At 35.1% G+C, this 57,671-nt stretch carries 53 protein-coding genes, 6 pseudogenes and 1 riboswitch (1 of these 60 running past the window's edge); of the genes and pseudogenes, 49 read left to right on the top strand and 10 right to left on the bottom strand.

The genetic code is table 11. From position 1 onward, the window contains the following. Together CO726_RS22550 and CO726_RS22545 are read left to right on the top strand one after the other, a co-directional pair. On the top strand, nt 1-704 hold the 3' portion of the coding sequence (locus CO726_RS22550; protein WP_099685752.1) for a tubulin-like doman-containing protein. The gene continues 2,659 nt to the left of window position 1, outside the view; 704 of the gene's 3,363 nt are visible here — the last part of the coding sequence; the start codon falls outside the window, past its left edge; it ends in the stop codon at nt 702-704. A 57-nt stretch (nt 705-761) separates the two neighbouring features. Continuing rightward, on the top strand, nt 762-896 hold the full coding sequence (locus CO726_RS22545) for a phosphonate ABC transporter permease (protein WP_099685751.1): 135 nt from the start codon (nt 762-764) through the stop codon (nt 894-896). Nucleotides 897-971: 75 nt separating this feature from the next. Here CO726_RS22545 and CO726_RS22540 read toward each other — a convergent pair. Beyond that, nucleotides 972-1,124 (bottom strand): annotated as a pseudogene (locus CO726_RS22540) (Ger(x)C family spore germination C-terminal domain-containing protein); the annotation flags it as partial. Between the two features lie 314 nt (nt 1,125-1,438). Between CO726_RS22540 and fdhF the strand changes: the two are divergent. The 17 genes from fdhF (at nt 1,439) to CO726_RS22450 (ending at nt 16,491) form a co-directional block, all read left to right on the top strand. Further along, nucleotides 1,439-4,378: a formate dehydrogenase subunit alpha gene (gene fdhF / locus CO726_RS22530; RefSeq protein ID WP_099685749.1), complete on the top strand. Its 2,940-nt coding sequence runs from the start codon at nt 1,439-1,441 to the stop codon at nt 4,376-4,378. Between the two features lie 12 nt (nt 4,379-4,390). Further along, nucleotides 4,391-4,873 (top strand): helical membrane plugin domain-containing protein, encoded by a 483-nt coding sequence (locus CO726_RS22525; RefSeq protein WP_099685748.1) that lies wholly within the window; start codon nt 4,391-4,393, stop codon nt 4,871-4,873. Nucleotides 4,874-4,989: 116 nt separating this feature from the next. Next, nucleotides 4,990-5,334: a Na-translocating system protein MpsC family protein gene (locus CO726_RS22520; RefSeq protein WP_000039582.1), complete on the top strand. Its 345-nt coding sequence runs from the start codon at nt 4,990-4,992 to the stop codon at nt 5,332-5,334. A gap of 16 nt (nt 5,335-5,350) precedes the next feature. Then, complete coding sequence (gene fdhD / locus CO726_RS22515) at nt 5,351-6,148, top strand: formate dehydrogenase accessory sulfurtransferase FdhD (RefSeq protein ID WP_099685747.1); 798 nt, start codon at nt 5,351-5,353, stop codon at nt 6,146-6,148. 21 nt (nt 6,149-6,169) lie between these two features. Next, nucleotides 6,170-7,186 carry a GTP 3',8-cyclase MoaA gene (moaA, locus tag CO726_RS22510; protein WP_099685746.1) on the top strand — a complete coding sequence of 339 codons (1,017 nt, stop codon included), beginning with the start codon at nt 6,170-6,172 and terminating at the stop codon, nt 7,184-7,186. 200 nt (nt 7,187-7,386) lie between these two features. Next, nucleotides 7,387-8,166: a formate channel gene (locus CO726_RS22500; RefSeq protein WP_099685745.1), complete on the top strand. Its 780-nt coding sequence runs from the start codon at nt 7,387-7,389 to the stop codon at nt 8,164-8,166. A gap of 24 nt (nt 8,167-8,190) precedes the next feature. After that, complete coding sequence (locus tag CO726_RS22495; protein WP_099685744.1) at nt 8,191-9,207, top strand: molybdopterin-synthase adenylyltransferase MoeB; 1,017 nt, start codon at nt 8,191-8,193, stop codon at nt 9,205-9,207. 18 nt (nt 9,208-9,225) lie between these two features. Beyond that, nucleotides 9,226-10,533 (top strand): molybdopterin molybdotransferase MoeA, encoded by a 1,308-nt coding sequence (gene moeA, locus CO726_RS22490; protein WP_099685743.1) that lies wholly within the window; start codon nt 9,226-9,228, stop codon nt 10,531-10,533. Then, nucleotides 10,514-10,978 (top strand): molybdopterin synthase catalytic subunit MoaE, encoded by a 465-nt coding sequence (gene moaE / locus CO726_RS22485; RefSeq protein ID WP_099685742.1) that lies wholly within the window; start codon nt 10,514-10,516, stop codon nt 10,976-10,978. The genes moeA and moaE overlap by 20 nt, the downstream gene beginning before the upstream one ends. 4 nt (nt 10,979-10,982) lie before the next feature. Beyond that, entirely contained in the window at nt 10,983-11,219 is a 237-nt protein-coding gene (gene moaD / locus CO726_RS22480) for a molybdopterin converting factor subunit 1 (RefSeq protein ID WP_016086860.1), read from the top strand. A 90-nt stretch (nt 11,220-11,309) separates the two neighbouring features. Further along, the gene (locus CO726_RS22475; RefSeq protein WP_099685741.1) at nt 11,310-12,359 is read left to right on the top strand and encodes a P-loop NTPase; all 1,050 of its coding nucleotides are present in this window, start codon (nt 11,310-11,312) and stop codon (nt 12,357-12,359) included. Between the two features lie 15 nt (nt 12,360-12,374). Further along, the gene (locus CO726_RS22470) at nt 12,375-12,599 is read left to right on the top strand and encodes a group-specific protein (RefSeq protein WP_099685740.1); all 225 of its coding nucleotides are present in this window, start codon (nt 12,375-12,377) and stop codon (nt 12,597-12,599) included. A 40-nt stretch (nt 12,600-12,639) separates the two neighbouring features. Next, nucleotides 12,640-12,780 (top strand): hypothetical protein, encoded by a 141-nt coding sequence (locus tag CO726_RS31885; RefSeq protein ID WP_169513063.1) that lies wholly within the window; start codon nt 12,640-12,642, stop codon nt 12,778-12,780. Further along, a complete protein-coding gene (locus tag CO726_RS22465; RefSeq protein WP_098761124.1) occupies nt 12,752-13,000 on the top strand; it encodes a DUF1294 domain-containing protein in 249 nt (82 codons plus the stop codon). The genes CO726_RS31885 and CO726_RS22465 overlap by 29 nt, the downstream gene beginning before the upstream one ends. 91 nt (nt 13,001-13,091) lie before the next feature. Then, nucleotides 13,092-14,033, top strand: coding sequence for an EamA family transporter RarD (gene rarD / locus CO726_RS22460; protein ID WP_087954663.1), 942 nt, complete (start codon nt 13,092-13,094; stop codon nt 14,031-14,033). A gap of 79 nt (nt 14,034-14,112) precedes the next feature. Continuing rightward, nucleotides 14,113-14,538: a divergent PAP2 family protein gene (locus CO726_RS22455; protein WP_099685739.1), complete on the top strand. Its 426-nt coding sequence runs from the start codon at nt 14,113-14,115 to the stop codon at nt 14,536-14,538. A 99-nt stretch (nt 14,539-14,637) separates the two neighbouring features. Continuing rightward, complete coding sequence (locus CO726_RS22450; protein ID WP_099685738.1) at nt 14,638-16,491, top strand: terpene cyclase/mutase family protein; 1,854 nt, start codon at nt 14,638-14,640, stop codon at nt 16,489-16,491. Nucleotides 16,492-16,564: 73 nt separating this feature from the next. Here CO726_RS22450 and CO726_RS22445 read toward each other — a convergent pair whose 3' ends face one another. Continuing rightward, nucleotides 16,565-16,714, bottom strand: coding sequence for a YfhD family protein (locus CO726_RS22445; RefSeq protein WP_001035815.1), 150 nt, complete (start codon nt 16,712-16,714; stop codon nt 16,565-16,567). Between the two features lie 133 nt (nt 16,715-16,847). Between CO726_RS22445 and fabG the strand changes: the two genes are divergently transcribed. Continuing rightward, complete coding sequence (fabG, locus tag CO726_RS22440) at nt 16,848-17,588, top strand: 3-oxoacyl-ACP reductase FabG (RefSeq protein ID WP_016086869.1); 741 nt, start codon at nt 16,848-16,850, stop codon at nt 17,586-17,588. 51 nt (nt 17,589-17,639) lie between these two features. On the opposite strand, the gene dhaS is transcribed toward fabG, so the two are convergent. Then, complete coding sequence (dhaS, locus tag CO726_RS22435; RefSeq protein WP_099685737.1) at nt 17,640-19,124, bottom strand: aldehyde dehydrogenase DhaS; 1,485 nt, start codon at nt 19,122-19,124, stop codon at nt 17,640-17,642. A 272-nt stretch (nt 19,125-19,396) separates the two neighbouring features. Here dhaS and CO726_RS22430 point away from each other — a divergent pair, with 272 nt between their 5' ends. The 6 genes from CO726_RS22430 (at nt 19,397) to CO726_RS22400 (ending at nt 26,043) form a co-directional block, all read left to right on the top strand. Beyond that, nucleotides 19,397-19,675, top strand: coding sequence for a YhdT family protein (locus tag CO726_RS22430; protein WP_099685736.1), 279 nt, complete (start codon nt 19,397-19,399; stop codon nt 19,673-19,675). Between the two features lie 3 nt (nt 19,676-19,678). Beyond that, nucleotides 19,679-21,118, top strand: coding sequence for a sodium/pantothenate symporter (gene panF / locus CO726_RS22425; protein WP_099685735.1), 1,440 nt, complete (start codon nt 19,679-19,681; stop codon nt 21,116-21,118). A gap of 117 nt (nt 21,119-21,235) precedes the next feature. Then, the gene (locus CO726_RS22420) at nt 21,236-22,168 is read left to right on the top strand and encodes a nucleoside hydrolase (protein ID WP_099685734.1); all 933 of its coding nucleotides are present in this window, start codon (nt 21,236-21,238) and stop codon (nt 22,166-22,168) included. 117 nt (nt 22,169-22,285) lie between these two features. Further along, the gene (locus CO726_RS22415) at nt 22,286-23,395 is read left to right on the top strand and encodes a serine hydrolase (RefSeq protein WP_098761117.1); all 1,110 of its coding nucleotides are present in this window, start codon (nt 22,286-22,288) and stop codon (nt 23,393-23,395) included. Nucleotides 23,396-23,634: 239 nt separating this feature from the next. Then, nucleotides 23,635-25,143, top strand: coding sequence for an argininosuccinate lyase (gene argH / locus CO726_RS22405; RefSeq protein ID WP_099685733.1), 1,509 nt, complete (start codon nt 23,635-23,637; stop codon nt 25,141-25,143). Between the two features lie 66 nt (nt 25,144-25,209). Continuing rightward, nucleotides 25,210-26,043: a GNAT family N-acetyltransferase gene (locus CO726_RS22400; protein ID WP_099685732.1), complete on the top strand. Its 834-nt coding sequence runs from the start codon at nt 25,210-25,212 to the stop codon at nt 26,041-26,043. Nucleotides 26,044-26,077: 34 nt separating this feature from the next. Here CO726_RS22400 and CO726_RS22395 read toward each other — a convergent pair whose 3' ends face one another. Beyond that, nucleotides 26,078-26,827 carry a (S)-benzoin forming benzil reductase gene (locus tag CO726_RS22395; protein WP_099685731.1) on the bottom strand — a complete coding sequence of 250 codons (750 nt, stop codon included), beginning with the start codon at nt 26,825-26,827 and terminating at the stop codon, nt 26,078-26,080. Between the two features lie 117 nt (nt 26,828-26,944). Between CO726_RS22395 and CO726_RS22390 the strand changes: the two genes are divergently transcribed. The 9 genes and pseudogenes from CO726_RS22390 to CO726_RS22350 all read left to right on the top strand — a co-directional run bounded on the left by CO726_RS22390 (nt 26,945) and on the right by CO726_RS22350 (nt 35,874). Beyond that, nucleotides 26,945-31,231: a DUF11 domain-containing protein gene (locus tag CO726_RS22390; protein WP_099685730.1), complete on the top strand. Its 4,287-nt coding sequence runs from the start codon at nt 26,945-26,947 to the stop codon at nt 31,229-31,231. Between the two features lie 96 nt (nt 31,232-31,327). After that, nucleotides 31,328-31,516 (top strand): annotated as a pseudogene (locus CO726_RS22385) (DNA mismatch repair protein MutT); the annotation flags it as partial. A 56-nt stretch (nt 31,517-31,572) separates the two neighbouring features. Next, complete coding sequence (locus CO726_RS22380; RefSeq protein WP_098761112.1) at nt 31,573-32,193, top strand: acetate uptake transporter; 621 nt, start codon at nt 31,573-31,575, stop codon at nt 32,191-32,193. A 140-nt stretch (nt 32,194-32,333) separates the two neighbouring features. Continuing rightward, nucleotides 32,334-32,777 (top strand): flavodoxin, encoded by a 444-nt coding sequence (locus CO726_RS22375; RefSeq protein WP_001062763.1) that lies wholly within the window; start codon nt 32,334-32,336, stop codon nt 32,775-32,777. A 16-nt stretch (nt 32,778-32,793) separates the two neighbouring features. After that, nucleotides 32,794-33,693 (top strand): WD40/YVTN/BNR-like repeat-containing protein, encoded by a 900-nt coding sequence (locus CO726_RS22370; protein WP_098761111.1) that lies wholly within the window; start codon nt 32,794-32,796, stop codon nt 33,691-33,693. 216 nt (nt 33,694-33,909) lie between these two features. Next, nucleotides 33,910-34,110, top strand: coding sequence for a cold shock-like protein CspB (gene cspB, locus CO726_RS22365; protein WP_001179150.1), 201 nt, complete (start codon nt 33,910-33,912; stop codon nt 34,108-34,110). Between the two features lie 191 nt (nt 34,111-34,301). Then, a complete protein-coding gene (locus tag CO726_RS22360) occupies nt 34,302-35,147 on the top strand; it encodes an exonuclease (protein WP_099685729.1) in 846 nt (281 codons plus the stop codon). Nucleotides 35,148-35,333: 186 nt separating this feature from the next. Beyond that, the gene (locus tag CO726_RS31880; protein ID WP_098761109.1) at nt 35,334-35,495 is read left to right on the top strand and encodes a hypothetical protein; all 162 of its coding nucleotides are present in this window, start codon (nt 35,334-35,336) and stop codon (nt 35,493-35,495) included. A 31-nt stretch (nt 35,496-35,526) separates the two neighbouring features. Next, nucleotides 35,527-35,874 carry a hypothetical protein gene (locus CO726_RS22350; RefSeq protein WP_136699819.1) on the top strand — a complete coding sequence of 116 codons (348 nt, stop codon included), beginning with the start codon at nt 35,527-35,529 and terminating at the stop codon, nt 35,872-35,874. 299 nt (nt 35,875-36,173) lie between these two features. On the opposite strand, the gene CO726_RS22345 is transcribed toward CO726_RS22350, so the two are convergent. Both CO726_RS22345 and CO726_RS22340 read right to left on the bottom strand, forming a co-directional pair. Then, nucleotides 36,174-37,265, bottom strand: coding sequence for a DUF3900 domain-containing protein (locus CO726_RS22345; RefSeq protein WP_099685727.1), 1,092 nt, complete (start codon nt 37,263-37,265; stop codon nt 36,174-36,176). Nucleotides 37,266-37,383: 118 nt separating this feature from the next. Further along, complete coding sequence (locus tag CO726_RS22340) at nt 37,384-37,752, bottom strand: hypothetical protein (RefSeq protein ID WP_136699821.1); 369 nt, start codon at nt 37,750-37,752, stop codon at nt 37,384-37,386. Between the two features lie 338 nt (nt 37,753-38,090). Here CO726_RS22340 and CO726_RS22335 point away from each other — a divergent pair, with 338 nt between their 5' ends. From CO726_RS22335 to CO726_RS22315, 5 genes are all read left to right on the top strand, one after another. After that, complete coding sequence (locus CO726_RS22335; RefSeq protein WP_099685726.1) at nt 38,091-39,002, top strand: VanW family protein; 912 nt, start codon at nt 38,091-38,093, stop codon at nt 39,000-39,002. A gap of 226 nt (nt 39,003-39,228) precedes the next feature. Continuing rightward, nucleotides 39,229-39,335, top strand: a riboswitch (SAM riboswitch). 68 nt (nt 39,336-39,403) lie between these two features. Next, a complete protein-coding gene (locus CO726_RS22330) occupies nt 39,404-40,072 on the top strand; it encodes an amino acid ABC transporter permease (protein ID WP_099685725.1) in 669 nt (222 codons plus the stop codon). A gap of 18 nt (nt 40,073-40,090) precedes the next feature. Next, complete coding sequence (locus CO726_RS22325; protein WP_099685724.1) at nt 40,091-40,852, top strand: amino acid ABC transporter ATP-binding protein; 762 nt, start codon at nt 40,091-40,093, stop codon at nt 40,850-40,852. An 11-nt stretch (nt 40,853-40,863) separates the two neighbouring features. Then, nucleotides 40,864-41,655, top strand: a complete 792-nt coding sequence (locus CO726_RS22320) for an amino acid ABC transporter substrate-binding protein (RefSeq protein ID WP_099685723.1) — start codon at nt 40,864-40,866, stop codon at nt 41,653-41,655. Nucleotides 41,656-41,729: 74 nt separating this feature from the next. After that, the gene (locus CO726_RS22315; protein WP_099685722.1) at nt 41,730-42,638 is read left to right on the top strand and encodes a VOC family protein; all 909 of its coding nucleotides are present in this window, start codon (nt 41,730-41,732) and stop codon (nt 42,636-42,638) included. 161 nt (nt 42,639-42,799) lie between these two features. On the opposite strand, the gene CO726_RS22310 is transcribed toward CO726_RS22315, so the two are convergent. Next, entirely contained in the window at nt 42,800-43,318 is a 519-nt protein-coding gene (locus CO726_RS22310) for a GNAT family N-acetyltransferase (RefSeq protein ID WP_099685721.1), read from the bottom strand. Nucleotides 43,319-43,609: 291 nt separating this feature from the next. On the opposite strand from CO726_RS22310, the gene CO726_RS22305 reads away from it, so the two are divergent. Both CO726_RS22305 and CO726_RS33030 read left to right on the top strand, forming a co-directional pair. After that, nucleotides 43,610-44,287: an MgtC/SapB family protein gene (locus tag CO726_RS22305; protein WP_099685720.1), complete on the top strand. Its 678-nt coding sequence runs from the start codon at nt 43,610-43,612 to the stop codon at nt 44,285-44,287. 177 nt (nt 44,288-44,464) lie between these two features. Beyond that, nucleotides 44,465-44,656, top strand: a pseudogene (locus CO726_RS33030) (beta-channel forming cytolysin); the annotation flags it as partial. Nucleotides 44,657-44,867: 211 nt separating this feature from the next. Here the strand turns inward: CO726_RS33030 and CO726_RS22300 are convergent. After that, a complete protein-coding gene (locus tag CO726_RS22300; protein WP_099685719.1) occupies nt 44,868-46,121 on the bottom strand; it encodes a sensor histidine kinase in 1,254 nt (417 codons plus the stop codon). 782 nt (nt 46,122-46,903) lie between these two features. Here CO726_RS22300 and CO726_RS33025 point away from each other — a divergent pair. The 7 genes and pseudogenes from CO726_RS33025 (at nt 46,904) to CO726_RS22260 (ending at nt 56,474) form a co-directional block, all read left to right on the top strand. Further along, a complete protein-coding gene (locus CO726_RS33025; RefSeq protein ID WP_099685718.1) occupies nt 46,904-47,305 on the top strand; it encodes an N-acetylmuramoyl-L-alanine amidase family protein in 402 nt (133 codons plus the stop codon). A gap of 302 nt (nt 47,306-47,607) precedes the next feature. Continuing rightward, a complete protein-coding gene (gene hlyII / locus CO726_RS22290) occupies nt 47,608-48,846 on the top strand; it encodes a hemolysin II HlyII (RefSeq protein WP_099685717.1) in 1,239 nt (412 codons plus the stop codon). A 385-nt stretch (nt 48,847-49,231) separates the two neighbouring features. After that, a complete protein-coding gene (gene hlyIIR / locus CO726_RS22285; RefSeq protein ID WP_016080734.1) occupies nt 49,232-49,837 on the top strand; it encodes a hemolysin II regulator HlyIIR in 606 nt (201 codons plus the stop codon). Between the two features lie 323 nt (nt 49,838-50,160). Further along, nucleotides 50,161-50,503 (top strand): annotated as a pseudogene (locus tag CO726_RS22280) (putative mucin/carbohydrate-binding domain-containing protein); the annotation flags it as partial. Nucleotides 50,504-50,958: 455 nt separating this feature from the next. Next, nucleotides 50,959-51,507, top strand: coding sequence for a fascin domain-containing protein (locus CO726_RS22275; protein ID WP_099685716.1), 549 nt, complete (start codon nt 50,959-50,961; stop codon nt 51,505-51,507). A 1,558-nt stretch (nt 51,508-53,065) separates the two neighbouring features. After that, nucleotides 53,066-53,300: pseudogene (locus tag CO726_RS22270) on the top strand (hypothetical protein). Between the two features lie 1,191 nt (nt 53,301-54,491). Next, the gene (locus tag CO726_RS22260) at nt 54,492-56,474 is read left to right on the top strand and encodes a methyl-accepting chemotaxis protein (protein ID WP_136699818.1); all 1,983 of its coding nucleotides are present in this window, start codon (nt 54,492-54,494) and stop codon (nt 56,472-56,474) included. A gap of 271 nt (nt 56,475-56,745) precedes the next feature. Here the strand turns inward: CO726_RS22260 and CO726_RS22255 are convergent. After that, nucleotides 56,746-57,030 (bottom strand): annotated as a pseudogene (locus CO726_RS22255) (spore germination protein); the annotation flags it as partial. A gap of 199 nt (nt 57,031-57,229) precedes the next feature. Continuing rightward, nucleotides 57,230-57,671, bottom strand: a 442-nt coding sequence (locus CO726_RS22250; protein WP_245916713.1) for a transposase, incomplete at its 5' end; no start/stop codon positions are given.

Genomic DNA, 57,671 nt, shown 5'->3' with positions numbered 1-57,671 from the left:
AAAAATCTAGTTTAACGCCGCATTTAGATAAGTATTGGCACTTACCAGCATTCATGCCAGACTTAAATGCAACGCAAACGAAGTTAGATTATGATAAATGTAATCGAGCTCTTCTATACGCGTATATGTATCGCTGGATTAGTTTAGTTGCTGTTGACGGACAGTTCGTGTATCAATATAACGGCGTTGGGCGTAGCTTCTTAATTCAGTCGATGGGGAAAAATATTTCAAACGAAAGTTACAAATTACACAGAGCGTTGCTTCATAATCCGTTCATTTATGAAAACATCTTATCCAGATTTGAAGAAGAACAAGAAAAGGCGATGATACAAGGTGGACATTTATATACACATCCATTTGTATTAGGTGCTCAAGATATTAGATGGCTTCGTAAAGAGCATGTCCATAATATTTTAGATATGATTTTAATGTATGACCGTGAAGCAAAATATGACCCAACGTTAGAAGAAACTTCTGATGAATTATTAAGGCTATTCCTTGATGAAATTGAGTTATATTTCCAAAATTATTACGGTACAGGTGCCGATATGGTTGCAAAGAAAGAAAAAGAAATGTTTATTAAACAATTGTGGGATCGTTCGTACGCGAAAGGTTATGTAGATCCAAATAGTGCTCCTTATAAAAAGTGGCAAAATTTATTAAGCGTTCATGATGAAGAAGAAACGCCAAAAACGAATGTATAATGAATGAAAAGGGAATCCTTAAAAGTGGCAATACAACTTTAGAAAAGAGGGATTCCGATGCCGTTTTTAGGAAGTGTATATCAAATATTTGGATTGTATCCAGAAATTTATTATGGAATGATTTCAGCTGAATTTGCAGAGCAGCAAAGATTGGAACAAGCGGAAAACGAAGAACCAGAAACAGAAGCGTAACTGCATACGCTTCAAAATAAAAATGATAACACGCTACTCGCTCTTTAAACGTATAAGAGTAAGTAGCGTGTTTTACTATTTAATAATCCCGTTTTCTAAAATTTTAATAGTAGGTGCTACTTTTACATTAGCTTTTGAAGAGGCACTCGGCCAATCGTTTTCAACATCTTTCCATTTCTTATATTGAAATGCTCTTGCATAATCAATAAATCCGAATGGATCGAGTTGCCCGTAAAACCCCGATTGGTGAAGGATAATTAAAGTTTCGCTTTATATGGGTTATTATGGATAGTTCCAAGTTGACATATGCGTAGTTTAAATTTTATATTGTATATTTTTAACTTTAACGCTATAATTATAGTGTTAAAGATGGAATCGTGATATGACCTGTTATGAATCTATCGTTTTATTTATGAATAAATGGATTGGTATTTTAGCAAGATGTGCTAATAAACTACTCCACCATGATAATAACGTGCCAAAATATGGTGCGTATATTTTCGTGGTGGAGTTTTTTTATTCTCAAAAAGGGGGAAAAGACCATGAATGACAACATGGTTCATATTACAATTGACGGAAAAAAGTATACAGCGGAGCCTGGTTCAACGATATTGGGCGTTATTAATAAGAACGGGATTGAACATCCGCAAATTTGTTATGTGCCAGAGGTAGATCCGATTCAAACATGTGACACTTGTATTGTAGAAGTTGACGGAAAGTTAATGCGCTCTTGTTCGGCAGTAGCGACGGAAGGTATGAACATTGAACGTAATTCTGCTCGTGCGAAAGAAGCACAAACAGAGGCGATGGATCGATTACTAGAAAACCATTTATTATACTGTACCGTATGTGACAACAACAATGGGAACTGTAAATTGCATAATACAGCGGAATTAATGGAGATTGAACATCAAAAATATCCTTACGAACCGAAAGTAGATGTAAGTGAAGTTGATATGACGCATCCATTTTATCGCTACAACCCTAATCAATGTATCGCATGTGGTCAATGTGTAGAGGTGTGTCAAAACTTACAAGTAAATGAAACATTATCTATCGACTGGGAAGCAGAGCGTCCTCGTGTTATTTGGGATAGTGGAGTTGATATCAATGATTCTTCATGCGTGAGCTGTGGTCAATGTGTAACCATTTGTCCTTGTAACGCTTTAATGGAGAAAACGATGCTCGGTGAAGCTGGATTTATGACGGGATTAAAACCAGATATTCTTGAACCGATGGTAGATTTAATTAAAGAAGTTGAGCCTGGATATAGCGGTATTTTTGCGGTATCAGAAGTGGAAGCGGCCATGCGTGATACTCGTACGAAGAAAACGAAAACAGTATGTACATTTTGTGGTGTAGGTTGTTCATTTGAAGTGTGGACGAAAGGGCGTAAAATTCTTAAAGTACAGCCTTCTTCTGATGCGCCAGTTAACGCAATTTCTACTTGTGTAAAAGGGAAATTCGGTTGGGATTTCGTAAATTCTAAAGAACGAATTACGAAACCGTTAATCCGTAAAAATGGAACGTTTGTTGAATCTACATGGGAAGAAGCGTTGAATGTAGTTGCAAGTAAATTAGGATCTATTAAAGAAGAGTATGGTAAAGATGCTATCGGTTTTATTTCTTCATCTAAAATTACGAATGAAGACAATTATGTGATTCAAAAATTAGCTCGACAAGTATTTGAAACGAATAATATTGATAACTGTTCACGTTATTGTCAATCACCAGCGACAGACGGACTATTCCGTACAATTGGTATGGGCGGAGATGCTGGAACGATTAAAGATATCGCACAATCCGGTCTTGTTATTATTGTAGGTTGTAATCCGACAGAAGGTCATCCTGTTTTAGCTACACGTATTAAGCGTGCGCATAAATTACACGGACAAAAATTAATTGTGGCTGATCTTCGTAAAACAGAAATGGCAGAGCGTTCAGACGTCTTTATTAGCCCGAAACAAGGAACAGATCAAGTATGGCTAATGGCTGTTACGAAATATATGATTGATCAAGGTTGGCACGATCAACAATTTATTGATGAGAATGTAAACTTCTTTGAAGATTTCAAAGAGAGTCTTACAGAATATACACTTGAATATGCAGAAGAAATGACTGGTATTTCAAAAGAAACACTTATTCAAATGGCTGAAATGATTCGTGCTGCAGACGGTACATGTATCCTTTGGGGTATGGGAGTAACGCAAAATACAGGTGGGTCTGATACTTCCGCTGCGATTTCAAACTTACTTCTTGCAACAGGTAATTATCGTCGTCCAGGTGCTGGTGCATATCCGCTTCGAGGTCATAATAACGTACAAGGTGCTTGTGATATGGGTACTTTACCAGGATGGCTTCCAGGATATCAGCAAGTTACGAACGATATGGAACGTGCGAAATTTGAAATGGCTTACGGAGTGAAAATTAATAGTGAACCAGGTCTTAATAATATTGAAATGCTTCACGCAATTGACGAAGGGAAAATGAAAGCTATGTATCTTGTCGGAGAGGATATGGCTCTTGTAGACTCTAATGCGAACCATGTACATGAAGTGTTATCGAGCCTTGATTTCTTCGTTGTACAAGATGTTTTCTTATCTAAAACGGCTCAATATGCAGATGTTGTATTACCAGCAGCACCGTCTCTTGAGAAAGAAGGTACTTTCACAAATACAGAACGCCGTGTACAAAGACTATATCAAGTTCTTCCTGCACTTGAAGATGCGAAGCCAGACTGGTGGATCGTGCAAGAAGTTGCGAATAAATTAGGTGCAAACTGGAGTTATAGTCATCCAAGTGAAATTTTTGCTGAAATGGCAAGTTTATCACCGCTATTTTCACAAGCAAACTATGAAGTACTTGAAGGATGGAATAGTTTCCATTGGGGAAGTTTTGATGGCGCGAATACACCACTACTTTTCCAAGCTGGATTTAACTTCCCGGATAAAAAAGCTCGTTTTGCGATTGCTGACTGGGTACGTCCAGCTGAATTCCCAGCGGAGTTTGATCTTCACATTAATAACGGGCGTATGCTTGAGCATTTTCATGAAGGGAATATGACAAATAAATCAACAGGTATTCAAACGAAAGTGCCTGGTGTATTTGTTGAAATTTCTCCAGCACTTGCAAAAGAACGTGGAGTGAAAACAGGTTCATTAGTTCGTCTTATCTCTCCTTTTGGAGCATTAAAATTACGTGTACTCGTTACAGATCGTGTAAAAGCAAATGAGTTATATTTACCGATGAATTCTACAGATAATGAAACGGCAATTAATTTCTTAACAGGTCCTGCTGTGGACGTACGTACGAATACACCTGCTTATAAACAGACAAAAGTGCGTATGGAAGTGCTAGAAGTTGATGGCGAAAATCCGATGCCGAAAGCGAACCCGCGTAATAAAAAACGTCACCCTCAAGCCGGTATTGAGGTACATCGTAAGTGGGCACGTCCAGGGTATGTGCATTTAACGGATAAGTAGGAGGAGAAAAATATGGCTGCACCTATAAAAATGATTCAACAACAAGAGTTAACTGAGGAAGAAATAAAACAGCAAAAATTAGATGATTTAAAAGAGCTTCTAGCTAATAATGAAGAGGCTTTAAATCAAATGTTTAATATTGTCGGGGAATTAAATGACATTGGAATGCTAGAAGCTGCAAATTCTATGCTAAAGGCGAAAGAACCAATCGCAAAAATAGTTCTTGGTCAAGTGACTCGTGAGCCTGTTACAAATTTAATTAATAATATGATGGGGGCTGCGGGTGCTTTAACAGAACTTGATCCAGAGCTTACGAAAAAGCTTATAGGTAGCTTATTAGTAGGTCTAGAAGAAGGTAATGAACATCTAGAGAGTAATAAAAAAGTAGGGGTATTCGATCTTATGAAAGTACTAAAAGACCCAGACATTAACCGTGCTATCGGGTTTGGGCTTCATTTCTTAAAAGGTATGGGTAAAGGGTTAAAAGACGAATAATCTTCATGAAGTGAATCTTTTCGCCTAAATGTTTGTGCGAAATAGTTTGGGCGGAAGGGTCATTTTGGTAAAATATATAATAAAGTAAAATGAGGATTTTTGGGAGGAATAATTGTATGTCAAAAAAAGTGCATGAATTTAATGATATGATACGAAAACTTCGAAAGGAACTTTTCGGAAAAGGACCAGAACGAATTCATACTGTTTTTGCTGAAAATATGGCGATTGCGACTCTTTATGGAAACTTAACACCTACTGAAAAATTCATTTCAAGTACGATGGACGGTGCGGAAATGGTTCATATGGCTAGAACGAAAATGATTCAAGAAGTGTATGCTGCGAATTCCCGTGAACATTTGGAGGAACTTGTTGGAGCAAAATTAGTGAATCTGTTTTCAGATATGAAAGTAGAAGAAGATATTGCAGTTTCGGTATTTGTTTTTGATAAAAATATAACGTGAGAGAAGGATACTGATCGTGAAACCGATACAGGTGGAAAGAGAAATCTTTCGTTATGAACAAGGGGCGTTTAAACATATAGAGGACAGCATTGTAACAGAGTTTCCAGTCACGATTAAAATGAACAGACAGGAGTTTGTTACAATGGTTAGTACTCCAGAATATATAGAAGATATGGTGATAGGCTTTTTAGCATCTGAAGGAATCATTCGGAAGTATGAAGATATTGATGACATTTGGGTACAAGAGAAAGAAGGATTTGTACATGTCACAACGAAAAAAGTGAATCCGTATTACGAACAAATGCAAAATAAACGTTACATTACTTCATGCTGTGGTATGAGTAGACAAGGGTTTGTTTTTGCAAATGATGCACTAAGCGCGAAAAAAATGAATGGTGTCCATGTACAGGTTGGTGCTGAAGATTGTTTTCGATTAATGAAAGAAATGCAGCAATCTGCGGTGACGTTTCAACATACAGGCGGCGTCCATAATGCATCTTTGTGTGATGTGAATGGTATTTTGTTAAGTCGAATGGATATCGGTAGACATAATGCATTAGATAAAATTTACGGTTATTGCTTAAAAAATAATATTTCTATAAGCGATAAAATCATTGTTTTTAGTGGTCGTATTTCTTCGGAAATATTATTGAAAGTTGCAAAAATTGGTTGTGAAATTATATTGTCAAAATCAGCTCCAACTGAGTTGGCTTTGCAGCTAGCAGAAGAATTAGGTATTACTACGATAGGATTTATTCGGAATCAATCTTTAAATGTATATACACATCCAGAGCGTGTTTTAAATATAAAATAAGTAAAAGGCGAGGCGATAAATATGAAATCTGTCACATTAGACAAACTACAACGTCCTTTAAAGGATTTACGTATTTCTGTTACTGATCGCTGTAATTTTCGCTGTCGCTATTGTATGCCAGAAGAAATATTTGGTCCTGATTATTCGTTTTTGTCTAATAATAAAATTTTATCTTTTGATGAGATTGAAAGGATAACACGTATTTTCGTTTCTTTAGGTGTGAGAAAGTTACGAATTACAGGCGGAGAACCGTTACTTCGAAGAGGACTTTCAAAGCTTATTGAGCGGCTAAATAAAATTGATGGTGTAGAAGATATCGGTTTAACAACCAATGGATCGTTACTTAAAAAGTTTGCTCCTGATTTATATAAGGCGGGTTTATCACGTGTGACAGTTAGTTTAGATTCCTTAGAAGAAGAGCGGTTTTTCTATTTAAATGGTAATAGAAGCAAAGTGCAAAGGGTTCTGGAAGGAATACAGGCTGCAGCTGAAGTTGGTATGAAAATTAAAATAAATATGGTCGTTCAAAAGGGAAAAAACGAACAAGATATTTTGGAGATGGCACAATACTTTAAAGAAAATAAGCATATTCTTCGTTTTATTGAATATATGGACGTTGGAAATTATAACGGTTGGGATTTAAAAGAGGTTGTCTCTAAACAAGAAATAGTAGATACGATTCATCAAGGTATGCCATTAGAACGGATAGAAGCGAATTATGCAGGTGAGGTTGCGACGCGCTATCGTTATATTGGAAGTGATGAAGAAATAGGTATTATTTCATCAGTAACAGATTCCTTCTGTTCCTCATGTACGAGAGCCCGTATTTCTGCAGAAGGAAAATTATATACGTGTTTGTTCGCTTCTAAAGGAAATGACTTGAGAGAACTGCTTCGATCTGAATACAATGACGAGGAAATAACAGATATAGTACGCGATATATGGAACAACCGAGAAGATCGTTATTCAGATGAACGCTTAAGTAATACAAGTAAAAAAAGGGTACCTAAAATTGAAATGTCACATATTGGTGGTTGATATATAAGAGTGACACTATCATGAAGTATATACAAAATGGAAAATGTGCAACGGTTGTAGATTTTCTATTTTATAATAAAAGTGATGATTGATATCTCTGTAAAAGATGTGCAGAGAAATTAAGCAGCATTCAAAAACCTTTATTTTGAGGAGGTTTTTTGAAGCTGCTTTTTTATTTGGAGAAAATGGAGGAATTAGTAATGGCATTTCATAAACCGGAACAAATTGCTGAGCTTGTAATTGAGGCCGGTGTTCAAAAAGTAAGTCAGACCTTGCCAGCAATGCTTATTCTCGGTTTTTTAGGAGGAGCGTTTATTTCGCTAGGTTTTTTACTTAATATTCGCGTTTTAGGTAATTTGCCTGAGCGCTGGGGGAGTTTAGTAAATGTTTTAGGAGGAGCGGTTTTTCCTGTTGGACTCATGCTCGTTGTATTAGCAGGAGGAGAATTAATTACCGGAAATATGATGTCAATGTCTATGGCATTCTATGCAAAGAAAATTACATTGGTTAGTGTGCTAAATAACTGGATTTGGATTACTTTCATGAATTTTGTAGGAGCTATTTTCGTAGCGTATTGTTTCGGTCATCTTGGCGGATTAACAGAGGGAGATTATTTAAATAAAACGGTAGCGATAGCGGAAGGGAAGTTACATGAATCATTTGGGAGAACTTTAATTTTAGCAATTGGTTGTAATTGGCTCGTTTGTCTGGCGCTTTGGCTCGCTTATGGGACGAGTGATTTTGTCGGAAAAATAATCGGAATTTGGATTCCAATTATGGCATTTGTAGTGATTGGATTTCAGCAAGTGGTAGCAAATATGTTTGTCATCTCGGCAGTTATTTTTGCAGGTCATCTGACGTGGATGGATCTTGCTAGAAATTTTGTTCCTGTCTTTATCGGAAATGTAATTGGAGGAGCTGGCTTTGTTGGATTTGCGTACTTTGCTTGTTATCAAAAACAACATTCTAATATGAAATAGAGTTCGTGAGAGGAAGGGTATGTAATGGCTGATCGGTATTCACGACAACAGTTGTTCAAACCAATTGGGAATAGAGGGCAAGAAAAAATCCGAAATAAACATGTGTTAATTGTAGGAGCAGGTGCATTAGGAAGTGCAAGTGCCGAAAGTTTCGTACGTGCAGGTATTGGCAAGTTGACGATTATTGATCGTGATTACGTTGAATGGAGTAATTTACAAAGGCAACAATTGTACTCTGAACAAGATGCGAGAGAGAAAATGCCAAAAGCAATCGCTGCTAAAAATCGGCTAGAACAAATGAATTCGGAAGTACAAATACATGCTTTCGTAGTGGATGCAGTTGCAGAAAATATGGAAGACCTATTAAAAAATGTAGATGTAATAATTGATGCAACAGATAATTTTGATATCCGATTTATAATAAATGATTTATCACAAAAACATAATATCCCGTGGGTATATGGTTCTTGCGTTGGATCGTACGGTATGAGTTATACAATTATTCCGAAAGAGACACCGTGTTTACATTGTGTGCTGAAGAACGTTCCAGTTACAGGTGTGACGTGTGATACAGCTGGAATTATTAGCCCGACTGTTCAAATCGTCGCAGCATATCAAGTGGCGGAAGCACTCAAAATTTTAGTAGAAGATTTTTCAGCAATTAGAAAAATATTTTTCATGTTTGATATATGGAGTAATCAAAACCATTTTATAAAACTAGGAAAAATCAAGACAGACGATTGCCCTTCGTGTGGTTTGAATCGCACTTATCCTTATTTATCATACGAAAACCAAACGAAGGTAGCTGCTTTATGCGGAAGAAATACAGTTCAAATTAGACCGGTAGAAAATAGGAAGTATGATTTTGACGATGTAGAAAAAATATTAAAAAAACTGGGGGAAGTAGATCGGAATCCGTATTTACTATCTTGCCAATTAGATGATTACCGCGTTGTTATTTTTCGAGGTGGTCGTGTTTTCATTCATGGTACAAATGATATTTCGAAAGCGAAGCAACTATATTATCGCGTATTCGGTTAATAGAAAGGGTTGTCAATAATGGAAAGAAGAGTGCCAATTACGGTCGAGGAAGCAGTTCGTAAAGTAATGAGATTTGCTAATGAGGGATTAAAGGAGCTACTACCTATTGAATTAGCTTATGGACGTATATTAGCGGAGGATTTAGTAGCTGACCATGACGTACCTTCATTCAATCGTTCACCGTATGACGGGTTTGCTATTAGAGCAGAAGATACGAATTTAGCAAGTTATGAAACGCCAATTGTATTTGAAGTAGTGGGGGGAATTGGCGCAGGATCGCTATTCGATGAGAAAGTAGGTCCGTTTCAAGCTGTTCGAATTATGACGGGAGCGCAAATTCCGAATGGGTGTGATGCGGTTGTTATGTTGGAACTGACTCGTCAATATGAAGAGGTTGGCAACAATTATATGGAATTGAAGCGATCATTCAAAGCAGGCGACAATATTTCTTTTCAAGGTGAAGATGCTCGTAAAGGAACGGTTCTTGCAAAGAAAGGATCATACATTAATCCAGGTATATCAGCGCTTCTTGCTACGTTCGGGTATAACGATGTGCCAGTGGCGAGAAAGCCTGTAATTGGACTATTAGCGACTGGTAGTGAATTACTAGATGTAAATGATTCATTACAGCCAGGGAAAATCCGAAATAGTAATACGTATATGATATTGTCTCAAATTCGAAGAGCGGGCGGAAGAGTAAAATATTTTGGGAAGTTTAGCGATGATTTTCATATATGTTTCACAGCTGTAAAAGAAGCGTTAAGTCAAGTAGATATGCTCATTACAACAGGAGGCGTATCAGTAGGAGATTACGATTATTTACCAACTATATATGAAAAGTTAGGTGCATCTGTTCTTTTTAATAAAGTTGCAATGCGACCAGGAAGTGTTACGACTGTAGCGCAATTAAATGGCAAGTTATTATTTGGTTTATCAGGAAATCCATCAGCTTGTTACGTAGGATTTGAATTATTTGTAAGGCCTTGTATTCGGACGTATATGTTTAGTGAAAAAGCACATGTAAAAAGAGAAAAAGCGTTATTAGGAGAAGACTTTCTAAAGCCAAATCCATTTACAAGATTTGTACGAGCGAAACTGACATATAACGAAGGCCAGTTAATTGCTTATCCGTCAGGGTTTGATAAATCTAGCTCGGTTTCTTCATTAGCAGAATCGAATGCTTTTATCGTATTGCCAGGCGGGACAAGAGGGCATAAAAAAGATATGTTTGTGGATGTGTTTTTATTGGAAGATAACGAAGGTAGTGAATGGCCTTGGACATTTTGTAAAGCGAGAGGTGGTTCCAATGGGACAAGCGCTATTTGAGATTGTTGATATACCTATTGTAGTTGAAGAAGTAACGAATAAAGTCGCAAGAAGAGAAGCAGGTGCAATTACAACTTTTATTGGTACAGTGAGAGAGTTAACAAAAGGAAAACGAACGCTACATTTAGAGTATGAAGCATATAAACCGATGGCAGTAAAACAACTTACGAGAATTGGGGAAAAAATGAATGAAAAGTGGCCGGACGCAAAAGTAGCAATTACGCACCGAGTAGGACGGTTAGAAATCATGGATATTGCGGTAGTCATTGCAGTTTCATCACCGCATCGTAAAGTAGCTTATGAAGCGAATGAATACGCGATTGAACGTATAAAGCGAATCGTCCCAATATGGAAAAAAGAATTTTGGGAAGATGGAACGATGTGGATTGGAGATCAACTTGAAAATACACCTTATCCAGAAGGAAAACCGAAGAAGGAAGAATGAGAAGATGATTACAATTTTACTGTTCGCAAATTTGCGTGAGGAAGTCGGATTAGATCAATTAGTAATTTCCGAAAAACAAGGAATGACAGTTCAGCAATTAAAAGAATGGCTCAAAGCAAACCATTGTTTACAATCGCTTGATAGAGTGATGGTGGCTGTTAATGAAGAGTTTGTAACGAATGAAGAGATGATAAAAGCTGGAGATGTAGTTGCATTCATTCCGCCTGTTAGTGGGGGATGACAAGCTTTTTCGCCTTGATGACTATTTTGATCAGTTGAAACGACAAGAAGATGTTGTATATAAATTAGAATACGAGAAGGGATGAGTTCTATGATTACGCAAGAACAAATAATGAACGCGTTAAAACATGTAGAGGATCCAGAGTTACACAAAAGTATTGTAGAATTAAATATGGTTAGAAATATACAAATGAATGGAACAGAGGTTAAACTTGAAGTAGTGCTAACGATTCAAGGTTGTCCGTTAAAAGCAAAGATTCAACACGATGTGGAAGAGTCTCTTCAGGCAATTGGTGCATCTAAAGTAGATTTGACATTTGGTTCTATGACACAAGAAGAACGAGCTGCGCTAACAGAGAAGTTAAAGAAAAATAGTAGAACAGAAACTGGTATGCCGAGTATGCTTCGCCCTGACTCAGGGGTACGCTTTATTACTGTAACGAGCGGAAAAGGTGGAGTTGGAAAATCAACGGTGACAATTAATCTTGCTACTGCTTTAGCTCGTATGGGCAAAAAAGTGGGGATATTAGATGCAGATATATATGGTTTTAGCATCCCAGCTATGATGGAAACGACTCAAAAACCAACGATGATTGATCAAACAGCAATTCCAGTCGTGAGTCACGGTGTTAAAATCATGTCGATGGGATTTTTTACGGAAGGAAATAATCCGGTTATGTGGCGTGGGCCAATGTTAAATAAATGGATTCAAAATTTCCTTGCGAATACGCACTGGGGAGAATTAGATTATTTACTTCTTGATTTACCACCTGGTACAGGAGATGTTGCCATTGATGTTGCAGCAATGATCCCGCAGGCGAAAGAAATTATCGTTACAACACCACACAATGTAGCTTCATTCGTAGCATCTAGAGTAGGCGTAATGGCAAAACATACGAAACACGAGATTTTAGGTATTGTGGAAAATATGGCTTATTACGAAGAACAAGATGGATCGAAAAATTATCTGTTCGGAAAAGATGGCGGCGAAATGTTAGCAGAACAATTGCAAACAGAAGTAATCGCACAAGTACCTTTTGCAAAACGTGAAGAAAATAACGGTTCGTCTGTATATGACGAAGATTCTCTTGTTGGAGAAGTGTTTACATCGTTAGCGGAAGATATTATTTATAAAGGATAGAGGAGGAAGTTTAGTATGGCATGTAACATTGATCATTCTATTGAAGATGTGATGAATAAGCTTGAAAGTCAAAAGAGTTTTTTATCTGAAGAGATGTTCAAAGTGTTAAAAGAATTTTTGCAAGGTAATCACTCACAAGAAATATTAAATGATGTTTTTCATCTTTTAAAAAAGTATGACTTAGTTGGTGAAGAAGAACGAGAGACTAGAAATGCACAATTATTGTTAATTATAAAATAAATACTCTTTGACTTTGTTTTTTACAAGAGGGGTGAATGTAATGGATATGAAAAAGATGATTGAAACGATAGAAGCAACAAAAGTGTTCTTCAGTTGTTTCCATCGTTTTTTCATGTTACCATTAAGCGAATTTTTCATAGGGAGAGAAAGCGATGGAATGGATTTATTTTATTATTATTAACGTTATAGCTTTTAGCCTTATGGGGCTTGATAAACGAAAAGCGAAGAAGAAACAGTGGAGAACGCCAGAGAGTACGTTGTTTTTATCAGCAGCAGCTGGGGGCGCAATTGGTGCTTGGATCGGTATGTATATGTTTCACCATAAAACTCATAAAAAGAAATTTGTTTTTGGTATACCGTTACTTGTCGTTATAACAGTATGCTTATTTTGGGCTGTATGAGAAATGTCGAAAGAATTGCAGATTGATTATTGGTAAAGTGAGCATGTAGGATCGTATAATGGAGAAAAACGAGAAGAGGAGAAAAAGGAAGATGGGGAGTCAATCAGCACAGCAAAAAAAAGGGATAATATACGCGGCTGGTGCTTATACGATGTGGGGAATCCTACCAATCTATTGGAAATGGGTTGAGGAAGTTCCGGCAGATGAAATATTAGCACACCGCATCGTTTGGGCGTTCGTTTTTATGTTACTTGTATTAGGTGTTACGAAAAGGTTTCGTCAGTTTATTGGGGAGTTCGTGAATCTTTTTAAACGACCTAAATTATTAATGTCATTAACAATAGCTTCAGTCTTGATTAGCGGAAACTGGTTTGTCTACATATGGGCCGTTAATCATAATCATGTCATTGAAGCAAGTCTTGGCTATTATATTAATCCGCTTATTAGTATTTTACTTGGTACAGTCGTTTTAAAGGAAAAGTTAAACTTTTGGCAATATGTTGCAGTTGGTTTAGCTGGAGTAGGGGTTATCATTTTAACAGTACGTTTTGGGGCTATTCCATGGGTGTCTTTATCACTTGCCCTTTCATTTGGATTATATGGATTAACGAAAAAATTGTTAAACTATGATGCGACAATTGGACTTACGATGGAAACGATGTTAGTGACGCCGTTTGCAATTATTTATCTCGTTATGACAGGAGTACATGGCTTCGGTTCATTTGGATCTATTTCCATGTTATCAACGTTATTATTAATAGGAGCCGGTATTGTTACAGCATTACCACTTTTTTATTTTGCAAAAGGAGCACAACTTATTCCGCTTTACATGGTAGGATTTTTACAATATATTGCCCCGACGATTAGTTTAATTTTAGGTGTATTTGTATTTGGTGAACATTTCACATCTACTCATATGATTGCATTTTTCTGTATATGGGTTGCATTATTTGTATTCTCGGTAGCGAAAACAAAGTTTTTAGTGCAGAAACAACCGAAATTTATAAAAAATAAATCAGCAAAAGTATCATAATGCGTAGTATTTTCTACGCATTTTTCTTTATACTGATACTATATAGAATTTCCATTATAGTCAGTAGGGAGCTGAGAACGTGGAAACAATTTTACATAATGATCCGCTTATGGCCGCTGTAATTTCTTGGTTTTTAGCACAATTGACGAAAGTAGTTTTTAAATTAGTCAAAACGGGTGAATTTGATTTTGCAAAGTTTTTCGCTTCAGGTGGAATGCCAAGTTCTCATGCTTCAACTGTTACAGCACTTGCGACAGGTGTTGGCGTTGTGGAAGGTGTGGAAAGTACTGTATTTGCTGTTGCGGCTATCTTTGCAATAATTGTAATGTATGATGCTTCAGGAGTAAGGCTTGCAGTAAGTAAACAGGCGAAAATATTGAATGAGTTTTTTCATGGTAGACAAACAGAATATAAGAAGTTAAATGAACTTGTCGGGCATACACCGTATGAAGTGGTAGTCGGTGCTTTATTAGGGATAATTGTCGGAGTAGGATATTGTTTATGAGCAGAACATACTAGATGTTCTGCTTTTCTTTGTTTTCATACATATTCAGCTGCCTTTTTGAATATCGTTATACGGATTTCGAAAGGGTAGGTGAATAACTTGTTATTATATGAAAAAGTGGATGAAGAAATAGCGAGAAGAACGACTGCACTTCAAACGATGCAACGGCGAGATGGAACGTGGCGGTTTTGTTTTGAAGGGGCTCCATTAACAGATTGTCATATGATTTTTTTATTAAAATTATTAGGTAGAGATAAAGAGATAGAACCGTTTGTAAAAAGATTAGCATCACTGCAAACAAATGAAGGAACATGGAAATTGTATGAAGATGAAGTTGGAGGGAATTTATCTGCTACAATTCAATCTTATGCCGCCTTGCTTGCATCGAAAAAATATACAAAAGAAGATGCAAATATGAAGCGAGCGGAAATGTTTATAAATGAGCGTGGTGGGGTAGCGCGTGCTCATTTTATGACGAAGTTTTTATTAGCGATTCATGGAGAATATGAATATCCTTCACTCTTTCATTTACCAACACCAATCATGTTTCTACAGAATGATTCGCCCCTCAGTATATTTGAATTGAGTAGCTCAGCACGTATCCATTTAATTCCGATGATGCTGTGTTTAAATAAAAGATTTCAAGTAGGGAAAAAATTATTGCCAAATTTAAATCACATTGCGGGCGGAGGCGGAGAATGGTTTCGGGAGGAGCGGTCTCCGTTGTTTCAAACATTATTAAGTGATGTAAAACAAATCATATCGTATCCACTTTCGTTACATCATAAAGGATGTGAGGAAGTCGAACGTTTTATGAAAGAGCGTATTGATGAAAATGGAACGTTATATAGTTACGCAAGTGCCTCGTTTTATATGATTTATGCTTTATTGGCATTAGGACATTCCATTCAATCTCCAATAATTCAGAAGGCAATAACGGGAATCACATCTTATATATGGAAGACGGAGAGAGGGAATCATTTGCAAAATTCTCCTTCAACTGTATGGGATACGGCTTTACTCAGTTATGCGTTACAAGAGGCCCACGTTCCGAAAGATAATAAGATGATTCAAAATGCATCAGCGTATTTATTAAAAAAACAGCATACAAGAAAAGCTGATTGGAGCGTACATGCTCCAAAGCTTACTCCTGGTGGTTGGGGTTTTTCGGATGTGAATACGACAATTCCAGATGTCGATGATACAACAGCTGTGCTAAGAGCTTTGGCGAGAAGTAGAGGAAACAAAAAGGTAGATTATGCTTGGGAGAAAGGGGTTAATTGGATTAAAGGATTACAAAATAATGATGGTGGCTGGGGAGCATTTGAAAAAGGTGTGACGAGCAATTTATTAGCAAATTTACCAATCGAAAATGCAAGCGACATGATTACAGATCCTTCTACACCAGATATTACAGGAAGAGTGTTAGAGTTTTTCGGGACGTATGCGCAAAATGAATTGTCTGAAAAACAAAAACAAAATGCAGTAAATTGGTTAATGAATGTACAAGAGGAAAATGGACCGTGGTTTGGGAAATGGGGGATTTGTTATATATATGGTACGTGGGCTGTTATGACTGGTTTACGGTCAATCGGAATTCCGTCTAGCAATCCTTCGTTGAAACGAGCAGCTTTATGGCTTGAACATATACAGCATGAAGATGGTGGGTGGGGGGAATCTTGCCACAGTAGTGTGGAGAAAAGGTTCGTTACTTTACCATTCAGTACACCATCCCAAACAGCATGGGCGTTAGATGCTCTCATTTCTTACTACGATACAGACACGCCAGTTATTCGAAAAGGTATTTCATATTTGCTTGCGAATCTTTATGTGAACGAAAAATATCCTACTGGAACAGGTTTACCAAATGGGTTTTATATTCGTTATCATAGCTATGCCCATATATATCCGCTAATTACTTTGGCGCATTATATAAAAAAATATCGAAAATAAACCGAGAGGATATCTCTCGGTTTATTTTGTTGGGTAGTAGGTCCCTGTTGAAAAGAATAAGGTTGTATTTTCCTTATTTTTCGGTTGACTGGCGTTTTTGACGTGCATCAGCGGCATTTGCACGTGCGTTTGCTTCTAAGTCATTGTGGTCAGCGAGTTCACGAGAGAACTCAACATCAATGCCATCAGTAGCTTTGCTTTGCTTGAAATTTTTTTTGTTCATTCGGCACAATCTCCTTGCACTTTATGCGACGTTGCAAAGTTAGTTTGACACAAATAGACTTTTTTATACAAAGAGGAATTGGAAAGTAAAAAGCCGAAATATACAGTATAAGTAATAGAAATGGGGGATAGGGATGGAGTTTTTAAATGGGAAAACAGCTGTTGTAACAGGAGCTGCACAGGGAATTGGAAAAGAGATTGCAAGGGTTTATGCAAAACTAGGGGCTAAAGTATTAATTAGCGATGTAAATGAAGAGAAGCTACAAAAAACGACACGTGAGTTATCGGATGAAGGATATGAAGTGAGCTTATACCGATGTGATGTAAGTAATCAAAATGAAGCGAAGTCGTTAATTGAATATGCGGTTCAAAAATTCGGAACATTACATATTTTGGTGAATAATGCTGGAATTACAAGAGATGCAATGTTACATAAAATGGAGAAGTCTGCTTGGGAACAAGTATTACAAGTGAACTTAACTGGTGTTTTTTATTGTATGCAACCAGCGCTTCTTTACATGAGACAACAAGGGTATGGACGCATTATTAATATATCTTCAATTAGTAGAGAAGGAAATATAGGTCAAGCAAATTATGCGGCAACGAAGGCAGGCGTTGTAGGTTTAACGAAAACGGCAGCGAAAGAAGTTGGAAGTTTTGGTATTACGTGTAATGCGATTTGTCCAGGATTTATGGATACAGATATGACAAAAACGATACCAGATAAAGTGAAAGAAAAGATGGTCGGCGCGATTCCAGTTGGTAGAATTGGAACGCCAGAAGATATTGCGAACGCAGCTGCCTTTTTAGCATCAGAATACGCATCCTATATTACAGGAGAAGTATTGAATGTGAGCGGGGGATTGCAAGTTTAAAGGCATACATAATGAAAAGAACCTGACCGGATAGGTCAGGTTCTTTTTCAGTTAGTTTAAGTTGAGCCAAACGCTCTTCACTTCTGTATAGTTATTTAATGCGTAAGATCCCATTTCACGGCCAAGACCGGATTGTTTAAATCCTCCAAATGGAGATGCTGCATCAAAGACGTTATAACAGTTTACCCATACAGTACCAGCACGTACTTTACTTGCAACATAGTGTGCTGTTTTAACATTTTCTGTCCACACACCAGCCGCTAAGCCGAATTGTGATTTATTTGCACGTTCAATTACTTCATCAATATCGTTAAAAGGTATTGCAGAAATAACTGGACCGAAAATTTCTTCTTTTGCGATCGTCATTTCATCATTAACGTCAGCGAATACAGTAGGGGAAACGAAGTAGCCTTGATCGAATGGGTTACTTCCTCCGCAAAGTACTTCAGCACCTTCTTCAATTCCTTTTTCAATGTAGCCCATTACACGTTTTTGTTGTTCTTCAGAAACGAGAGGACCGATTGTAGTTTCTGGACTTAAGCCAGCACCTTGATTTAATTTTTTAGAGTAAAGGACAAGGTCAGCCATGACATTATCATACATTTTCTTCGGAACAAATAAGCGTGATCCAGCAGAGCATACTTGTCCTTGGTTGAACATAACACCAGAAAGGGCACCAGGAATCGCGCGAGATAAGTCGGCGTCTGGCAAGATGATATTTGGTGATTTACCGCCTAACTCAAGTGTAACGCGTTTTAATGATTCAGATGCTTGTCGCATAATTTGTTTACCGACTGGAGTAGAACCAGTAAATGCAATTTTATCAACGAGTGGATGATTAACAAGTGCTTGTCCAGCTGATTCACCGAATCCAGGAACGATATTAATAACACCTTTTGGGAATCCAGCTTCTTCAATTAATTCAGCTAAGTATAGAGTGGATAGTGGAGTTTGTTCTGCAGGTTTTAAAACAATTGTACATCCTGTAGCAAGCGCTGCTCCCATTTTCCACATTGCCATAAGAAGTGGGAAGTTCCAAGGGATAATTTGACCAACGACACCAACAGCTTCATGGCGTGTATAGTTAAAGAAATCACCAGAAACAGGGATTGTTTGACCAACGATTTTCGTCGCCCAGCCAGCATAATATCGCATATGCTCAATTGCAAGTGGTATGTCTGCTGCCATTGTTTCACGGATTGGCTTTCCGTTATCTAACGTTTCGAGCTGTGCAAGCTCTTCTTTATGTTCTTCCATTAAATCAGCTAACTTGTACATAAGACGGCTGCGCTCAGCAGTGCTCATACGTGACCAAGGACCTTCGTCAAAAGCCATGCGAGCTGCAACGACAGCTTTATGAATATCTTCGCGACCAGCTTCAGACACTACAGCAAGTGTTTCGCCAGTTGCTGGGTTAGGTGTTTTAAACGTCTTTCCGGAAGCGCTTTCAATGAAGGATCCATTCACATATAATTTTTTTGTACCTTGGAGAAACTTTTCTACCTTTTCATGAAGATTTACAGCTAGTTGACTCATTGTATAACCCCCTTGAAAATATAATGTAAACGCAGTACGAGACGGCGTTTATTCCGAAATCAAGGATGTAGGAACTAGATGGAAAGCCTCTAATTTAAATCATAATTAACAAATGCAGAAAATTCAAATTTCATTTGTGTTACAATTGTAAAAAATATGTAATGTAAGAGAATCTTCTATATAATTATAAGAAATCCTGCTTGTTTTTGCTTTCTAGTAGGAAAAACTAGAAGAACAATGGTACAATAATACATCGTGAGAGGAGGGAGAAAATGAAGAATTATCATGATGATCCACGCTTTCGAATTGCCCATAGAGAAGCGTTAATTGGTCTTGGACTTGCTATTATCAATTTTATAATATGGTACGGATTTGCTTATGGGCTTGGTAGTAAAAATCCAAGTGAATATACATATGTATTCGGTTTTCCAGCATGGTTTTTTTATAGCTGTATCGTTGGATTTATCGTTATGGTTATTTTACTTAGTTTAGTTGTTCGTTTTGTATTTCAAGATATTTCACTCGATGAGGAAGAAAAAAGTGGGGAATAATAGATGAATTGGTATGTAATCATTCCAATGATAATTTCGTTTATCGTTGTATTTTTAATTGGTGTATATGCTTCAAGACGTGTGCAAGCAACTGCTCATAATAAATTTTTGCAAGAATATTTTCTTGGTGGGCGTGAGCTTGGCGGTTTATTATTAGCGATGACAATGATTGCTACATATGGTAGTGCCAGTAGCTTTATTGGTGGTCCAGGTATTGCTTACAATATGGGGCTTGGATGGGTATTGCTATCTGCGATTCAAGTTGTAACAGGGTATATCGTTTTAACGGTTATCGGTAAAAAGTTTGCAATCATCGCTAGGAAGATGGAAGCCATTACCCTTATCGATTATTTAAAGGGAAGATACAATAATAAAGCAGTTGTGATTCTTTCTGCGTTATGTATTATTATCTTTTTATTTTCAGCAACAGTAGCACAGTGGGTTGGCGGTGGAAGATTAATTGAGTCGCTAACGGGTTTATCTTATACAACAGCACTATTTTTATTTACTTTCTCTGTACTTGTGTACGTATTAATTGGTGGATTTCGTGCGGTTGCGCTATCAGATACATTATTAGGTATTATCATGTTGGTTGGAACGACAATCATTTTAATTGCTACTGTCATTGCCGGTGGTGGAATTGAAAAGATTATGCAGGAACTTGTGCAAATCAATCCGAATTTAATTACACCATTTGGAGCGGATGGTAGTTTAACGAAATCATATGTGACATCATTTTGGATTTTAATTGGGATTGGTGTTGTTGGTTTACCGCAAATTAGTGTTCGTGCCATGTCTTATAAAAATTCAAAAGCTATGCATCAAGCCTTAATAATTGGAACGATTGTTGTAGGTACAATTATGATCGGTATGCATTTAACAGGTGTATTTGCACGAGTCGTACTTCCGGGTATAACGGTACCAGATAAAGTAATGCCGTTACTCGCGATGGAAGTGTTGCCACCTTGGTTAGCCGGTGTTTTCTTAGCTGCGCCAATGGCAGCGATTATGTCTACAGTAAACTCGTTATTGTTACTTGTAAGTTCATCAATTATTAAAGACATATACGTAAATTACATAAATAAAGATGCAGCAGACAGTACGATTAGAAAAGGAAGTTTGTGGATTACTGGTATCGTAGGGCTACTCGTTTATGCAGCAGCAATTAAACCACCAGATTTTTTAATATGGTTAAATTTATTTTCTTTCGGTGGATTAGAAGCAGCATTTATTTGGCCGATTGTATTAGGGTTATATTGGGGGAGAGGAAATGCAACGGGAGCGCTTGCTTCCATTTTAGTTGGGGTAGGCTCATATATGTGTATTCACCTTTTCTATCCAAATCCGTTCGGTATACATACAGTTGTCTTTCCGATTTGTTTTGCGTTTATCGCTTACATCATAGGAAGCATGAGTGCTGTGAAGAAAAACAGTATAGGCTAGATGAAGAACGTAGTCCTTATAGGACTGCGTTTTTTCGTATAAATTTGCTCTTTTTTATTCTGTATATGTATGGCTATTCATAAATTAATAACAATTGAGGGGATGGAGTTGAGGGCGATGAAAAAAGTGTTATTTTTGGGAGACCCGGGAATTGATGACTCTTTAGCCATCATGTATGGAATTATGCATCCTGATATTGATATTGTTGGTGTTGTAACGGGGTATGGAAATGTAACACAAGAAAAGGCGACAAGTAATGCGGCATATTTATTGCAAATGGCAGGGCGGGAAGATATACCTGTTATTAATGGTGCAAAAATCCCTTTATCCGGAGATGTTACAACGTATTATCCAGAAATTCATGGGGCAGACGGTTTAGGACCGATTAAACCTCCAAAAGCTTTTTCACCAAATATAAAACCTTTTTGTGTATTTTTTGATATTCTTGAACAGTATAAAGGAGAATTAATAATAGTCGATGCTGGCAGGTCAACGACACTAGCGACAGCATTTATTTTAGAAAAGCCGATGATGAAGTATGTGAAAGAATATTATATAATGGGCGGCGCGTTTTTAATGCCTGGTAATGTTACACCGGTAGCAGAGGCAAATTTTCATGGTGATCCTATTGCGTCACAATTAGTGATGCAAAATGCTAAGAATGTGACATTGGTGCCACTGAACGTTACATCTGAAGCTATTATTACACCGGAGATGGTAAAATATATTACGAAACACTCTAAAACGAGTTTTAATAAGTTAATCGAGCCGATATTTACGTATTATTATAAAGCTTATAAAAAGTTAAACCCGAAAATAACAGGTAGTCCAGTACATGACGTCGTTACAATGATGGTTGCGGCAAATCCCTCCCTGTTAGATTATGTATATCGTCGTGTCGATGTAGATACAGTTGGAATTGCAAAGGGTGAAAGTATTGGTGATTTCCGTCCTCAACCTGACTCAAAAGCTTTAAAAAATTGGGTGCGAATCGGTTGGTCGTTACAATATAAAAAATTTCTCGAAGACTTCGTGAAAATTATGACGTAGACATAATGGGAGAATACAAGTTAAAATAATGGAGATGATTACTAAAATAATCATCTCCATTATTTTGTTTGTAAGAGATAGATAGAGAAAGGTTACACAATAGGAGAGGAATTTTACTTGAAAAAAACTATAGTATGCGCAGTGGTTGTGGGTATTTTTGTTTTGCTAATATCGGGTAACTTTTTAGTGAAAAAAGTATGGAGTTCAAATAATGATGATGCGCAGTATATCGCATCCTTTATTGAGGAACATAAAGATGAAAAAAATAGTGCGCTCTTAGTAAAGAGAAATGATAAAATTGTTTATTCTGTAAATCCAAATGTTGTATTACCAGTTGCTAGTACGATGAAACTAATTGTGGCTCTTGAATATACGAAACAAGTTACAGAAGGGAAAATTGATTCGTCTAGTTTCGTTTCCATTAATGATGTGAATCGGTATTATGTGCCGAATACAGATGGTGGTGCGCAAGATAGATGGCAAAAGTATTTGGAGAAAACAGGTAAGATAACTGAAGGAGCGGTTTCTTTAGAAGAAGTAGCAAAAGGGATGGTTAAGTTTAGTTCGAATGCAAATGCTGAATATTTAATGGAAGTGTTAGGATTAGATAACATTAATCGAAATTTACAAAGTTTATCGCTCCCTGCACATCAACCACTATTTCCGATTGTTTCATCTTTATACATCCCAGGATATTTGCATAAAGAATTACATGTTCCGAAATATAAAATAGAGAAAAAGTTAAAAGAAATGTCTCAAGAGCAATATCGTGAATATGCGATAATTATTCATGAGCGCTTAAAAAAGAAGGGACCATTATTACAGAAGGAAATCCCTCTTTATTTAGAGGAACGTTACGATAAAATTTGGTCAGACCGATTACCAGCTGCTTCGGCAAACGATTATATGGTACTGCTTCAGAAGGCAAATCATAAAGGTGGCCTGACAGAAGCAGAAGAAAAAGTATGGGCGAATATCGTTGAGACAGATATGAGTGCTAAGAAATATCGTAAAACATTTAGACATGCAGGGCAAAAGAATGGTTATACGCCATGGACAGTTACAAAAGCAGTTTATGCGATGGATAAACGTGGGAATTGTACAGAAATTGTGTTCTTAGCAAATCATTTAAATGAGGACGACAGTGCAGAAATACGGAAACATTTAGCAAACTTACATTTCCAAGTGTTGCAAAGTGATAAGTATGATGCGACTTTTATTAAGTAAACTCGGTGTAGAGAACACCGAGTTTATTTTTGTTCCGCTAATTGTAGGTAGTAAGATCCCTACATCAAAATTCAGCGAAAGCAAAGAAGGTAGATGGGGGCGCGGGCTGCCCCTAAAAGGCCAATTGGTGTGGGGGTGGACAAAACCTCACTCATTAAAGTTTCACTTTATGTACAAGCACTTTTTTCCTGTATATGGGTATGATGGGTAGTAATACTTAGGTGAGAGGGGAAAAGGTGATGAAGCAAAGTAAAGAAGATTTTATAAAGAGTGAAGGCGCTGATTTCCCTGGTAAAACATACGTGGATTGCGTATTACAACATGTATTTGAGTTTCAACGAAATTACTTATTGAAAGACATGTTTCAAGTGCATAAAGCGCATATTACGATGCTGACTGAAGAAAGTTTAATGAAAAAAGAAGAAGCTAAAGTTATATTAAACGCACTAAAAAAGATAGAGGGAATTCCGAAAGATCAATTGCTATATACAGAGCAGCATGAAGATCTCTTTTTTTTAGTGGAACATTTAATTTCTCAAGAAGCGAAATACGATTTTGTTAGTAATATGCATATTGGTAGAAGTAGAAATGATATGGGAGTAACGATGTATCGCATGAGTTTAAGACGATATGTGTTACGATTAATGGAACATCATTTGTTATTGCAAGAAAGTATACTGCAACTTGCTGCTGATCATAAGGAAACGATTATGCCAGCTTATACACATACACAACCAGCTCAGCCAACAACATTTGGTCATTATGCGTTAGCGATTTATGATACGATGCAGAGAGATTTAGAAAGAATGAAAAGAACGTACCAGCTTTTAAATCAGTCTCCCATGGGGGCAGCTGCACTCTCTACAACAAGTTTCCCGATTAAACGAGAACGAGTTGCTCATCTACTTGGATTTACAAATGTAATTGAGAACTCATATGATGCTGTTGCTGGAGGGGATTATTTATTAGAAGTTAGCTCGTTACTTATGGTAATGATGACAAATACGAGTAGATGGATTCATGACTTTTTGTTATTAGCAACGAAAGAATATGACGGTATTACTGTTGCAAAGCCATATGTACAAATCAGTAGTATTATGCCGCAAAAACGAAATCCGGTTTCAATTGAACACGCTCGTGCAATTACGAGTAGTGCTTTAGGGGAAGCATTCACAGTATTTCAAATGATTCATAATACACCATTTGGTGATATTGTCGATACAGAAGATGACTTGCAGCCATATTTATATAAAGGGATTGAAAAGGTAATTCGTGTTTTTCGTATGATGAATGCAGTTATTCAAACGATGAAAGTAGAAGAAGAAACGTTGAAAAGTCGTTCCTATCAACATGCAATTACGATAACTGATTTCGCAGATGTTTTAACAAAAAACTATGACATTCCATTTCGGCATGCTCATCATGCAGCAAGTGTTATCGCGAATATATCATTGGAGCAGAAAAAGGAGCTTTATGAATTACATTTAAAAGATGTAAATATATACTTACAAGAAAAATTCAAAATACATTTGTTAGAAAAAGAGTGGAAAGAAATTGTATCGCCAGAAGCTTTTATTCAAAAAAGAAATGTATACGGTGGACCAAGTAAAAAGGAAATGAAGCGTATGATTAAAAATCGAAAAGAGTCATTTCGAAAAGAAGAAGAGGTATTTGAAAAGGAAAAACAGAGAATTTTACAAGCTGAAAATGATTTGAATATATTAGCTACGAATATTATTGAATCGTAAAGGAAGGATTTAATGAATTAATCGCCAATACTTAATGAAACTATAAATAGAGAGAAGAGATTGTCGATGATTCAATTACATGTATATGAAGAGATTCTTAATTTTAAAGAAGAGGTTACACCATTTTTAGAAAAGAATGAGCAGGAAAATAATCTCATATTAGGTGTATTACAAATGGTCCAAGAACCGATATTTATGGGGGTAGCAAAACAAGAGGAAGAAATAGCAGTTGTATTTCTTCAAACAGAAGAGAAAAAACAAATAATTGTTGCTACGTCTGAAATTGTGGAAGAGGACATTGTGGAACTTGCAAAAAAATTAACGAAAGTATATCCAAATGTTCCTGGATTGATTGGTAATAAGAAAATTGTACAGAGATTAGCGGAAGAGATTGCGGTGTTAGAAAATAAGAAAACGAATGTTGTAATGGAGCAAGGAGTATATGAGTTGAAAGAAGTAAAGAAGAAATGGAGCGGAGATGGGATTTTTCGAGAAGTAAGTAGTGATGAACTAACAATAATAGAACAGTGGATATACCAATTTTGCGAAGATGTGAATCTTCCTACTACGAAAGAGGAGGCAAAACAAACGGCACATACATTACTTATTAATCATCGTCTCTTTGGTCTAGAAGTGAACGGGAAACTTGTTTCTGTAGCTGCAAAAACGAGGCCAACTAAAAATAATATAACAGTTAATTTCGTATATACGCCGAAAGAAGCAAGGAAAAAGGGATACGCATCTAATTGTGTAGCGACACTTAGTCAACGTATGTTAGATGAAGGATACAAGACGACTACGTTATATACTGATCTAGCGAATCCGACAACTAATAAAATTTATCAAGAAATCGGTTATGAACAAATTGCGGAGTCTGTGCTCATATTTTTAGAGAAATAGAATAAAAAGCACGCTATTATAGCGTGCTTTTTTATTATTCATCAATTCGAATTACTTCACCCTGCGGGAAGTCTTCAGTTTCTAGTAAGCTACGAATTGCTTTCGCAACATATTCAGGTGACAGCAGTTTTCCTTCTTCTTTTAATGCGAGGAAGCGGTCTAAATTTGTGAAGTCTTCTTTATTTGTTTCACGAATTTGTGCTTGCATATTTGTATCAACAACACCAGGTGCAAAAGCGACGATTTTTACTGGATATTCTTTTCCCACTTCTTCGGTCGCTACGCACTGTGTAAACATATTTACACCAGCTTTCGTTGTACAATAAGCGCCCCAGCCAAAGTAAGGGTTTTTTCCTGCACCAGATGAAATGTTAATAATGCGTTTATCTACTTTCCATTTCTTCGTATGTTTTATAAACGTAGATATAAGAATCATAGGTGCAAGTAAATTAATGTGAACGTTCGTAATAAATTGTTCGCTTTCTGCTTTTTCAATCGGCTTCATAGGTGCAACTGTACCCGCATTATTAATTAAATGAATAGAGGATACATTGTCTTCTTTAATAGATGAAATGATCTCTTTAAAGTTAGTTTCTAAGTTATGTACATCTTGAAGATCTAGGGAATGAAAAGTGCAATTGCTGTTATATCGCTCTGTAAGTTTAGTAAGCTCTTTATTTTCCCTTCTAGAAATAGAGATAACAGTTGTACTTTCTTCTAACAATTGCGTAGCGATTGCCTCACCTAAACCTTGTGAAGTTCCTGTTATGATAACGTAGCGCATAGTGTAGTAAACTCCTCTCCATATATGTGGAATTTTGTTGGACAACGTACATTACATAGTTTGTCTACATTTTATAGTATAGAGCACTTTTTATTATAAATGAAATGAGATGATTGTGTGCCTTTTATGAATCGCTTTACTACAACAGTAACTGGTGCCGTCACGTTCACTGGGAACACGTTAGGACTAAGTCCGACATCACCTGCACCAGGCAATAACTTTGGTACGATTGATGTATTCACAACGGTGAATACATCACTTCAAGTACCTGGATTCCCAGTAGGAACGACGAATGATTGGCCATTAAATTCTTCAAGTGCAATTTTGAACCTTCCAGCTGGGAGTAGCGTCTTATACGCAGAACTTGTGTGGGCTGGCACATACCGGACTGATACTGAGGATGTTACTGCGTTTTTAAATGATGATATCACCTTTACAACACCAGTGGGAACATTTTCTGTTGCACCAGACCCAGCAACTGCGCAGCAAGGTTCAGTAGGGAAGCAGTTTTATTATAGTCGTTCAGCTAATGTAACGAACCTTGTTAGTGCAGCTGGCACATATACGACAGCTGCTGTGCCAGCTGCAAGAACATCACTTGATTCGACAATTAGTCGTTCAGTTGGCTGGACACTTGAGGTAGTTTATCAAAATACGAGTTTACCACTAAGGAATTTATCGGTGTATGCAGGACAAGAAATTATTGAGGCTTCATCACCACCAGTTGATGCTATTATTTCAGGTTTTGCAACGCCGTCTACGGGAACTGTTACAGGAAGAGTACTCGTAACTGCCCAAGAAGGTGATTCGAGCATTGTTGGAGATCAACTTCGATTTGGGCCGAATGCAAATGCTACCGTTGCTTTATTCGGACCGAGAAACCCTGCAAATAATTTCTTTCAGTCACAAATTTGTAATGACAATGGAAATTTGGATACGAGCGGCACATTTGGAAATTTGAATCAGCCGTTAGGAATCGCTTTGGCAGTTCGAAGACAGGGGTGGGACATTACGAATGTAGATGCCTCTTCATCATTAGTAAACAATCAAACGTCCGCGACTGTTCGTTTTGTTACAAATGGAGATGGATACGCTGCAGCTGGTTTTGGTGTTCAAATTGATGCAACAGGTCCAATTATTAACCCTGTTAAATCAGTTGATAAAACAGTGGCAGGTGTAGGAGATATTCTCACATATACGATCACCGTTCCGAATACAGGAACAGGAAGTGCAGAAAATGTGGTATTACAAGACAGTATTCCAAATGGAACAACATTTATAGCTGGTAGTGTAACAGTAGGTGGAGTAACACAGCCGAGTGCGAATCCAGTTAGTGGAATTAATTTAGGTACAATCCCTAACAATACTCAAAGAATTGTTACATTTCAAGTGAGGGTCACAACATTCCCAAGTCCGAATCCAATTCCAAATCGTGCAATGGTATCTTACCAATTCCGTCCTTTTGTAGGAAGTCCACTTGTTACAAGTACATCTACTTCAAATACAGTACAGACGACGGTAAATCGAGCGAATTTAAGTTTGCAAAAATCTGTAGATTTACAAACCGCAACAATTAATGATGTATTAACGTATACAGTTAATGTGACGAATAATGGAAATGTCACTGCAAATAATGTTGTTTTTGTTGATAGTATCGCTGCTGGAACAACGTTTGTTCCAAATAGTGTTACAGTGAATGGAGTAGCACGTCCAGGAGAGAATCCAGCAAGTAGTATTAATCTAGGAAGTATTAATGCTTCGCAAACGACTGTAGTGCGCTTTCAAGTTCGAGTAACATCTAATCCTCTTGTCAATCCAATTCCGAACCGTGCGAGTGCAACATTTAACTTTACTCCAGTACCTGGTCAACAACCAGTTTCAGGGCAAGCGACAAGTAATACTGTATTTACTACTATTAATATAGCTGATATAAAAACGAGAAAAACAGTGGATAGAGCTTTTGCGACAGTAAATGACGTTCTTACGTACACTGTTACAATTGAAAATACAGGAAATGTACTTGCAACGAACGTTATTTTTCAAGATCCAATCCCCATTGGAACGACTTTTATCCCAAATAGTGTAACTGTTAATGGAGTTTCGCAACCTGGGGCCAATCCAGCGACTGGGTTTACAGTAGCGAATATATCTCCCGGCGGAAGTAGGACAGTGACTTTTCAAGTCCGAGTGACATCTACGCTATCAGGAGGTACGATTGCGAATCGTGGAAATGTATCTGCTAATTTCGTCGTTATTCCAAATCAGCCGCCAATAACGATTAATAGACAAACGAATACAGTTGTGACACAAGTTAATACAGGCGGTTTAAATGTAATAAAAGAAGTGAATAGAACGCAAGCAGCAGTGGGGGACACTTTAACGTACACGATTGCCGTTCAAAATACAGGAAACGTTCCGCTAACAAATGTATTTTTCCAAGACCCTATTCCTTCTGCTGTTTCATTCGTTGCAAATTCTGTAACAATTAATGGAGTGCCTCAAAGTGGACTGAATCCAAATACAGGATTTTCTCTTCCGAATATTCCTGTGGCTCAAACAGTTGTAGTCACATTTGACGTATTAATTGTACAGGATCCAGAAAATGAAGATATTTTAAATCAAGCAAATGTAACAGCGAGTTTTCAAGTGAATCCGAATGAACCACCAGTAACAATCAATGTTCCGAGTAATGTTGTGAATACAACATTACAATCAGGGAACTTTGAAGTTGTGAAATCAGTGAATACGGATGTTGCAACTGTAGGAGATACGTTAACTTATAGTGTGCAAGTTACAAATACGGGAACGGTAACTGCGACGAATGTTCAGTTTATAGACGTTCCATCACCTAGTTTAGAATTTGTTCCAGGAAGTGTACAAATAAATGGAATTCCGCAAGTAGGCTTAGATCCATTTGTAGGCTTTTCATTACCGGATCTTGCAGTAGAGGATAGCGTATTAATTACATTTGAAGTAAATGTAATCCCGGTTCCGCCTTCTAGTAGCATTATGAATACAGCGAGAGTAACGGGTGATTTTGTATTGATTCCAGGAGAACCTCCGTTTACAATTACGAATTCAAGTAATACGACAGTCACACCAGTAAATAGAGGCAGTTTAGATATGCTGAAAGAAGTAGACAATTCAATTGTTGGAGTAGGGGAAAAGGTAACGTATACTGTTCGTATATTAAATACTGGTACTGCTGATGCAATGAATGTTCAATTTATCGATGTGCTATCTCAGGAAGCCGATTTCGTCCCAAATAGTGTAACGATAAATGGAGTTCCGCAGCCGGGGTTAAATCCGCAGGTTGGGTTTACTATACCAGATATTCCAGTTGGTGAGACCACACTTGTAACATATGAAGCTACGATTACAAGTTTTCCAGATGGTGGTACAGTAGTGAACGTTGCAGGGGCGTTAGCAGAATATATTTTAGTACCAGGAGAGCCGCCAGTTACAGTGATGGATACGAGCAATACAGTTATAGTGACGGTAAACACTGCAATCTTATTTGTTGCAAAAGGAGCAAATTTTGAAGTAGCAATGGTAGGAGATGTTGTCACTTACGGAATTGCTGTTATAAATGACAGTACAGTTCCTGTGACGAATATTGTTTTAACAGATATCATTGATCCGAATACGTTATTTATAAATGGCACGGTAACGGTAAATGATGGACCTCTTCCATTTGCCAATCCGAATATTGGTATCCCGTTAGGTGATTTTCAGCCAAATGATGCAGCAATTATTAATTTCCAAGTTGTAATAACAGGAGAGCAAATAAATAACTTAGTCACAAATACAGCGACAGCGAGTGGGCTTGCAATTGTAAATCCGAATGAGCCGCCAGTAGTAGTTGAGGGTGATAGCAATACAGTTGTTATCCCATTTATTCCTCAAAATGTCTCAACGACAGTCGTAAAAACGGTAGATCATCGAACAGCAACGATTGGAGATGTCATTACGTTTACGACAGTTATTACAAATACGGGTGATACAGTAATACAAAATATCCGTTTTCAAGATATGTTAGATAGTAGTGTACGATTTGTCCTTGGAAGTGTAACGGTTGATAATACGCCGGTGCCAAATGTAAATCCAGTATCAGGATTTCTTATAGGAAGTTTAAATCCAGGTGAAGCGAGAACAGTTTCGTTCCAAGTAGTAATTCAGAGCGCGCCAAGTGGTTCAGGAAATTATATTAATCAAGCGAGTATTCGTTTTGAACATCAAGTAGGTACAGTATTGCCACCTGTTACACAAATAGTAGAAAGTAATATGGTCGTCATTCCGTTCGTTCCAACAATTGAACAAATTTGTGAAACAAACTTTAATTGCTTAGATAAAATTCCATTTCAATGTTCTCCGTGTAATCAGTTGCGCGGACATAAAAAATAAAAACAAAAAGAGCATCTTGAAAGAATAGGATGCTCTTTTTATGTGTATTCATCATGTAGATTCATTTTCGGATGAGGTAAAAAACTAATTGATTTTATTATAGATGGAGTTTTCGGAAGTGGTAAAGCTGAAGAATTCGAACTGAAAGATAGAGGGAGTTATATTCCTTTATGGTTGCCGATACACGAGTTGGAAAAAGTAAATATAAAACCGTATGAAGTGGTCGGAAGTATATTCAATCATTATAAAATACAAGGTATGACAACATACAAAAAAAACCATTGACATAGTCTTCTGATTTAAGTATTGTATTCGAGTATGTTTATAATCAGGAGGTTTATATGAGCAATCAAACTACTACACATCATGTGAAAATGACAACAGCAGATCCATCTGGAATTGGTCTATTTGGATTAGCGATGGTAACACTTGTAGCATCATCTCAAAAGTTAGGCTTAACAGATGGCGTTTCTCTTGTATTACCATGGGCAATCTTTTTAGGAGGATTTGCACAAATCTTTGCGTGCATTCACGATGCAAAGCATAACAATACATTCGGTACAACAGCATTTGGTGCGTACGGCCTATTTTGGCTAGGTGTTGGAATGACTTGGTTAATTCAACTTGGAGTATTTGGCGAAAAATTAGCACAAGCTGCAGATTCAAAACAGCTTGGTGTAGCCTTTATCGGATATTTGATTTTCACAATCTTTATGACAATTGGTGCAATGGAAACACATAAAGTATTATTTATGATTTTCGTTCTTATTGATTTCCTATTTATCGGTCTTTCATTAAGTACTTTAGGTGTTATGCCGCATGCAATGCATAATTTAGCAGCATATTCTGAATTTCTTATTTCATTATTATCTTTCTATGGTTCAGCAGCAGCAGTGTTAAATACACACTTCGGAAAAGTTGTTTTACCAGTTGGAAAGCCGTTTGGTATTTTTAAAAAGTAATAAAAAAGCACAGATGATTGTATAGTCATCTGTGCTTTTTTTGTGAAGTAAACAGAAATAATAAAAATAAAATTGAAATTGATTCTCATTATTAATATAATGAGAATGAGAATCATTTATTGTTAGAGGGGGATGCCGAAGTGGCGAAAATTTTAATAGCTTATGCAAGTATGTCAGGAAATACAGAGAGTATTGCTGATTTAATTAAAGTTAGTCTAGATGCTTTTGATCATGAAGTAGTATTACAAGAAATGGAAGGCATGGATGCTGAAGAATTATTAGCCTATGATGGAATTATTTTAGGATCTTATACGTGGGGAGATGGGGAATTACCATTTGAAGCGGAAGATTTCCATGAGGACTTAGAAAATATAGACTTATCAGGGAAAAAAGTAGCGGTATTCGGATCAGGTGATACGGCGTATGAACTGTTTTGTGAAGCGGTAACGATATTTGAAGAAAGACTTGTAGAACGCGGTGCAGAGCTTGTGCAAGAAGGATTGAAAATCGAACTAGCTCCAGAAGATGAAGAGGATGTTGAAAAATGCAGTAATTTTGCAATTGCATTTGCTGAGAAGTTCTAAGAATGGGAGTGTCAACGTGGAGACAATGTTAAGTGCGACCGCTATTACAAAGTTAAGAGATGGAAAGCTTATGTTAGCTACTACATATAATGGCTTATTTATTGAACAAGACGGAGATTGGAAACCAATATTAAATGGTTTTCAAAAACGAATTAGGGATTTGCATAGCGAAGGTAATGTAGTGTATGGTGTAGGTGACGAAGGAATTTTTATTCGTAGTATGAATGGTGGAGAGAACTGGACGGTTCAGCGTTTTCCAACAAAAGCAACGAGTTGGAATGTGTGTAGTAATGTACAAGGAACTGTCATTGCCCATGGAGATAAAACATTGTATCATTCTAATGATTTTGGTTCGACATGGGAAACCATTCATCCATTTCTTGAGTATGGTGGTGGGGCACCATCTATTCGATCTTTATTTTTATATAAACATTACTTATTTATTGGTACGAAAATACATGCTAAGTACGGTGGTGTTTGGCTCTTTAATTTGGAGACACGTAAATTAAAGAGGATTAAAATCGTGATGAATCAGATGATCTCAGCGTTGACTTTACACAATTCTTATTTAGTAGCAGCCAGTGGATCGTGCAAGGGGATTAGCGGTAATATTTCTTTTTGTAAAATAGATGAAAGTATTGAGAGTGAAAAAGCATATTGGCACACATGTCAAAGTGAGCAGAAAGCAAGTAGCTATTTAGACTTAAGTGTAGATCAACATGTGCTATATACAACGTCAACGCAAAATAAGGCGGGGATTAGTACGGTTTGTCGTGTACTTCTAGAAGAAGGAATTGTTACAGTATGTGATTCAGTTAAAGGGCATGGTTGGCGCATTGTTAACCAAAAAGAAGGCTATGTTGTAGCTGGATCAGGTGAATCAAAAGCAATGGAATGGAAGAAAAAAGTTGTATAGCAAAAAAAACTTTGCTTTTATTATATTGATATGATATATTATATTTAAACCATTTTACTTTTAATAATATAGAGATTTAAATGAGCTGTAACTTCCGAGGAGGATAGCAATGTTAAATCTCCTCAGGGGTTGCAGTTTTTTAATGTCTGGCTTATTATTGTAAGGTGGTTGAAAATGAATATGTACATATAGGTACATTGTAGGAGGATTTTTTTCATGCAAAACGGTAAAGTAAAATGGTTTAACTCAGAAAAAGGTTTCGGTTTCATCGAAGTTGAAGGCGGAGAAGACGTATTCGTTCATTTCTCAGCTATCCAAGGCGAAGGCTTCAAAACTTTAGAAGAAGGTCAAGAAGTTACTTTCGAAGTAGAACAAGGTAACCGTGGACCTCAAGCTACTAACGTTAACAAGAAGTAATTGTGAAAAAAAGAAGGGCTTGCCCTTCTTTTTTTTTTTGCATTTTTATTAAATAACCTCCTATGTACATATAATAATGAGATTGAATTTTCGTTTTTTAGACGAAGTATTCTATGCATAAAGTGTATGAATAAATAAATACTGAAAATAAAGTATGTGTGTGAAAAGGAATGTAGAAAGAGGTAAAAAAATTGGAAAACGCTACACATTTTATTGTGTTTGATATAGAGAGAAATTTCAGGCCGTATAAATCAGAAGATCCGTCAGAGATAGTTGATATCGGAGCTGTAAAAATAGAAGCAAGTACAATGAAGGTAATTGGAGAATTTTCGGAGTTAGTAAAGCCAGGTGCACGACTTACTCGTCATACGACAAAATTAACGGGAATTACAAAGAAAGATTTAATTGGTGTAGAGAAATTCCCGCAAATTATAGAGAAATTTGTTCAGTTTATCGGAGAAGATTCTATATTTGTTACATGGGGAAAAGAAGATTATCGGTTTCTATCTCATGATTGTACGTTACATGGTGTAGAATGCCCATATATGGACAAAGAAAGAAGAATTGATTTACAAAAATTTGTTTTCCAAGCGTATGAAGAATTATTTGAGCATACACCAAGTTTACAATCTGCAGTAGAACAACTCGGTTTAACATGGGAAGGGAAGCAGCACAGAGCTTTATCGGATGCTGAGAATACAGCGAACATACTTTTTAAAGCATCTAGCGAGAGAGATATTACTAAAAGATATAAAAGACATGGTGAACTTGAACTTGTAAAGGACGGAAAACTAACAGAAAAAGCGAAAAAAAAGATGCGAAAATGGGTATTTAAAGAAATGAGAAAAAATACAGAGCATCCTTTCGTTTGGAGTACATTTGAAAGTAGTGACACGTGGGAAAGTATAACGGAAAGATATTATATAAGTGAATCTACAGTAGAACTTCTGAAAAAGCATTTTCGTACGGCGGTTAGAAAAGCGGAAAGGCAGATTAGGTATTTGGCTGAGATGGAGAAGAATGCAGAGGTTAAATGATATTCTTCTCTATTTCTAGCTACACAAATTTTACGTCATTGTATTGATAGGTGAATAACATATTCATATTAAATAGCAATTGATTTGTTGTGATATTATAATTGCTTTGAAAATTAAGGTGTATTAAGGGTTTTAAAATATATTAATAGAATAAGGCCCCATAGAAATGAAAGAGGGTAGAGTTAAATGGAAGCAATCTTTAACATTTTAACAGTTTTAGTTTTTGGGATAATATTTACTTTACTATTAGCACTCATTATACTTCCTTTCATAGCGAAGAAGAAGAATTGGAAAAGGCTTAATATATCTTTAAATCGTGGTGTATTAAAGATTAAAATAGAAGAGTAAGCTAAGAGTCTTATATATGGGAGGTATAATAGTGATAGACTTGGATATTAAAGATGTCACCGTACAGATGGAATTAAACGGTGTCTTTTGGAATGAGGATGGGATTGCTGAAATGACGGTTACTACAAAAGCGGAGCATTCTCTTATTCTTCGTCTAGTAGTTGACTTAGAAAGTAAAACGATTCGTACGATGAATGCCGAGATAGTGGGTGGGGCCTGCCCTCTGTGCAAACAGAAAAGGAACGAATGTAGCGAACTTAATGACGCGCAAAATAAAATGGATATTTTAGAAGAAGCCTACGATTGGGTGAGGGAGCATCCGGAATATCGTTTTCAATTATCTTTTTACGAGTACAATAAATTTGAGGTAGTAAAGTGAAATTTTCATTTTAACAACATACATAGTGACTAAAAGGAAAAACACTAAAACCTTATTTTCATTAGAAATATTGAAGCACATATCTCTAATGGAAATAAGGTTGTACAACAAGGAAAGAATCTACTTAATTCTGTAACAAATGTCATCTTGGATCAAAAAAATAAAAAATAACCATATTTTTTTATAAAACAGAAAAACCGATTCTTAGTAGCATCGGTTTTTAGTATAAATGACAACTATGTTCCAAATAAAGAGCACTTGTTTAACAGCGCCCAGTAAAAATAATGATATGGAAGTGTTTATTCAATCCCATTCGGATCATAAGAATACTGCTGCTTATTTTCAATCCGCTCCATCACATCTTGCAATTCATCTGGCTTCAGAAACTCAATCGGAGAGAACCCTTTTTCAAACGTAAGCGTATCAGCTTCAATCATAAGTACATATCGGTCATTTACCTTCGCAATATGTATTTGATCACCGAAATCAGCAAGCAGGGCCTTCACAGAGATATGATCTGCTTTTAGCTTTAATTCCACTTCAGGAGCATGCTCGACGATTTGTGCAGTAGCTTCCATTACTTCTTCGGTTGAAAATTGTTCCATAATCTCACGTTTCGGACTAGCAGCCCATACTTCCATTGCTTGGTCGAATTGTTCACGCTCTTCTGTACCTTCTTCAAATACATCTTCAATTTGGTCATATACCATGTCCATTACTTGAGTTTTCATAATTTCAGGCATAGAGCGTTCGTACTCGACGAATTTTAAGAAGTCCTCAAAATAACGGGCATGTGATGCTTGGTGAATTTTTAGTTCGCCCACTTCGACCATACCTTCTTCAGGCATGTACGGATATTGGATAGATTTCATGTTTTTTGTTGTGATGGCCATTTCAACGTTACGAATAAGTGTAGATTCATCGGAAATAGAAGCAACTTTCGGTTCGAAGTCACATTTCATAACGAAAACGAATGGATCATCAAAGTATTTGCGTAGTTTTGCTTGAGCAATTAAAAATACACCACCGCGTACAGCACTTGTGTCAAGATATGTATAAACGAGAGGCTCGCTCATATCTTTGAAGTTTTCTTTTGTTTCTGCAAAGCGAATGCGATTAAATAGGTTGTAATGAGGATTTGAATCAAGTTCGTGTCCTTCTTCTACAATAAAGCGACCAATTTTTGTCGGGGCTTGTTCTGTCTTCGCATGACGTTCTACTTTTCGCTTTGAAATTTTTAATAATTCACCATGTAAAAATTCCTTTAAGGAGCTATCTTCATACTCTTCAGCGTCTAATGTTTGAAAATGTTTGTAGCGTTTATCAACTGCTTCGCCTTTTCCTTCTACTTGTACAACATAAAAAGAAAGATAATTTATTTCAAAATCCATATTTATCACCTTGTTTCATTTCATTAACTCTTATCAGTATAGAGATGGAAAAAACTTTCGTCAATTTATATAAAGGAAGGGAAAGTCCCTTCCTTTATATATTTTTTTATCGTCGAAATTAAAATCCGTCTTCTAATGCTGAAAATGGAATGTTTAGTCTGTTTTCTACTGTACGTAAACGTTGGTTTAAGCGGTTTAATCTACGTGTATGACGCTCAACCGTGTTTTCTAATTGGCGTACTCTTTGCTCAAGCTCATTTACTCGTCTTTCTAATTGACGGTTTCCAGTACCAGGAAAAGAGATTGGAAGTTGGAATTGTCGATTTTGATCATATGGGTTAACTTGTTCTGCCGGATCTATATATTGTTGGTATTGTGCTTGTAAATCGTATTGAGGCTGATAACCATTTTGGTTATATGGATCGTATGGATTGTAGGGGTACATAAAAACATCCTCCATTTCTTTAAAATAGGTTAAATTCACCATAATGTATGTGCAAAAGCGGAGCGGTGGCACGGCAAATACCTATTTATGCTCACGAGATGTTTCTTTATAAATAAGAATATGGAGTTTTTACATTTGTATTTCGTTCGTTTGATGGTATATACTGGATAATAGGATGGGGTTACATAAAGGTTACAATTCTATCAAACTCAAACTTTTATGTAAATATGTATAGACATTTAGAAAAGAAAAGGGTAATTTATATAGAGTAAAAAATAACTTGTAACAATTTATAAATATATTGTAAAATGATTGTAACAAAACATACATAAAAATGAAATGATACATAAAAGTAATATTGGGAAAAAGGGGAGAGTATATTGTTCCGTAAAGTAAAGGGTATATTAATTGGGGTGTTATGTGCAGCTGTAGTGAGTGGTTGTGGTACAAAAGTAAGTGATGTTGCATTAGTAAGTGATATTGGTGGCCACACAGTAGAGGCTAAAGCAGAAGTACAGGATTCCATTAGTTTAGTTGATGGTCGAACTGGTACGGAAGTGAAAAAGCTAGATTTATCGAGTCTAGGTTATTTTGAAGACGAAGCAAAATTTAAAAAATCGGTAACAAAGGTTGCTAGCGAGGTTGGGAAAAGCGTTGACAAAAAGATGGTTCCTTCACGTCTAGCATCTGATGGAAGTTGGCAAGAAGGAAAACCTGCTTATGAATTGATGGAAAAAGAGTTAGTAGATAAATTATTAAACGTTGGTATGTGGGATTCTTCATATCAATTACCTATTGTTGAGAAAAAGCCTACTGCAACATTAAGTGATGCGCAAGGAAGTGGTACGGTAATTGGTAGATATGAAACGAATTTAGGTGGCTCAGCAGGTGGCCGTATTGAGAATATTCGTTTGTCAGCAGCGAGCATAAATGGGGTTGTATTAGCAAAAGGAGACCGTTTCTCTTTCAATGCATTAATTGGTGATACAACGCCAGATAAAGGATATCAATTAGGAAAAGAAATTGTAGACGGTAAATTAGTAGATGGATACGGCGGTGGTGTTTGTCAAACCTCATCAACTTTATACAATGCTGCAGATCAAGCTGGTTTGAAAATGGTAGAGAGAACGACACATTCTAAAACGGTAGGTTACGTTCCACAAGGAAGAGATGCTACAATTGCATATCCATACTTAGACTTAGTGTTTGAAAACACGAATGATGCACCTGTGAAGCTTTACATGGGTATTCAAGGCGGAAAGCTAGTTGCTGAAGTACATAAAATGAGATAAGTATAATACTAAAGTAAAGCCATTATTTCTAAGTTTGATAGAAATAATGGCTTTTTCTGTACGATTAATATTACAATTCAAGATATAGTGCATATGAGGAATTTTAGCAGGGGTAAAACAGTCTAAAAAAGTATTGAATTTAATTCTTAGTTTTCCTATTGACATTATCAATAATAGAATGTATTCTTCATAATAACAACTAAATAAATAGAAAAATTTATTAGTTTTCTTATTTAGAGAGATGGAGGGACTGGCCCGATGAAATCTCAGCAACAGGCTACAAAAGTACTGTGCTAATTCCAGCAAACGTATGAAGCGTTTGGAAGATGAGGGGAAATGAATTAACATCCAACTCTTCTTATAGTGTAAGAAGAGTTTTTTGTTTAGGGAGGGGGGATAGAGTGAAGTTTGATGTAACGTATTTTTTAGAAAGTTTTCCGCAATTATTTAAGTATGTATACATAACTTTAGGGATTACTGTAGTTTCCATGATTACTTCTTTTATTATAGGGATTGGCTTGGCGATCATAACGAAAAACAAAACGAAATTTTTATATTCTATTGCAAGAGTATATATCTCTTTCTTTAGAGGAACACCTTTATTAGTTCAATTATTTGTGTTGTATTTCGGATTGCCGCAAATCTTCCCGACATTTACAGTAATTACAGCGATGCAAGCAACTTTAATTGGGCTCAGTTTAAATAATGCTGCTTATTTGTCAGAGATTATTCGAGGCTCCTTAAATGCTGTAGAATCAGGACAAATGGATGCTTGTTTATCAGTTGGAATGACAAAGGCGCAAGCCATGCAACAGATTATCTTTCCACAAGCTATTCGTGTCGCAGTACCGTCACTTGGAAATAATTTTGTCGGATTGTTAAAAGAATCTTCGTTATCTTTTGCACTGGGGGTGGCTGAAATTTTAGCGCAAGCGAAAATGCTAGCGGCGCAATCGTATCGTTATATGGAAAGTTACTTAGCAGTAGCGATTGTATATTGGATTATTACAGTTGTAATTAGCTGGGGACAGAAAAAGTTAGAAAGGAAACTTGATGCACCGTACTTGTAACAGGAATGGGTGATATATGTGATTGAGATAATAGATTTGTATAAGTCTTACAAACATAATGAAGTACTAAAAGGAATCTCACTTACTGTAAATAAAGGAGAAGTGGTAGTCATTATTGGACCTTCTGGTTCAGGTAAATCGACATTATTAAGATGTTTAAATTTATTAGAACAACCAGAGGATGGAAGTATTAGAATTGAAGATTTAGAGATTCATGCGAAGAAGCTTTATAAAAAGGAAACAATAAAATTACGCCAAAAAACAGCTATGGTTTTTCAAAACTATAATTTATTTAAAAATAAAACAGCATTGCAAAATATTACAACGCCATTAACAGTTGTACAGAAAAAAAGTGAAGAAGAAGCACAGAAAATAGCAAGAAATCTATTAAAACAAGTAGGTTTAGCTGATAAAGAGGCTTCTTATCCATCAATGTTATCAGGTGGACAACAGCAAAGAATTGGGATAGCTAGAGCAATGGCTTTAAATCCTGCTGTATTACTATTTGATGAACCGACTTCGGCACTCGATCCAGAATTGGTGAACGAGGTATTGCAAGTGATTAAAGATTTGGCAAGGCAGCATATAACGATGGTTATTGTTACACATGAAATGAATTTTGCGAAAGAGGTGGCAGATCGCATTATATTTATGGCTGATGGCATTGTTGTAGAGCAGGGAACGCCGGAAGAAATTTTTCGGAATCCAAAAAATGAACGTACGAAAAAATTTTTACGACAACTAAATGCTTCTGAAGAAGGTAATCATTTCGTTATTTAGGAGGAAGAGTTATGAGAAAATCATCATTATTACTAACATTAGCATTAACAGTATCATTTGGAGTTTTATCAGCTTGTGGTTCGGATAAAGCAAGCGAAAAAACAAATGAAAAAGTAGTAAAAGTTGGGACTTCTGCAGGGCGTAGTCCATTTATTTTTAAAGAGGGTGAGAAAGTAAAAGGTTTTGATGCTGAAATTATTGAAGCGGCTGCTAAAAAAGCTGGGTATAAAGTGGAATGGAACGTTTCTGATTTTGAAGGATTATTCGGTTTATTAGACTCAGGTCGTATTGATACGATTGCAAATGAATTATCGGTTTCTCCGGAAAGAAAAAAGAAATATGACTTTTCAATTCCATATGTATATTCAGGATCTGTTTTCGCGGTTAAGAAAGATAATAATACAATTAAATCGTTAGAAGATCTAAAAGGGAAGACTGTAGGTGTTGGGCTTGGTACAGCTGGGGAACAAGAATTAAAAGCTTTAAATAAAAATAATGCTTTTACAATTAAAACGTTCTCAGAGGATCCAACAGCGGAATTAAATGAAGTAGGACTTGGACGCGTGGATGCTTACTATAATGATAAAGTTCAAGTGGAAACAACAATAACAAAGGCAAAACTAGATAATGTGAAAGTAGGATTTGGTCCACTTAAATGGGGAGAGATTGCATTTCCATTTGCAAAAAAGAGCGAAAAGTTAGAAGATATAAATAAAGCGTTAAAAGAATTAGAACAAGATGGCACATTAAGCGAAATATCAAAAAAATGGCTGAAAGTTGATGCTACAAAAAAACAAGAGTAGGTGTATTCGTTGAAGAGGGCTATTTCCTATCAACTTATATAAAAAACTAGAGGAAACTGGAGAGGAAGTTATTCATGGTACAAATTAATCCGAAAACACGTATTGGTCATGTTGAATTTAAGGTGATAGATTTAGACCGTCAAATTGCCTTTTACGAGAATGTTGTGGGCTTAGAAGTAATTAAGCAAGAGGAGAATAAAGCGTATTTAGCAGGAAAAGGTGGAAAGAATACGTTACTTGTTCTTGAAAAATTAGAGGACGGGGTACTGCAAGAGCCGCGTACGACTGGTATTTATCATGTGGCCTTTTTAGTTCCGAATCGTGAGGTTTTTGCTTCGGCATTATTTGGTGTAATTCGTAATAAGAACGTAATTGATAGTCCGGCTGAGCAAGAAGGACGTTATACATATTCAAATGAAATTTTACCAATTTCAAGGTTTAATAGTGCAAGTGATCATACGTATAGCGAAGCGTTTTATTTACAAGACTTAGAGGGAAATGGTATTGAAATTTATGCAGACCGTCCGCGCAATCAATGGGGAGAAGGGCCAGGAGGAAGTACCCCGCTTGATTTAAAAGAACTAGCAACGCTTGTTGATTATGAGTTTGATGGATTACCTGCTAATACTGTCGTTGGACACGTACATTTACGAATAGCTAATGTAGAGGAGTCACATGAATTTTATGTAGATACAGTAGGCTTTGAAGTGCAGCAACGCGAAGATGACTGTTTATTCATTTCTGCAGGAGGATATCATCACCATATAGGTGCAAATACGTGGAACGGAGTAAATAATCCGCACCCACCGGCACATGCAACTGGATTAAAAGTGTATACGATAGTAATGCCGCATAAAGAAGCGTTAGATGAAGTGAAAGAAAGAATAGTAGAAAAACAACATGAAATAAATGAAACTAAAAATGGGTTTACAATAGTAGACCCAAGTGGTATTACAGTCCAATTTGAAATAGAAGCAGTATAAAAGAAGCTAGAAAGTGTTTAATCACTTTCTAGCTTTTTTTTGATACGTAATCCAAGTAGCGCAAGGGTTAAAAGGAAAGGATTTTAATAGTTGTTTTACTTGTAGCTCATTACTTCTACTATACTTCTCTATAACAAGATTATTTTCATTGGAGGATTTCTTCATAGCTCAATCCAAAATCTTCTTACTACATTCCCATCTTCCTCAGTGAAATCATCATCACGAAGCCCGCCGTTATGTAAAATTGTTTTTTCAGAAGCTGTATTCACTTCGTTGCAAACGACAAGTACTTTCTTGATGTTTAATTCCTTAGTTTTTTCTAGGGATAATTCTAATAACTTCGTAGCATAACCTTTTCTTCTTTCAGAAGGGCGAATGCCATAACCGATATGACCGCCAGCGTTAAATAAATGTTCGGTTAAACTATGGCGTATATTAACAGCCCCCACAATTCTATTATTATCTGTAACGAGCCAATATGTAGAGTCTGGTACCCAAGATTCAGGAAGGTTTACTCCGTTATGTGCATCGAGTAATTCTTGAATCATAGCGGGGAAGTTAGAAGGGTCTTTTGAAATAACCCACGGAATCATCGTTTCACCGCTATCTTTCCATTCGTTATAAAAATCTAAGTATTCGTCTTGTAAATCGGTAGTAGGTGTAAGCAAAGAGACGTTCATTGTTAATAAGCTCCTTTATTTATGTAGTATTTATAAAAAATTACAATATAAAACGAAAACGTTTTCTAAACTTTCTCAACCTCATTTCATGTAAACTATCTTAGTTTTTAAATGAAAATTAGTGGAGATGTAAAATTAGAAGTTGTTTATTTTATGTTAATATTTAAAATATTAACATAAAATGGTCGGAGTATTAAGTGTATTTTAGTGAAATTCCTTCATATCGATAAGTGGATGTGTGTGATAATTTTTGTTTTATCTATCTATAATGAATGAAAGGGGGAAGGGCTCGTGAGTGCAAATTTTGATTTAATTATACGAATCGGCGTTGCGGGTTTGTTAGGAGCAATAATTGGTATTGAAAGGGAAATTCGATCAAAAGAAGCAGGATTAAAAACACATTTCCTAGTAGCGGTAGGGAGTGCATTAATAATGGTCGTTTCGAAATATGCTTTTTCAGATATTATGAATGAAGAACATATGGCACTTGATCCAAGCCGTATTGCAGCACAAGTTGTTAGTGGTGTAGGGTTTTTAGGTGCAGGGACAATTATTATTCAAAAGCAGGCGGTGAAAGGATTAACGACAGCAGCTGGTTTATGGGCCACAGCAGGAATTGGATTAGCAATTGGTGCTGGTATGTATGTAGTAGGAATTGGAGCGACGATTCTCGTTTTAATTGGTTTAGAGATTGTAAGTCGTATTTTTAAGGTGCAATTTATATTTCCACAAAATATAACGGTGCAAATGTGTATAAATAAACATGAAGCAGTACAACAAATATTAGAAACACTACAAGTGAAAGGCATTCCAATACTTTCATATGAAGTGGAAGCCTCACAGCAAGGTAAAGAAACTGTTTATAAGGTAGGGATGCAACTGAAAAATATATCGTCAGAAGAAAAGAATGAGTTTATTCAGCATATGCAAACCTTACCGGAAGTTACGTTTATAAAGTTAAAATCATAGCGTTGAAAACGATGATAGATGTAGCAGGAATTTCGCTATTATCTATCTTTTTTGATATAAAATGCACATAAAGTCAAGTGTTAATTTTGCTAGGCATGGATACATGTGTATCAGTATGGCGGGGGAACAGGTAATTATACGGTAGAAGTAAAATAGCAAAAGAGAAATCATCTTCCAATGAATGGAAATTATTTTAAACCTATATCAAGTAATGCAGGTTACAATATCAGTTATGAAGATGAAAATTGGTATCTTAATGAATAGTAAAAGGTTAATATTTTAAATGAAAAAATAAATGTAGGTAATGTATCTAATGATATTAAGAAATCAAGTATCAAGAGACCTTATCGTGAAGTTAAGCAGATCTAATCAGTAAATAAGATACAGTCTATGAATTATTATTTCATAGAAATGTGAGTAAAGTAATACAATTTATGTATGTTGGATTTAATTAAAGTACCAGAGTGTATCCGTAAAAATAGATAAACTCTGGTACTTATTATTTTTAAATCATTCACAAAATCAAGGTGATTAATGAGTCAAGTAGCAAAAAAAATATCATTTAAATAACTTTGTCATATTAGCAGGGGATACTAATAGAAAAGCGTGTTCCCTTACCTAATTCACTCTCTATCTCTATATCTCCGTTTAATTCTTTAATAATGCTATAAGCAATCATGGTACCAAGTCCAGTCCCTTTTTCTGTTGTTGAATAGAATGGTAAAGCAATTCGTTTTATTTGCTGAGATGACATTCCAACCCCTGAATCAATAATATCGATTATAATATTCCCTTTTATTTTCTGTATATTTATTTGTAATACTCCACCATTTATCATGGCTTCAATTCCGTTTTGTATGATGTTGTTTAGACAGAGTCTGAATTTTTCGGGGTCTCCATTTATATAAAAGGAATCTGTACTATTTTGTTTGATTTCAACTTTGTATGATAGAGCGAGTGGTGAAATAGTATCTTTCACCTGATTTAAAATGTGATTAATATCTATTTTCTCTTTTAGGGTGTTCTGTGGTTTTGTTAAAGATAAATAGTTATTAATCGTAGATTGTATGTGCTGCATTTCAATTAACATGATTTCTAAGTACTGATTCTGAGGTAGCTTAGAATCGTGTTTTTCATTTAACAATTGAGTGAATCCATGTACCGTGGTTAGTGGATTGTGGATTTCATGTGCAATGGACGCCGCTAGTTCGCTAGCTATATAAAATTTTTCAGCCCGTTGCAGCTTTTCTTTCATTTTATATTTCTCAATCATTCCCTCTATTAAATACACTGATAATAGTACTGTGAAAATATTAATGATTATATAATTTAATAAAAATTCTATGAGAGTAGAGTCTATTTTACCACCTGTATTTATTTGAGTTACAATACCGCAGATAGAAAGTGAAGTTGTACATACTAAAATAAGAAGCAAGCTTAATAATATCTTTTTTTCTTTAACATACATAGGTAATAAGTAACGAAAGAGCATTGTTATAATAGAAATAATAGTAAAGATAATAAATGATGGAAGAACGCCATTTCCGCCTAGGTAAAATCGATAAGAAAGATATAAAATTCCTATAAAAACAATGTTTTTTGTATTTCCATATAGAAAAACCAATATGATAGGAATAAAACGTAAATCATAAATAAACCCAGCATGTAAATGAAAAGGAAAAGTCATACAAAAAATAATAGCAATAGAGGAAAGGATGAAAAATAACAGATTATTACATGTCATTTTTTCTTTAAATTCTAGACAAAATACATGATAGCTAAGGATACAAATTATTATAATAAAGGTATTTAATAAAAGAGTAGAAATTCCCATAGTTTTGCATCTCCGATAGTTTGTATATTGGATTATGTATGAGTTAAACTTAGATGTTTGGTATAAGTAAGTTTTCTATCTAAAAAAAGGAATTGTACTTGAAAATTACTTTTATATTGCTTGTATTGGAATGAATAGGGAAGATAGAAAAACTAATAGATAAAAATTCTATTTAAATTAATATATATGAAATTAGAAACTAACTTTTGTAAAGGTATGATTGGAATTGAGTTACTGGTAAAATAATGTTTTCGGGTGTGAATATTCTGTGAAATAAATATATATGGTAACCGCTATATTGCAGTCTTCGCGTTATAATAACATGGAATTTATCGAATTACAAAGTAAAAATTTCGAAATTTTTTATTAGTGTATTTTATCAGAAATGGAAACGCTATTTATTTGGGTGTTTTGGTACTCAATCGTATGAATTCTTGTTAGAAAAAGACCTTGAAATTTACGAAGGCACTGAAAAAGTGATTGCTTTGAAAAAACAACGTGTATTTTATCAATATATAGAAAAAACAAAGGAGACCATCACCTGTATACAGTAGGTGGTGGTCTCCTTTTTCTTATTAGATGGACTTTTTCAGTGGCCTCAAATTTACATGTTATTTTTTATGAAGCATAATACTGTAGCTTTATCTAGGTCAGTTTCTCAATAACCATTAATGTGTAAAGCTAAAATATATAGGTTTAAAGATATGAATTATTACATAAAAGCGTACTTAAAAAAGAATGTATGATAGTAATAGAATACAAACATCAAGGGGGAACTTAAAATGAAGTTTAATAAACTAGTGCTTAGTTATGGAGTAATTTCAGCATTAACACTCGGTGTGTTAGGGAATAATACTTATGCTAAAGAAGTACATAAAATGAATGATACAATTCATGTAGTTAAACATATTCCTGCAGACATATTATTAACCCAAACAATGGATTATAGTGGAGAGGCTCTTCAAACACGTGATAGAGGCGTTAAACATGGAGATTTTCATGTTATAAGAGAAAATGACATGCCAGCTGTGTTAACGGAACTTGCTTTTATAGATAATGGTATCGATTACAGTAAGTTATCTACAGAAAACGGAAGGCAGATTGCAGCAGAAGCTATTTATGAGGGGATTTTAGATTATTATGAATGGAAAGTGAATAATGTATCTGAATATAGGTTTCAATAGGTAAATGAAAATATAGTAATTCTCAAAATAAAGAATTATATAATTTTTTTGTGCCTTTTTAAACAAATATTTTAAATGCAAATTTAAAACACTTGTTTAAATCGTTATTCTGTGTTTTAATAATATTGATAATAGTTATCAGTAAAAAAAGAGATGGAAATTAGTAAAACAATTGTTGATAGTTATTGTCATAAAGATTAATAAATTTCTACATTGTAATGTTATGAACCTATCTCTAGTATTGAGAGCTAAAAATAATACGTTTATATCTATTAAATGTTTAAGAAGGAGTGGCTGTCTGTATGACAAAAGCAAAAGGAATAGCTAAAAGTGTTGCGGTAGCGTCCGTTATTATGTCTGGATCACTTGGTTTGCAAGCAACATCTGCATTTGCAGATTCTAAAGGAACTGTAGAAAATCTTCAAAATGGTGGAAAAGTCTATAATAGTTTTAAAACTACTTATGACATGAAGCAGAATATTAAAAATTCAATAAAGGTTTCTTTTATTGAGGATCCTTACGCAGATAAAAAGATTGCAATTGTTACTACTGATGGTAGTAATATAGATGCTAAATATACAATTAATGGCGGATACTATAACGCAGGTTTAAAATGGCCATCGGCGTATCATACGGAAGCAGAAATAACAAGTGGTGATAGCGCTCAATTTCATAAAGCTGCCCCAGTGAATACAATGACTTCAGCAAAGGTTACTTCTGAAGTAGGGTATACACTTGGCGGAAGTGTTAAAGTTGGGGTAAATGATAAAGGGCCAAATGCTGATGCAAGTATTACAGGTAGCTTTGCTTGGAAAGAAAGTGTATCTTATGATCAAGTAGACTATAAAACGGTATTAGAGACTCACACAGATAAAAAATTAAATTGGAAAGTAGGATTCCAATCGTTTAATTTCCCAGAGTGGGGAATTTATAATCGGGATTCATTCAATACTTTTTATGGTAATCAACTATTTATGAAATCACGTAGTTATAATGAAGGAACGAATAATTTTGTTTCAAAAGATACAGTACCAGCTCTAACAGGATATGGTTTTTCTCCTAATGTAGTAGCGGTTATTACTGCTGATAAAACAGAAGCTACATCAGATTTAAAAATAACAAATCGTAGAATTTCAGATCAGTACAATATTGAATGGGTAAGTTCAAAATGGTGGGGAACAAATAATAAGGATACATATAATGAGTTCTTTACAAACAACTATAAATTAGACTGGAAAAACCATCAAGTTACTCCTGATAACCAAAAAGCCCTTGAAGAACAAATGAGTAGTATCAACAATGTGAATAACCAAATTAACAAAGGAAAAGGGAAATTATCTTTTTCAATGAATGGAAATCAACTCAAAGCGACATCTAGTGATGCCGGTTATGGTATCAGTTACGAAGATAAAAATTGGGGTATCTTTGTAAATGGTGAAAAGGTCTATACGTTTAATGAAAAAACAACTGTAGGTAATATCTCAAATGATATTAACAAGTTAAACATTAAAGGACCTTATATCGAGATTAAACAGATCTAGTCAGTAAATGATGGACGATTAATGGATAATTATCTCATCAAGATACGTGTATACTGGTTTATTTTAAATCTGTATAATGTAACGAAAGGACCAAAGTTTATCTATAAAATAGATAAACTTTGGTCCTTATTATTTTTTTGTTCGCACACGAAATTAAGATAAAATTAGATGTTTTTTGTCTATTCTTTTACTCAATTAGAAAAGAGCGTAAAGTATTTGAAAGCTATTGATGCTACGCAAGGGGATATTGTTTAAAGTAATCAGAACTTCATCGGTTGTTAAGTTACCACTTTAAATATATAATTAAATTTCATTAAAAAGATACTCTATTCAAAGTCCTTATTGGGTTTTTGAAGTGAAATATATACTATTTGAGGTGTGTGAAATGGGGAAATCTCGAGAGCAGACGATGGAAAATATCTTAAAGGCTGCTAAGAAAAAATTTGGAGAGCGTGGCTACGAAGGTACGAGCATACAAGAAATTGCAAAAGAAGCGAAAGTGAATGTTGCTATGGCCTCTTACTATTTTAATGGGAAAGAAAACCTATATTATGAGGTATTTAAGAAATATGGTCTTGCTAATGAGCTACCCAATTTTCTTGAGAAGAATCAATTTGATCCTATCAATGCCCTTAGAGAATATTTAACGGTTTTTACTACACATATAAAAGAGAACCCTGAAATTGGATCATTGGCATATGAGGAGATTATTAAGGAAAGTGCACGATTAGAAAAGATTAAACCGTATTTCATAGGTAATTTTGAACAGTTAAAAGAAATATTACAGGAGGGTGAAAAGCAAGGAGTTTTTCATTTCTTCTCCATAAATCATACGATACATTGGATCACTTCTATTGTTTTATTTCCAAAGTTTAAAAAGTTTATTGATTCTTTAGGGCCAAATGAAACGAATGATACAAATCATGAATGGATGCCAGAAGACTTAGTGAACAGGATTGTTACTGCATTAACAGATAAACCTAACGTTTGACACTCCACGGCTAAAGCGACAAGCTGACTAATGTCAGTGGGATTCTTGCTACCAAAGGCGAAGTCTATTTCTAGTATCGCTGACGTGCAAGATTGCGGTGTGCCATCACGACTCCGTATCCAGTGCATATAGCAGATACGGCACTCGTTCTATTACCAAACGAGTCAGATTGTGAGTTCTCAAATATGTTTTAGTGTCTTGTGCTTGACGACTAAATACATTTTACAGAGTAGAAGAATTTGTTAATCCAACGTCATATGTATTCTGTTTTCAGAGAAACGACAGCAGATTTAAACAGATTTTATCAAAAAGTGATCAATTTCATTCGTGAAGTAGACTATAATAGGGCAACAGAGAAAATGCAGGTGAATTTAGAAGCTGGCGTAGCACATTCTTACTTTAATAATACGTATGCAAGTATTAAAGTACAGAATTCATCCGGTAGTGTTGTGTACAATAAGGAAATAGTGGGAAATAGACAACAAACTGCTGAAAGCCAAACTGTTCCCGTAAAAGTGGGGGATTACATTGAGTTTACCCATATAGAAGGGGAAGCAGTAAAGGAAAAGACACGAGCTACACTTATTAACCTTGAGAATAATAGAATATATAGGCAAAAAAAGAACCTATCAAGTTACTTCAACGGGTTTAAACAAAATAGATTAACATGGAGAACATTCAAATTATTAGTTAGATGCTAAATAGTCGTTCATTATGAACGGCTATTTGGCTTTTATTTAAAATAAATATAGTGCTCATACTGGCATGGATGTTGGCGTTATTAATTGTAGGATTCTTTCCAAAAAAACGAGGTAGCACAAATAATATGCTAAAGTTAGAAGCTGTTAGTTATAAATCAAAAGATAATTAAACGGATAGTTGGTCTAGATGCATATAATGCTAGTAAAGTTTGGATAGATATATAGGAATAATTTAATATATGAGGGGAAAATAATTAAAAAACTATGTTTGAGAATAAAACTATGTTTAGAGGCAATAGATTTGAGAAAAAAGAAACAGAATAGTAAGGTATTTGTTGATAAATCTGTTATTTCATTACAATATTTTACATATTTGGTATGATGTATATAAGCTTTATATATATTAAGGGAGGAATGGAAATGAAGAGGTTCATAACTCATGCAAATGGTAAAACAATCTTAAAAAAGTTAGTTTTAATGGTGTTGCCAATGGTTCTATTGATTTTGATGATAACACCATCGAATAATGCATCGGCAGCCAATCAATCAAATGCAGGTTTACTAAAAGGTGTGAATTTATTTAATGGAAGTTGGACAGTTGCTATACAGGCAGCAAATTTACAATATGTTTCTGCTGAGCCTTCGGGAAATGTAATAGCAAATCGTAATGTAGTTAATGAATGGGAGAAATTCGAATTAATTCCGACTGGGGAATTATATACGTACGCTTTAAAAGCTAAAAGTAATGGGAAGTATGTTTCGTTTGAGCCAAATGGTAGAGTAGTAGCAGATCGTACATCAATTGGGGCATGGGAAAAGTTTATCTTATATAATGGTGGAGACAATAGGATATATGTATTACAAGCGCTAAGTAATGGTAGATATATATCAGCAAATGGCGGTAGAGAATTAACAGCTACTAGTTATGTAGCTGGAAGCTGGGAAAGATTTGTTATTGTATACCTTTAAATTTTGAAGTGTTATATATCTAAGTGATAATGGCATGTTTAGTTTGTATGAATGCCTAATACAATAAAGTGTTAAGTATTTAATACAAGTGTATATTAACGTGTAAAAGGGCTGCAAGTAATTAGCAGTCCTTTTTGCATGTTAAATGAGGACTTGCTGAGGGTGTAATGAGAAGAAAAAGAACCCTATTGGGTTCTTTTTCAAGGCATATTAACAGTAAGGAGAATCATGAAATGCTACTTCAAATCTTTATTAGGGGAAAGATTTTGAAAAAGCTTAACATACATCTATTTTTACATAAATGTAAGATATAGTAAATTGAGAATATTTATACTTACTATTACTAATATTCAATTAATATAGTTAACACTGTTTTTATAGTGTTAATGAATGTTTAATGCAGTATACATTGGAAAATCTAACAATAGACCCAAGTCAGTAATATATGTCTAATATTCGATTTCATTTGTAAAAAAGCTTATAGTTATATCATTTCAAAACCTAACTAACATTTAAACGATTTTAACTGAAATTGGGTGTGTATTAACTCTTATATGTTAAACAAAAGTAAATAAAATAAACAAAGACCCTGTAAAAAGTACAGGGCCGGATACAGGGTTAAGGGAACGCATAGTTTCTTAAAATCATAATAGCATATATTTTTTGTATAGCTAAAAGAGGATTTTGACAAAATTAAGAACAAGAAAGAAAATATAGTGCTGGAAATTTGATTTGGAATTAGAAACTATGAGCATGTTGATATAGATGAAAACTCTTGAGTAACGTGATCAAATTGCCTTTAGATACGAGGTTTAGATTAGAGGGATAATGGGATCTTACTGAAAAGGAAAAATGTTTTTTAGATTAAAAGAAGAAAAGATACCTTTTGGGTATCTTTTCTTTAGGTATACAGTTCACATATTGCTGAATTAGATACGAAACCATAATTCGATTATGAAGTAAATTTTAACATAATCTAAGCTTAAAAAAATATGTAATATTACATTTTTAGTTTTTAATTGAATATAGAACAGCCACGTAAATAAAAAAGGCATGCAGTCGTATCTGCCGCCCTTTTTAGGAGGAATTCAAGACACCAATAGGACACGTATTGGTAAAAAGATTCAAAAATAGTATATGTGAAAAGAGAAAGTTCTATACCAAAAGTAGCCAGGACCTTATCTTTTTTACATTTTCAAAAATGAAATTCCATCCTTTTTGAAATTAGTACAGCACAAACTTGGTTTGTAATGAAATTAGAAAAAGAATACATGAAAATGGCAGACAACTATTTTGTTGCCTGCCGGTGCCAGTGAATTGAATGAGTTAGTCAATTCAATAAATTGCTATCCCATTACCAGAAGAGTGAAGCCGCTAGTTCAAACGGCTTAGACATAGTTTGTCTAATAAAGAAAAAATTATGAGTAAAGATTTTGTTTGCTCTATATGAAAAGATAAATAGATATTCATCAGACAAGGATAATTTAGCATACCTTGAATAGGGTGTAGGAACGAATTAAAGAAAAGGATGTTTATTTAGGAAGGGACTGAATCAGGAGTGGGGCTTTCGGACAGGGTTTTGGGAGTGGTGGTTGCCTTTGGCATTGCGACTAATATTGTTGCTTGTATAATGGCTGTATACATTCAAAAATATGAGCTAATGATAAATCACCTTACAAATATTTTATTTTTAAAAATGGGTGGCTTTAGGATTTACGTTGGTTGTAATAGAAAAAGGTATTAAGGCAGGATATGACTTTTACACACATGATTATAATGGTGTTAGTAGGTGAAATTCTTATTAAAATATACAATAAAGAAGAGGAAATTACTTTTCTTGTGTATGTAACGAAATCCAGCTCACAGAAAATGTAGAGAAGAGAGGAAAAGGTTATGGGGAAATATAATTAAGTTTATGAAAAAACAGACCGTCTTATTTTGAGAAGGTTTAGTATTGATGACACTAACTACTTACAAGTAACTAATTTAACAACAGGAAAAGCAAGTTATATTATTTGTGTCGTTGAAAAAGAATTACCAAATAATTATGCTTTGGGCAAAACATTAAAGCAAAGAATAGGCTTAGAAAATACCTATTTTAGATTTGAATGTGAATAATCAACAAATAAGGGAAGTACCTACTCTAAGGTGTCTTCCCTTATTTAATACTTTTTATCAATAATCAATATTAACAGAGCCTAATTGCTGAAAGTGAGAAGAATGTTATTCATTCTTCTCACTTTCAGCAATTAGGGTGGCATATTCATCAATATGCATTTGGGTGGAATTTTGGATGAAAAATCCACAAGCATAGTATAACAAATTACGTAAGGTAGATTATATGTAATATTGCATATAGGGAAAGATTCTTCTGTAGAAATAAAATTTATACTAAATTATTAATTTAGTATAAAAAAAGGAATATATTATCGGATTTTATATCTATAACTTATGTATATGTGTTACAATGAAGTTCTCCAATTTATTTTATTCTCCTATTTAGAATTTATGGTTTAGTTATCCTTTACAACAAAATCGGCCGCAGTAAATGATTCATAAATAAAGTGATGCATTTAGAATGGTTCAAAGGCTGTTAAACATAATCATGCAAAGAATAAATTTACGTAGTTACGTTTTAGAGAATTTATTATGGTAAGGATTTCATTCGATTTGAATAGCCCTAAATTAAACTTTTTATCCAATCAAGGTCAAATAATATCTGTTAAATGAAGTATATATTTCATCCATTTTATTGGGAACAATTCGTAGTTTTAGAATTGCTGAATATGGAAAGATAACATATTCGAAAGGAGGATAGATAAAACGCTGCCTGTGAAATATAAATCGCATAATAAGAAAGTACAGATAATAGGATGTAATAGTAGTTTCATTTCGAATGGTATTGTAAATATATGTAGAAAAAATAAAGGAGAAAAATTTAAATAAACTATATCAGTAGTAAAAATGAAAGGGAGAAGTATCTAGTGTTTAATATAAAAGAAAGAATGGGACAAATAAAGCTTAAAACGAAGTTGTCTATGGCATTTATAGTAATATTAATTATACCTAGTCTTATCGTGGGAATAACATCTTATGATGAGTCGAAAACAGATCTTAATGAAACAATTCTACAAACCGCGAAAGATAATGTAAGTATTTTAGATAAAATTATTGATAATGAATTAGAAAATAAACATATAGATGTAACTCATTTTGCAAAGGTACTCACACAAGGTGATTATAATCCTGACCAATCGCAAAATGTACAGAGTAAATTTGATCAATATATACAGTTACATCCAGAAATAGAAACAATTTATACGGCATCCAGTAATAATCAATTTATTCATGCACCTGTTGGAAAAATACCAGAAGGGTTTAATCCATTAGAAAGTAGTTGGTATAAGGATGCAGTAAAAGCCAATGGAGAAATTATTGTTTCATCACCATATAAATCAAAGGCTACAGGAAATATGGTAATAGCAATTGCAAAGCAAAATGCAGACAAAAGTGGTGTCATTGGTGTGGACTTGAATATTGATGATATCGTAAAAACTTCTAAAATGATAAAAATTGGAAAGCAAGGCTATGTATCTATAGTAAGCCAAGATAAAACTATAGTTGTTCATCCATCGCTAAAACCTGGTGAGAAATTAGATAAATCTTTAGCAGATGAACTTTATAAGAAAGAAGCTGGATTAATTACTTATAGCCTTAATGGTGAAGATCGAAACATAAGCTTTAAGATAAACAAAAAAACAGGTTGGAAAATAGCTGGCATAATGCCTATGAAAGAAATTGAAGAGGCTACCAATCCTATTTTTTATAAAACGCTCACTATAATAGGGGCTTCATTGTTGTTAGGTGGAATTGTCATTTTCTTCATTCTTAAATCTATTATTAATCCACTAAGACAATTAGTTATTTCAGCTCAAAGAATTAGTCAGGGAGATTTAACTGAGAAAATAGATATTCGTTCAAAGGATGAACTTGGTCAATTAGGTGGTAGTTTCAATACAATGGCAGAGTCGTTACGTAATATAATTTCTCGAATTAACACATCTGCAGGACATGTGGCTGCTTCATCTGAGGAACTAACTGCAAGCGTAGAGCAAGCGAGTGTTGCGACAGAACAAATTACAAAAGAAATGGAAGAAATCTCAAATAGTGCAGAAGTTCAAAATAATGAAGTTACGTCTGGAGCAAAATTAATTGGTGAGGTAACACGAAACATTCAATACGTAGCTGATAATGCTTCCGAAGTATCGACTTCATCCTTATATACAAAACAGAAGGCTAATGAAGGAGAACAATTAGTAGAACAAACTGTAATGCAAATGCAATCTATACATCATTCTGTTTCTCAATCCGATAGTGTAATTAAATTATTAGATAAGAAATCGCAGCAAATCGGAAGTATATTAGAAGCAATTCAAAGTATTGCAGAACAAACAAATTTATTAGCATTAAATGCAGCAATTGAAGCGGCTAGAGCAGGAGAACAGGGGCGTGGATTTGCAATTGTTGCCGATGAAGTTAGGAAGTTAGCGGAGCAATCATCCGAATCTTCAATGGAAATTGGAAGCTTAATTAATGAAATACAAGCAGATGTACATGAGACTGTAAAAGCTATGAATGAAGTAGGAGTTGAAGTGCAGTCGGGAATTCAGGTTGCAAATGATACAAAACAAAGTTTTTATGAAATTTCAAAATCTGCAAATGATATTGTGTCAAAAGTACATGGTATGGCGGAACTATCAAATAAAATGACAAGTGATGCAATGAAAGTCGATACATCAATTAATCAAATATCTATGGCTGTGAAAGAGAATTCTTCAAGTATGCAAACGATAGCAGGTTCGTCTGAGGAGCAACATGCTTCTATGGAAGAGATAAATTCTTCAGCAATACAATTAGCACAGATGGCGGAAGAACTTCAAGAGTTAATTGGTGGATTTAAGATATAAATTCAGATTCTAGGATATAATACTAGAAAGCGTGTTAAAGAGTGGGAATTTAAAATTTTATATCATAGTAAATAATTATAGTATGTATTTTCTATATATATTTCATAAAAAGATTAACTATTTTAAAAAGAAGAAAGCTACAGAAAAAGTGCAGTTCATATTTCGGTATTTAAAAACCCTCCATTTGGAGGGTTTTTAAATACATTTACATTAAATGTATGGTGGTGCACCACCATACTCGCCAACACTATGAAGGAGCAGGGTAATGTCCATGAGTAGCAATAATATTAGAATTAAATATTTGACTGTCTTCATTTACTTCTTGTAATAATGGTGTAACAACATTGCTTTTTAATGCGATACCATCTGTAAGGCCTTCAAAATAATATAGTAAAATATTCGTGTTTGTTTTTAATTGCAAAGGATGTTCAATCAAATCTGCACTAATATCAAAGATGTTATCTAGTGTATTTTTAAGTTCTTTTAAGTTACTTGTTTGGATCTTTTCAATAGGTTTATCTGTCTTAGTTTCTAATGTCTCTTCATTTAAGGACAAAATTGACACCTCTTTAATATATAACGATTAATTGTATTTATTATTTTTACATGATGGAATTTTATTCACTAATTTAAATAAATTAGGAATAAAAATTATTAATTGAGAGCAAAAAAATAGAGGCACTTTTTTTACAATCTTTGAATACAATCCTGTATTTTGGACATACTCAAATAGAACTTCCTATGGTACCTATTTTTTATGAAGCCATTGGAAGTTGATCCGTTGATTTCCCTATTAAGCCTAGGATCTCAAACGGTGTTCTTTTTTTATACCGCCGTGCTTTTCTACCATTCTTACTAATATCTTGAAAGAGCCTGCTGAGCACTGAAACAGGATGTTGGACAGTATAAAAAAGGGCGGCGTGTATTTTTTTTAGATAAATCTGCACCATATAAGCACATTTCAACTCACTCATTTCTTTTCCTTGTTTCTCCCATAAAAGCCTTCGCATTTGATAAGTAACGCTTGCGACTAAACATAAACGTAAAAGTTGGCCATACAAATGACATTGAAATCGTTCTAGTTTCATTCTTTTACTTACATGAATACGAAATATAGATTTCCATGTTTTAAATAGAATTTCTACTTGCCATCGTAATGAATAAAAAGCATACACCTCTGTGGCTGGCAGTTTCTCT

This window comes from Bacillus fungorum (genome assembly GCF_002746455.1).
GTDB classification, from domain to species: domain Bacteria; phylum Bacillota; class Bacilli; order Bacillales; family Bacillaceae_G; genus Bacillus_A; species Bacillus_A fungorum.
The sequence above is the reverse complement of the archived record's forward strand: the minus strand, read 5'-3'. Positions and strand labels throughout refer to the sequence as shown.

What these genes read in the sequence shown, in the direction of transcription:
- CO726_RS22545 (WP_099685751.1), top strand. Translation starts at nt 762, where the DNA reads ATGCCGTTTTTAGGAAGTGTATATCAAATATTTGGATTGTATCCAGAA.
- fdhF (WP_099685749.1), top strand. Translation starts at nt 1,439, where the DNA reads ATGAATGACAACATGGTTCATATTACAATTGACGGAAAAAAGTATACA.
- CO726_RS22525 (WP_099685748.1), top strand. Translation starts at nt 4,391, where the DNA reads ATGGCTGCACCTATAAAAATGATTCAACAACAAGAGTTAACTGAGGAA.
- CO726_RS22520 (WP_000039582.1), top strand. Translation starts at nt 4,990, where the DNA reads ATGTCAAAAAAAGTGCATGAATTTAATGATATGATACGAAAACTTCGA.
- moaA (WP_099685746.1), top strand. Translation starts at nt 6,170, where the DNA reads ATGAAATCTGTCACATTAGACAAACTACAACGTCCTTTAAAGGATTTA.
- CO726_RS22500 (WP_099685745.1), top strand. Translation starts at nt 7,387, where the DNA reads ATGGCATTTCATAAACCGGAACAAATTGCTGAGCTTGTAATTGAGGCC.
- CO726_RS22495 (WP_099685744.1), top strand. Translation starts at nt 8,191, where the DNA reads ATGGCTGATCGGTATTCACGACAACAGTTGTTCAAACCAATTGGGAAT.
- moeA (WP_099685743.1), top strand. Translation starts at nt 9,226, where the DNA reads ATGGAAAGAAGAGTGCCAATTACGGTCGAGGAAGCAGTTCGTAAAGTA.
- moaE (WP_099685742.1), top strand. Translation starts at nt 10,514, where the DNA reads ATGGGACAAGCGCTATTTGAGATTGTTGATATACCTATTGTAGTTGAA.
- moaD (WP_016086860.1), top strand. Translation starts at nt 10,983, where the DNA reads ATGATTACAATTTTACTGTTCGCAAATTTGCGTGAGGAAGTCGGATTA.
- CO726_RS22475 (WP_099685741.1), top strand. Translation starts at nt 11,310, where the DNA reads ATGATTACGCAAGAACAAATAATGAACGCGTTAAAACATGTAGAGGAT.
- CO726_RS22470 (WP_099685740.1), top strand. Translation starts at nt 12,375, where the DNA reads ATGGCATGTAACATTGATCATTCTATTGAAGATGTGATGAATAAGCTT.
- CO726_RS31885 (WP_169513063.1), top strand. Translation starts at nt 12,640, where the DNA reads ATGGATATGAAAAAGATGATTGAAACGATAGAAGCAACAAAAGTGTTC.
- CO726_RS22465 (WP_098761124.1), top strand. Translation starts at nt 12,752, where the DNA reads ATGGAATGGATTTATTTTATTATTATTAACGTTATAGCTTTTAGCCTT.
- rarD (WP_087954663.1), top strand. Translation starts at nt 13,092, where the DNA reads ATGGGGAGTCAATCAGCACAGCAAAAAAAAGGGATAATATACGCGGCT.
- CO726_RS22445 (WP_001035815.1), bottom strand. Translation starts at nt 16,714, where the DNA reads ATGAACAAAAAAAATTTCAAGCAAAGCAAAGCTACTGATGGCATTGAT.
- fabG (WP_016086869.1), top strand. Translation starts at nt 16,848, where the DNA reads ATGGAGTTTTTAAATGGGAAAACAGCTGTTGTAACAGGAGCTGCACAG.
- dhaS (WP_099685737.1), bottom strand. Translation starts at nt 19,124, where the DNA reads ATGAGTCAACTAGCTGTAAATCTTCATGAAAAGGTAGAAAAGTTTCTC.
- CO726_RS22430 (WP_099685736.1), top strand. Translation starts at nt 19,397, where the DNA reads ATGAAGAATTATCATGATGATCCACGCTTTCGAATTGCCCATAGAGAA.
- panF (WP_099685735.1), top strand. Translation starts at nt 19,679, where the DNA reads ATGAATTGGTATGTAATCATTCCAATGATAATTTCGTTTATCGTTGTA.
- CO726_RS22420 (WP_099685734.1), top strand. Translation starts at nt 21,236, where the DNA reads ATGAAAAAAGTGTTATTTTTGGGAGACCCGGGAATTGATGACTCTTTA.
- argH (WP_099685733.1), top strand. Translation starts at nt 23,635, where the DNA reads ATGAAGCAAAGTAAAGAAGATTTTATAAAGAGTGAAGGCGCTGATTTC.
- CO726_RS22400 (WP_099685732.1), top strand. Translation starts at nt 25,210, where the DNA reads ATGATTCAATTACATGTATATGAAGAGATTCTTAATTTTAAAGAAGAG.
- CO726_RS22395 (WP_099685731.1), bottom strand. Translation starts at nt 26,827, where the DNA reads ATGCGCTACGTTATCATAACAGGAACTTCACAAGGTTTAGGTGAGGCA.
- CO726_RS22380 (WP_098761112.1), top strand. Translation starts at nt 31,573, where the DNA reads ATGAGCAATCAAACTACTACACATCATGTGAAAATGACAACAGCAGAT.
- cspB (WP_001179150.1), top strand. Translation starts at nt 33,910, where the DNA reads ATGCAAAACGGTAAAGTAAAATGGTTTAACTCAGAAAAAGGTTTCGGT.
- CO726_RS31880 (WP_098761109.1), top strand. Translation starts at nt 35,334, where the DNA reads ATGGAAGCAATCTTTAACATTTTAACAGTTTTAGTTTTTGGGATAATA.
- CO726_RS22345 (WP_099685727.1), bottom strand. Translation starts at nt 37,265, where the DNA reads ATGGATTTTGAAATAAATTATCTTTCTTTTTATGTTGTACAAGTAGAA.
- CO726_RS22340 (WP_136699821.1), bottom strand. Translation starts at nt 37,752, where the DNA reads ATGGTGAATTTAACCTATTTTAAAGAAATGGAGGATGTTTTTATGTAC.
- CO726_RS22320 (WP_099685723.1), top strand. Translation starts at nt 40,864, where the DNA reads ATGAGAAAATCATCATTATTACTAACATTAGCATTAACAGTATCATTT.
- CO726_RS22315 (WP_099685722.1), top strand. Translation starts at nt 41,730, where the DNA reads ATGGTACAAATTAATCCGAAAACACGTATTGGTCATGTTGAATTTAAG.
- CO726_RS22310 (WP_099685721.1), bottom strand. Translation starts at nt 43,318, where the DNA reads ATGAACGTCTCTTTGCTTACACCTACTACCGATTTACAAGACGAATAC.
- CO726_RS22300 (WP_099685719.1), bottom strand. Translation starts at nt 46,121, where the DNA reads ATGGGAATTTCTACTCTTTTATTAAATACCTTTATTATAATAATTTGT.
- CO726_RS33025 (WP_099685718.1), top strand. Translation starts at nt 46,904, where the DNA reads ATGAAGTTTAATAAACTAGTGCTTAGTTATGGAGTAATTTCAGCATTA.
- hlyII (WP_099685717.1), top strand. Translation starts at nt 47,608, where the DNA reads ATGACAAAAGCAAAAGGAATAGCTAAAAGTGTTGCGGTAGCGTCCGTT.
- hlyIIR (WP_016080734.1), top strand. Translation starts at nt 49,232, where the DNA reads ATGGGGAAATCTCGAGAGCAGACGATGGAAAATATCTTAAAGGCTGCT.
- CO726_RS22275 (WP_099685716.1), top strand. Translation starts at nt 50,959, where the DNA reads ATGAAGAGGTTCATAACTCATGCAAATGGTAAAACAATCTTAAAAAAG.